Origin of the sequence: Streptomyces sp. NPDC001508, assembly GCF_040298665.1 — a bacterium.
Taxonomy (GTDB): Bacteria; Actinomycetota; Actinomycetes; order Streptomycetales; family Streptomycetaceae; genus Streptomyces.
The window spans coordinates 1-57671 of the sequence record NZ_JBEPAP010000043.1; the positions used below are offsets into that span (position 1 = coordinate 1).

The 57671-nt window shown below is 70.5% G+C and carries 51 protein-coding genes, 1 tRNA gene and 4 pseudogenes (1 of these 56 running past the window's edge); 42 read left to right on the top strand and 14 right to left on the bottom strand.

What is annotated here, in order from left to right; translation table 11 throughout:
• From ABT245_RS30610 to ABT245_RS30655, 10 genes and pseudogenes are all read left to right on the top strand, one after another.
• The coding region (locus ABT245_RS30610; RefSeq protein ID WP_502982230.1) for a UbiA prenyltransferase family protein at nt 1–652 on the top strand (652 nt) is incomplete at its 5' end.
• A 296-nt stretch (nt 653–948) separates the two neighbouring features.
• Entirely contained in the window at nt 949–1905 is a 957-nt protein-coding gene (locus ABT245_RS30615; protein WP_351739662.1) for a sugar phosphate isomerase/epimerase family protein, read from the top strand.
• Nucleotides 1902–2594, top strand: coding sequence for an EboA domain-containing protein (locus ABT245_RS30620; protein WP_351739665.1), 693 nt, complete (start codon nt 1902–1904; stop codon nt 2592–2594). Before ABT245_RS30615 ends, ABT245_RS30620 begins: the two co-directional genes overlap by 4 nt.
• Nucleotides 2594–3442 (top strand): TatD family hydrolase, encoded by an 849-nt coding sequence (locus ABT245_RS30625; RefSeq protein WP_351739668.1) that lies wholly within the window; start codon nt 2594–2596, stop codon nt 3440–3442. Before ABT245_RS30620 ends, ABT245_RS30625 begins: the two co-directional genes overlap by 1 nt.
• Before the next feature lie 3 nt (nt 3443–3445).
• On the top strand, nt 3446–4615 hold the full coding sequence (gene eboE, locus ABT245_RS30630) for a metabolite traffic protein EboE (protein ID WP_351739670.1): 1170 nt from the start codon (nt 3446–3448) through the stop codon (nt 4613–4615).
• Complete coding sequence (locus tag ABT245_RS30635; protein WP_351739673.1) at nt 4612–6036, top strand: alkaline phosphatase family protein; 1425 nt, start codon at nt 4612–4614, stop codon at nt 6034–6036. The genes eboE and ABT245_RS30635 overlap by 4 nt, the downstream gene beginning before the upstream one ends.
• A complete protein-coding gene (locus ABT245_RS30640; protein ID WP_351739676.1) occupies nt 6033–7196 on the top strand; it encodes a sugar phosphate isomerase/epimerase family protein in 1164 nt (387 codons plus the stop codon). The genes ABT245_RS30635 and ABT245_RS30640 overlap by 4 nt, the downstream gene beginning before the upstream one ends.
• A 262-nt stretch (nt 7197–7458) precedes the next feature.
• Nucleotides 7459–7700 (top strand): annotated as a pseudogene (locus tag ABT245_RS30645) (succinate--CoA ligase subunit alpha); the annotation flags it as partial.
• Between the two features lie 183 nt (nt 7701–7883).
• Nucleotides 7884–9446: an aldehyde dehydrogenase family protein gene (locus ABT245_RS30650; RefSeq protein WP_351739678.1), complete on the top strand. Its 1563-nt coding sequence runs from the start codon at nt 7884–7886 to the stop codon at nt 9444–9446.
• Nucleotides 9447–9741: 295 nt separating this feature from the next.
• Nucleotides 9742–9829, top strand: a tRNA-Leu gene (locus ABT245_RS30655).
• 2034 nt (nt 9830–11863) lie between these two features.
• Here the strand turns inward: ABT245_RS30655 and ABT245_RS30660 are convergent.
• From ABT245_RS30660 to ABT245_RS30670, 4 genes and pseudogenes are all read right to left on the bottom strand, one after another.
• The gene (locus tag ABT245_RS30660) at nt 11864–12241 is read right to left on the bottom strand and encodes a hypothetical protein (RefSeq protein WP_351739681.1); all 378 of its coding nucleotides are present in this window, start codon (nt 12239–12241) and stop codon (nt 11864–11866) included.
• Between the two features lie 129 nt (nt 12242–12370).
• Nucleotides 12371–12808, bottom strand: coding sequence for a UCP032817 domain-containing protein (locus tag ABT245_RS30665; protein WP_351739684.1), 438 nt, complete (start codon nt 12806–12808; stop codon nt 12371–12373).
• A gap of 325 nt (nt 12809–13133) precedes the next feature.
• A pseudogene (locus tag ABT245_RS46225) lies at nt 13134–13259 on the bottom strand (hypothetical protein); the annotation flags it as partial.
• A 99-nt stretch (nt 13260–13358) separates the two neighbouring features.
• Nucleotides 13359–13712, bottom strand: coding sequence for a hypothetical protein (locus ABT245_RS30670; RefSeq protein WP_351739687.1), 354 nt, complete (start codon nt 13710–13712; stop codon nt 13359–13361).
• 191 nt (nt 13713–13903) lie between these two features.
• On the opposite strand from ABT245_RS30670, the gene ABT245_RS30675 reads away from it, so the two are divergent.
• From ABT245_RS30675 to ABT245_RS30690, 4 genes are read left to right on the top strand one after another with little or no spacing between them, the layout of a single operon-like run.
• Nucleotides 13904–14311 (top strand): hypothetical protein, encoded by a 408-nt coding sequence (locus ABT245_RS30675; RefSeq protein WP_351739690.1) that lies wholly within the window; start codon nt 13904–13906, stop codon nt 14309–14311.
• The gene (locus ABT245_RS30680; protein ID WP_351739693.1) at nt 14283–14807 is read left to right on the top strand and encodes a DUF6879 family protein; all 525 of its coding nucleotides are present in this window, start codon (nt 14283–14285) and stop codon (nt 14805–14807) included. The genes ABT245_RS30675 and ABT245_RS30680 overlap by 29 nt, the downstream gene beginning before the upstream one ends.
• A gap of 7 nt (nt 14808–14814) precedes the next feature.
• On the top strand, nt 14815–15669 hold the full coding sequence (locus tag ABT245_RS30685) for a helix-turn-helix domain-containing protein (RefSeq protein ID WP_351739695.1): 855 nt from the start codon (nt 14815–14817) through the stop codon (nt 15667–15669).
• A gap of 11 nt (nt 15670–15680) precedes the next feature.
• Nucleotides 15681–15866, top strand: coding sequence for a DUF397 domain-containing protein (locus ABT245_RS30690; protein ID WP_351739698.1), 186 nt, complete (start codon nt 15681–15683; stop codon nt 15864–15866).
• A gap of 362 nt (nt 15867–16228) precedes the next feature.
• Here the strand turns inward: ABT245_RS30690 and ABT245_RS30695 are convergent, their stop codons facing one another.
• The 4 genes and pseudogenes from ABT245_RS30695 to ABT245_RS46230 all read right to left on the bottom strand — a co-directional run bounded on the left by ABT245_RS30695 (nt 16229) and on the right by ABT245_RS46230 (nt 20971).
• Nucleotides 16229–16837, bottom strand: a complete 609-nt coding sequence (locus ABT245_RS30695; protein WP_351739701.1) for a site-specific integrase — start codon at nt 16835–16837, stop codon at nt 16229–16231.
• 1141 nt (nt 16838–17978) lie between these two features.
• Nucleotides 17979–18782 carry a hypothetical protein gene (locus ABT245_RS30700; protein ID WP_351739704.1) on the bottom strand — a complete coding sequence of 268 codons (804 nt, stop codon included), beginning with the start codon at nt 18780–18782 and terminating at the stop codon, nt 17979–17981.
• A gap of 7 nt (nt 18783–18789) precedes the next feature.
• Nucleotides 18790–19704 (bottom strand): radical SAM/SPASM domain-containing protein, encoded by a 915-nt coding sequence (locus ABT245_RS30705; RefSeq protein WP_351739707.1) that lies wholly within the window; start codon nt 19702–19704, stop codon nt 18790–18792.
• Nucleotides 19705–19887: 183 nt separating this feature from the next.
• Nucleotides 19888–20971 (bottom strand): annotated as a pseudogene (locus ABT245_RS46230) (IS630 family transposase).
• 749 nt (nt 20972–21720) lie between these two features.
• Here ABT245_RS46230 and ABT245_RS30720 point away from each other — a divergent pair.
• The 17 genes from ABT245_RS30720 (at nt 21721) to ABT245_RS30800 (ending at nt 42257) form a co-directional block, all read left to right on the top strand.
• Complete coding sequence (locus ABT245_RS30720) at nt 21721–23454, top strand: glycerol-3-phosphate dehydrogenase/oxidase (protein ID WP_351739712.1); 1734 nt, start codon at nt 21721–21723, stop codon at nt 23452–23454.
• A 138-nt stretch (nt 23455–23592) separates the two neighbouring features.
• The gene (locus tag ABT245_RS30725; RefSeq protein WP_351739715.1) at nt 23593–25017 is read left to right on the top strand and encodes an amino acid permease; all 1425 of its coding nucleotides are present in this window, start codon (nt 23593–23595) and stop codon (nt 25015–25017) included.
• Between the two features lie 38 nt (nt 25018–25055).
• Entirely contained in the window at nt 25056–25865 is an 810-nt protein-coding gene (locus tag ABT245_RS30730) for an HAD-IIA family hydrolase (protein ID WP_351739718.1), read from the top strand.
• A 58-nt stretch (nt 25866–25923) separates the two neighbouring features.
• On the top strand, nt 25924–26601 hold the full coding sequence (locus ABT245_RS30735) for a hypothetical protein (RefSeq protein WP_351739720.1): 678 nt from the start codon (nt 25924–25926) through the stop codon (nt 26599–26601).
• A gap of 118 nt (nt 26602–26719) precedes the next feature.
• Nucleotides 26720–27457 carry a GntR family transcriptional regulator gene (locus tag ABT245_RS30740; protein WP_351739723.1) on the top strand — a complete coding sequence of 246 codons (738 nt, stop codon included), beginning with the start codon at nt 26720–26722 and terminating at the stop codon, nt 27455–27457.
• A gap of 128 nt (nt 27458–27585) precedes the next feature.
• Nucleotides 27586–29058: a xylulokinase gene (locus ABT245_RS30745; protein ID WP_351739726.1), complete on the top strand. Its 1473-nt coding sequence runs from the start codon at nt 27586–27588 to the stop codon at nt 29056–29058.
• A gap of 24 nt (nt 29059–29082) precedes the next feature.
• Complete coding sequence (locus ABT245_RS30750; protein WP_351739728.1) at nt 29083–30453, top strand: iron-containing alcohol dehydrogenase; 1371 nt, start codon at nt 29083–29085, stop codon at nt 30451–30453.
• Between the two features lie 281 nt (nt 30454–30734).
• Nucleotides 30735–31805 (top strand): LacI family DNA-binding transcriptional regulator, encoded by a 1071-nt coding sequence (locus ABT245_RS30755; RefSeq protein ID WP_351739731.1) that lies wholly within the window; start codon nt 30735–30737, stop codon nt 31803–31805.
• The gene (locus tag ABT245_RS30760) at nt 31802–32731 is read left to right on the top strand and encodes an ABC transporter permease (protein ID WP_351739733.1); all 930 of its coding nucleotides are present in this window, start codon (nt 31802–31804) and stop codon (nt 32729–32731) included. The genes ABT245_RS30755 and ABT245_RS30760 overlap by 4 nt, the downstream gene beginning before the upstream one ends.
• Nucleotides 32728–33603 carry an ABC transporter permease gene (locus ABT245_RS30765; RefSeq protein ID WP_351739736.1) on the top strand — a complete coding sequence of 292 codons (876 nt, stop codon included), beginning with the start codon at nt 32728–32730 and terminating at the stop codon, nt 33601–33603. Before ABT245_RS30760 ends, ABT245_RS30765 begins: the two co-directional genes overlap by 4 nt.
• Before the next feature lie 21 nt (nt 33604–33624).
• On the top strand, nt 33625–35112 hold the full coding sequence (locus ABT245_RS30770) for an ABC transporter substrate-binding protein (protein ID WP_351739739.1): 1488 nt from the start codon (nt 33625–33627) through the stop codon (nt 35110–35112).
• The gene (locus ABT245_RS30775) at nt 35109–36074 is read left to right on the top strand and encodes an ABC transporter ATP-binding protein (RefSeq protein ID WP_351739742.1); all 966 of its coding nucleotides are present in this window, start codon (nt 35109–35111) and stop codon (nt 36072–36074) included. Before ABT245_RS30770 ends, ABT245_RS30775 begins: the two co-directional genes overlap by 4 nt.
• A complete protein-coding gene (locus ABT245_RS30780) occupies nt 36075–36851 on the top strand; it encodes an ATP-binding cassette domain-containing protein (RefSeq protein ID WP_351739745.1) in 777 nt (258 codons plus the stop codon).
• Between the two features lie 38 nt (nt 36852–36889).
• Nucleotides 36890–38974: an amylo-alpha-1,6-glucosidase gene (locus ABT245_RS30785; RefSeq protein WP_351739748.1), complete on the top strand. Its 2085-nt coding sequence runs from the start codon at nt 36890–36892 to the stop codon at nt 38972–38974.
• 91 nt (nt 38975–39065) lie between these two features.
• Nucleotides 39066–39278 (top strand): hypothetical protein, encoded by a 213-nt coding sequence (locus ABT245_RS30790; protein WP_351739751.1) that lies wholly within the window; start codon nt 39066–39068, stop codon nt 39276–39278.
• A gap of 1 nt (nt 39279) precedes the next feature.
• Nucleotides 39280–40206 (top strand): dihydrodipicolinate synthase family protein, encoded by a 927-nt coding sequence (locus ABT245_RS30795; RefSeq protein WP_351739754.1) that lies wholly within the window; start codon nt 39280–39282, stop codon nt 40204–40206.
• The gene (locus ABT245_RS30800; protein ID WP_351739757.1) at nt 40203–42257 is read left to right on the top strand and encodes a golvesin C-terminal-like domain-containing protein; all 2055 of its coding nucleotides are present in this window, start codon (nt 40203–40205) and stop codon (nt 42255–42257) included. The genes ABT245_RS30795 and ABT245_RS30800 overlap by 4 nt, the downstream gene beginning before the upstream one ends.
• Here ABT245_RS30800 and ABT245_RS30805 read toward each other — a convergent pair.
• Nucleotides 42241–43140, bottom strand: coding sequence for a helix-turn-helix transcriptional regulator (locus tag ABT245_RS30805; protein WP_351739760.1), 900 nt, complete (start codon nt 43138–43140; stop codon nt 42241–42243). The two genes, ABT245_RS30800 and ABT245_RS30805, sit on opposite strands and share 17 nt — an antisense overlap.
• Nucleotides 43130–44008, bottom strand: a complete 879-nt coding sequence (locus ABT245_RS30810; protein WP_351739762.1) for a phytanoyl-CoA dioxygenase family protein — start codon at nt 44006–44008, stop codon at nt 43130–43132. Before ABT245_RS30810 ends, ABT245_RS30805 begins: the two co-directional genes overlap by 11 nt.
• A gap of 232 nt (nt 44009–44240) precedes the next feature.
• Between ABT245_RS30810 and ABT245_RS30815 the strand changes: the two genes are divergently transcribed.
• The 6 genes and pseudogenes from ABT245_RS30815 to ABT245_RS30840 form a co-directional block, all read left to right on the top strand.
• Nucleotides 44241–44987: an SDR family oxidoreductase gene (locus tag ABT245_RS30815; RefSeq protein ID WP_351739765.1), complete on the top strand. Its 747-nt coding sequence runs from the start codon at nt 44241–44243 to the stop codon at nt 44985–44987.
• Nucleotides 44988–45107: 120 nt separating this feature from the next.
• Nucleotides 45108–46247, top strand: a complete 1140-nt coding sequence (locus ABT245_RS30820; RefSeq protein ID WP_351739767.1) for an inorganic phosphate transporter — start codon at nt 45108–45110, stop codon at nt 46245–46247.
• Nucleotides 46248–46292: 45 nt separating this feature from the next.
• Nucleotides 46293–46526, top strand: coding sequence for a hypothetical protein (locus ABT245_RS30825; protein ID WP_351739770.1), 234 nt, complete (start codon nt 46293–46295; stop codon nt 46524–46526).
• A 363-nt stretch (nt 46527–46889) separates the two neighbouring features.
• On the top strand, nt 46890–48332 hold the full coding sequence (locus tag ABT245_RS30830; RefSeq protein WP_351739773.1) for a family 43 glycosylhydrolase: 1443 nt from the start codon (nt 46890–46892) through the stop codon (nt 48330–48332).
• Nucleotides 48333–48646: 314 nt separating this feature from the next.
• On the top strand, nt 48647–50221 hold the full coding sequence (locus ABT245_RS30835) for a transcriptional regulator (protein WP_351739776.1): 1575 nt from the start codon (nt 48647–48649) through the stop codon (nt 50219–50221).
• A 166-nt stretch (nt 50222–50387) separates the two neighbouring features.
• Nucleotides 50388–50708: pseudogene (locus ABT245_RS30840) on the top strand (hypothetical protein); the annotation flags it as partial.
• A 64-nt stretch (nt 50709–50772) separates the two neighbouring features.
• On the opposite strand, the gene ABT245_RS30845 reads toward ABT245_RS30840, so the two are convergent.
• Complete coding sequence (locus ABT245_RS30845; protein ID WP_351739778.1) at nt 50773–51192, bottom strand: YunG family protein; 420 nt, start codon at nt 51190–51192, stop codon at nt 50773–50775.
• A gap of 90 nt (nt 51193–51282) precedes the next feature.
• Here ABT245_RS30845 and ABT245_RS30850 point away from each other — a divergent pair, with 90 nt between their 5' ends.
• Complete coding sequence (locus tag ABT245_RS30850) at nt 51283–51423, top strand: hypothetical protein (RefSeq protein ID WP_351739844.1); 141 nt, start codon at nt 51283–51285, stop codon at nt 51421–51423.
• Between the two features lie 259 nt (nt 51424–51682).
• A complete protein-coding gene (locus ABT245_RS30860) occupies nt 51683–52309 on the top strand; it encodes a hypothetical protein (protein WP_351739780.1) in 627 nt (208 codons plus the stop codon).
• Nucleotides 52310–52371: 62 nt separating this feature from the next.
• Here the strand turns inward: ABT245_RS30860 and ABT245_RS30865 are convergent, their stop codons facing one another.
• Complete coding sequence (locus ABT245_RS30865) at nt 52372–52905, bottom strand: hypothetical protein (RefSeq protein WP_351739781.1); 534 nt, start codon at nt 52903–52905, stop codon at nt 52372–52374.
• A 188-nt stretch (nt 52906–53093) separates the two neighbouring features.
• Nucleotides 53094–53222, bottom strand: a complete 129-nt coding sequence (locus ABT245_RS30870) for a hypothetical protein (RefSeq protein WP_351739783.1) — start codon at nt 53220–53222, stop codon at nt 53094–53096.
• Nucleotides 53223–53484: 262 nt separating this feature from the next.
• Between ABT245_RS30870 and ABT245_RS30875 the strand changes: the two genes are divergently transcribed.
• Both ABT245_RS30875 and ABT245_RS30880 read left to right on the top strand, forming a co-directional pair.
• Entirely contained in the window at nt 53485–54393 is a 909-nt protein-coding gene (locus ABT245_RS30875; protein ID WP_351739786.1) for a metallophosphoesterase family protein, read from the top strand.
• On the top strand, nt 54341–55024 hold the full coding sequence (locus ABT245_RS30880) for a 4'-phosphopantetheinyl transferase family protein (protein WP_351739789.1): 684 nt from the start codon (nt 54341–54343) through the stop codon (nt 55022–55024). Before ABT245_RS30875 ends, ABT245_RS30880 begins: the two co-directional genes overlap by 53 nt.
• A gap of 215 nt (nt 55025–55239) precedes the next feature.
• On the opposite strand, the gene ABT245_RS30885 is transcribed toward ABT245_RS30880, so the two are convergent.
• Nucleotides 55240–56475 carry an MFS transporter gene (locus tag ABT245_RS30885; RefSeq protein ID WP_351739792.1) on the bottom strand — a complete coding sequence of 412 codons (1236 nt, stop codon included), beginning with the start codon at nt 56473–56475 and terminating at the stop codon, nt 55240–55242.
• 1134 nt (nt 56476–57609) lie between these two features.
• On the opposite strand from ABT245_RS30885, the gene ABT245_RS30890 reads away from it, so the two are divergent.
• Nucleotides 57610–57671 carry the 5' end (the start) of a GNAT family N-acetyltransferase gene (locus ABT245_RS30890; protein WP_351739795.1) on the top strand. The gene runs 475 nt beyond the window's last position, so the window shows 62 of its 537 coding nt (coding positions 1–62); the start codon lies at nt 57610–57612; its stop codon lies off the right edge, out of view.

Below are 57671 nucleotides of genomic sequence, written 5' to 3' on the forward strand. Positions count from 1 at the left end.
GGGCCCCGCGGCGATGGCCGCGGCCCGCGGCCTCGACCTGCTGCTCGGCGCGACGGCCGGCCGGCCCGCCCCGGGCGCCGTCCGCGGCGCGCTGCCCTCCGCCGCGCTGCTCGGCTCCCACACCCTGGCGGTCACGGCGGTGTCCAGGCGCGAGACGACCGGCGGCTCGGCCCTCGCGCCGCTGGCCGCGCTGGCCACCACCGGCGCCCTGACGCTGGCGCTGACCCGGCCACGGCCCGGCCGGACCGCGTCCACGTCCGCTTCCTCGCCGGTCCCCGCCGACGCCGCGGCCCGCCGCAGCGAGCGGACACCCGGCTTTCTCCGCCACCCGGCGGGCCGGGGTGACGCAGCCGCCTCCGGCCCGCCGGGGACCTACCCGCCCAGGCCCCACCGCACCCCCGGTGGTGCCGAGGACACACTGCGCGCCGCCCTCGGCGCCGCCTACGCCGTCACGGCCGGCCGGCCCTACCTGCACGCCGTACTCAATCCGTCCCCGCAGCTCACCCAGCGGGCCGTCGGCGGCGCGATCCGCGCCACCGTCCCCCTCCAGGCCGCGCTCTGCGCCCGCGCGGGCGCGCCCGCGAGCGCACTGCTGACCGCGGCCCTCGCGCCGCTCGCCCGCCGTTTCGCGAAGAAGGTGAGCGTCACATGAGCCCACACCCTCCACCCACGAAACCCACACCGACGGCTGCCCCTTCGGCCCCGGCACCCGCGCAGGCTGCTGTCGCCCCGGCCATGGCGCCCGCGTCGGCTGCTCCCACCCCGGTCACGGCGCCTGTGCCGGTTGCTGCCACTTCGGTCACGGTGCCCGCGTCGGTTGCTCCTGCCCCGCCCCCGGCGCCCGCACCGGTACCCGACACCCCGGCCGCTGCCGTCCCGCCCCCGGCGCCCGCGCCAGCCGCTGCCGCCCCGCCCAAGACACCCGCCCCGGCCCCAGCCGCCCCGGTCATGCCATCCGTCCCCGGCGGCCAGCCGTTTCGTTTTGGTTATGGCACCAACGGCCTCACCGACCTGCGGCTCGACGACGCCCTAGGGCTGCTCGCCGACCTCGGCTACGACGGCGTCGGACTGACCCTCGACCACATGCACCTCGACCCGCTCGCCCCGGACCTCGGCGCCCGCACCCGCCGTGTCGCCCACCGGCTGGCCCGGCTCGGCCTGGACGTCACCGTGGAGACCGGCGCCCGCTACGTCCTCGACCCACGGCACAAGCACGGCCCCTCCCTGCTCGACCCCGACCCCGAGGCCCGCGCCCGCCGAGCGGGCCTGCTGCTGCGCGCGGTCCGGGTCGCCGCCGACCTCGGTGCGCACGCCGTGCACTGCTTCAGCGGGATCACCCCGGCCGGCACCGACGAGGACACCGCCTGGCAGCGGCTCGCCGACAGCCTCGCGCCGGTCCTGGACGCCGCCGCCACCGCGGGCGTCCCGCTCGCCGTCGAACCCGAACCCGGCCATCTGCTCGCCACCCTCGCCGACTTCCACCGGCTGCGCCGCACCCTCGGCGACCCCGCCCCGCTCGGCCTCACCCTCGACATCGGCCACTGCCAGTGCCTGGAACCGCTGCCGCCCGCCGACTGCGTACGCGCCGCCGCCCCCTGGCTGCGCCACGTCCAGATCGAGGACATGCGGCGCGGCGTCCACGAGCACCTGCCCTTCGGGGACGGCGAGATCGACTTCCCGCCCGTCCTCGCGGCCCTCGCCGCCACCGGCTACCGCGGTCTGACCGTCGTCGAACTGCCCCGGCACTCGCACGCCGGACCCCACCAGGCCGCCCTCGCCCTGCCGTTCCTGCGCGCCGCGGCCACCGCCACCGCCACCGCCGCCGGCTCCGCGTCACCGGGCGCCCCGTACCCCGTCCGGGCCCCAGGCGAGCCCCCCGCCACCCCCGAAGGGAGCACCGCATGACCCACCGGCACCCCGCCCCCGGCACCCCGGTGGCCGGCCCCGCCCACACCCCGCCGGACGACCTGCACACCAGGCTGCACGCACGGCTCGACGCCGCCGCCCGTGCCTGGCTGGACCACGCCCTCGCCGAGGCGGCCGCCCATCCCGGCGGCCACGGCCCCATCTCCGCCTGGGAGTTGCGCCTCGCGGAGGCCGGCCGGCGTTGCGGCCCCGTCCATGCCGATGCCGCCCGCGTCCTCGTGCTGTACGCGGCCCGCGCCGACACCGACGCCCTGACCCGTGTCTACCGGCAGGGCACCGCCGACGAACGCCGCGCGGTCCTGCACGCCCTGCCCCACCTCGTCGCGGACGCCGGCGCGCTCCCGCTCGTGGAGGACGCGCTGCGCACCAACGACACCCGGCTCCTGGCCGCCGCCGTGGGCCCCTACGCCGCCCGCCACCTGGCCGCCCACGCCTGGCGGCACGCCGTACTCAAGTGCCTGTTCACCGGCGTGCCCCTGGACGCGGTGGCCGACCTTCTCCGGCGTGCCCGCGGCGACACGGAACTCGCCCGCATGCTCGACGACTACGCAGCCGAGCGCACCGCCGCCGGCCGCCGCGTGCCCGACGACCTGCACCGGGTGCTGACCCTGACCGGGGCCGGGACACCGCCGCACACCACGGACGACCCCCACGGCAAGGAGTCCTGATGCGCATCTTCGACCCCCACATCCATCTGACCTCGCGGACCACCGACGACTACGAGGCCATGCACGCCGCGGGCGTCCGCGCCGTCGTGGAGCCCGCCTTCTGGCTCGGCCAGCCCCGCACCTCTCCCGCCTCCTTCCTCGACTACTTCGACTCGCTCCTCGGCTGGGAACCCTTCCGCGCCGCCCAGTACGGCATCGCCCACCACTGCACGCTCGCCCTCAACCCCAAGGAGGCGAACGACCCGCGGTGCGCGCCCGTCCTGGACGAACTGCCCCGGTACCTCGTCAAGGACCGGGTGGTGGCCGTCGGCGAGATCGGCTACGACTCGATGACCCCGGCCGAGGACACCGCGCTGGCCGCCCAGTTGCAGCTCGCCGCCGACCACGCGCTGCCCGCGCTCGTGCACACCCCGCACCGCGACAAGCTGTCCGGGCTGCGCCGCACCCTCGACGTGGTCCGCGAGTCCGCACTGCCCCTCGACCGCGTCCTGGTCGACCACCTCAACGAGACCACCGTCGAGGAGGCCAAGGACAGCGGCTGCTGGCTCGGCTTCTCCGTCTACCCGGACACCAAGATGGACGAGGCGCGGATGGTCGCGATCCTGCGCGCGTACGGGCCCGACCGGGTGCTGGTGAACTCCGCCGCCGACTGGGGCAGAAGCGACCCGCTCAAGACCCGCAAGGTGGCCGACCTGATGCTCGCCGACGGCTTCACCGAGGACGACGTCGACCGGGTCCTGTGGCGCAACCCGGTCGCCTTCTACGGGCTCAGCGGCCGGCTCGCCCTGGACGTCCCGCAGACCGGCGCCACCCACGAGGGCAGCGGCATCCTGCGCGGCGGTGAGTGAGCGATGCGCTTCAGGCACCCCGACGGCACCACCGTCCACCTCGCCTACTGCACCAATGTGCACCCCGCCGAGACCCTTGACGGCGTCCTTGCCCAACTCCGCGACCACTGCGCACCCGTACGCCGCAGGCTGGGCCGGGACCGGCTCGGCATCGGCCTGTGGCTCGCCAAGGACGCGGCCCACGCCCTCGTCACCGATCCGGCCGCCCTGCGCACCCTGCGCTCCGAACTGGAACGGCGCGGCCTGGAGGTCGTCACCCTCAACGGCTTCCCCTACCAGGGCTTCGGCGCCGAGGAGGTCAAGTACCGCGTCTACCAGCCGGACTGGGCCGACCCCGAACGCCTGGAGCACACCACGTCGCTGGCCCGGGTGCTCGCCGGGCTGCTCCCCGACGACGTCACCGAAGGCAGCGTGTCCACCCTGCCGCTGGCCTGGCGCACCCGCTGGGACGACGCACGCGCCCAGGCCGCCCGCACCGCGCTGCGCACCCTGGCCGAACGCCTCGACGCCCTGCGGGAGTTGACCGGCCGCTCCATTCGCGTCGGACTGGAGCCGGAACCCGGCTGCATCGTCGAGACCACCGCCGACGCCATCGGCCCGCTCACCGCGCTCGCCCACGACCGCATCGGCATCTGCGTCGACACCTGTCACCTCGCCACCTCCTTCGAGGACCCGGACACCGCCCTGGACGCGCTCGCCCGGGCCGGCGTCCGCATCGTCAAGTCCCAGCTGTCCGCCGCCCTGCACGCCGCCGAGCCGCGCCGCCCCGAGGTCCGTAAGGCCCTTGCCGCCTTCGCCGAACCCCGCTTCCTGCACCAGACCCGCACCGTCACCGACACCGGGCTGCGCGGCACCGACGATCTCGCCGAGGCGGTGCACGGCGACGCGCTGCCCGACACCGCGCCCTGGCGGTCCCACTTCCACGTCCCGCTGCACGCGGCACCCGCCGCACCCCTGACCGCCACACTCCCCGTGCTGCGCACCGCCCTGACCCGGCTCGTCGGCGGCCCGCAGCCGCTCACCCGCCACCTGGAGGTCGAGACCTACACCTGGCAGGCACTCCCGCCGGACCTGCGGCCCCGCGACCGGAGCCGGCTCGTCGACGGCATCGCCGCCGAACTCACCCTGGCCCGCGACCTGCTGACCGACCTCGGCCTGAAGGAGCTGCCATGAGCGCCGCGCTCGCCGCAGGAGGACCCACCCCGCTGCTCGTCCTCGACGTCGTCGGCCTCACCCCCCGGCTCCTCGACCACATGCCGCACCTCAAGCGGCTCGGCCGGACCGGCTCCCGGGCCGCGCTCGGCACCGTCCTGCCCGCCGTCACCTGCGCCGCCCAGTCGACGTTCCTGACCGGCGGCATGCCCTCCGAACACGGCATCGTCGGCAACGGCTGGTACTTCCGCGAACTCGGCGAGGTCCTGCTGTGGCGCCAGCACAATGGCCTGGTCGCCGGGGAGAAACTGTGGGACGCCGCCCGCCGCGTCCACGCCGGCTACACGGTCGCCAACATCTGCTGGTGGTACGCCATGGGCGCCGACACCGACATCACCGTCACCCCGCGGCCCGTCTACTACGCCGACGGACGCAAGGAACCCGACTGCTACACCCGGCCCCCCGCGCTGCACGACGAACTCACCGAGAAGTTCGGCACGTTCCCCCTCTTCCACTTCTGGGGCCCGGGCGCCGACCTGGTCTCCAGCCAGTGGATCATCGACGCGACCCGGCACGTCCTGCGCACCCGCAACCCCGACCTGACGCTCTGCTACCTCCCGCACCTCGACTACGACCTGCAGCGCCACGGCCCCGACGACCCGCGCTCCCACCGGGCCGCCGCCGACCTGGACGCCGCCGTCGCCCCGCTGCTGGACGACGCCCGCGCCGAGGGCCGTACCGTCGTGGCCCTCTCCGAGTACGGCATCACCCGCGCCGACCGCCCCGTGCACATCAACCGGGCGCTGCGCCGGGCCGGCCTGCTGGAGGTGCACACCCAGGACGGAATGGAATACCTCGACCCGATGGCCTCCCGCGCCTTCGCGGTCGCCGACCACCAGATCGCCCATGTGTATGTGCGCCGCCCCGAGGACCTGGACGCCACCCGGGCCGCGCTCGACGGTCTTGACGGCATCGACCAACTCCTCGACGAGCAGGGCAAGAAGGCCCACCACCTGGACCATCCGCGCTCCGGCGAGCTGGTCGCCGTGGCGGAGCCGGACGCCTGGTTCACGTACTACTACTGGCTCGACGACGACCGCGCCCCCGACTTCGCCCAGCTCGTCGAGATCCACCGCAAACCCGGATACGACCCGGTCGAGCTGTTCATGGACCCGCTCGACCCCTACGTCAAGGTCAAGGCCGCCACCGCGCTCGCCCGTAAGAAGCTCGGCATGCGCTACCGCATGGCGGTGGTGCCCCTCGACGCCTCACCCATCCGCGGCAGCCACGGCCGCCTGCCCGCGAGCGACGACGACGGTCCGCTCCTGCTGTGCTCCACCCCCCGCGCCGTCGGCGACCGTATCGCGGCCACCGACGTGAAGTCCCTGCTGCTCGCCCTGGCGGGCCTATCGGACCACCAGTCCAGAGAGAGGCACCCGTGAACGACATCGACACCACCGTCACCGGCACCGACGAACCCCTGCGCCGTGCCCTCGGCATCGGCCGACGCGGCTTCCTGAGCACCTGCACCGCCGTCGCGGCGGGCGCGATCGCCGCCCCCGTGTTCGGCGCGGCACCCGTCCAGGCCGCGCCGGCCGCCCCCGCGTCCGGGAAGGGCGGCAGAGGGCAGCTGCTCGTTCCCGCCGACAAGCGGGGCATCATCCTGTACACCGTCCGCGACGCGACCGGCCGCGACCCGCTCTCCACCAGCCTGCCCTCCGGGTTCCGGGCCGTGTTCCAGCAGCTCGCCCGGTTCGGCTACCGGCAGGTCGAGTTCGCCGGATACGGCCAGCACGCCAACGCGCCCGGCGGGGCGAACCTGGAGAGCGTCCAGGGCGCCCGGCTGCTGCGCCGCTGGCTGGACGAGTTCGGGCTGCGGGCCCAGGGCAACCACGGCTTCATCCCGGCCTCCTGGCCGCTGACCACCGCCGACCTGGACACCTTCAAGAAGCACCTGGAGATCGCGAACATCCTCGGCATGGACCACATGGGCACCGGCGGCGACCCCACCGGCAGCTCCTACAGGGCCGACTGGGATGTGGCCGCCGACAAGTGGAACGCCCTCGGCGCGATCGCCCGCCGCGCCGGGATCAAGCTGTACACGCACAACCACGACGCCGCGTACGGCTTTCTGCTCGACCGCGGTCCGCTGGACGCCCAGGGTCACCCGACGCGCAGCTCCGGCATCCGCAAGCTGGAGTACTTCCTGTCCGTCACCGACCCCAAGCTGGTGTGGCTGGAGATGGACATCTACTGGGCGCACGTGGCCCAGTACAAGTTCCGCAGCTACACCGCTCCCGACGGCTCCACCCGGGAGCAGGTCTTCGACCCGGCGGGCCTGGTCGCCTGCCACAACAAGCGCTACCCGCTCTTCCACGCGAAGGACGGCGTCGTCAACGACACCAACGGGCAGGGCTATGACATGGTCCCGTTCGGCACCGGCGTCATCGACTACACGACGTTCTTCTCGCGCGTCGGCCGGCGCGATTACCACAACCCGATGGTCGAGCAGGACAACGCGCCCAGCGCCACCGACCCGGCCCAGTCCCTGACCCATGCCCGCACCGGCTACCGGAACCTGGCGTCCCTGCGCCGCAGGTAACCCCGCCACCCAAACCCGAGCGGGCCCTCTCCCCGGTCCGGGGAGGGCCCGCTCGTCGTGTTCGGTGGTGCGTAGGGGGCCGGCCCAGCGGACAGAACGCGCCGCCGCCGAAACCGGAGAGGAACGCGAAGAACACCGGAGAGGAACGCGAAGAACAGGGACAGCCCTCCGCTCTGGACATCACCGGCCCGGATCACACCGAACTGGGCGAGCCCCAGCACGACGATCACGAACACCCAGGTCGCCTTGCGGCCCCACCGGCGCCGCCGCGTACATCCGGGCACACCTCACCCAACCCGTCGTCGGCCACGTCGCCGGGTTCACCGCCCCCGAGGGCCGCACCTTGGGCCACGCGGGCGCGATCGTCTCCGGCTCCTTTGGCACGCCCGCGCCAAGCAGGAGACCCTTCAGGCGGCCGGCGTCCGGGTCGGCGGCGCGCCCACCGAGACGGCCCGGCTGGTACTGGACACACTGGACATACGTGGCGACGCCGCGCGCGGCTGAGCCGCGCCAAGCGTCCCGCCCCGACCGACGCACCCGGTACGACCCCGCGCCCCAGCCCGCGCCCCGTGTCGCCCGCGTCCGCGCCGCCGAGCGCGGTGCCGCGGGCCCGGGCGCGGCGCACGGGCACGGGGGCGGCCCCTGTCCCACCCCGCCCGATCGTGCACCGAGAGCGGAGCCGACCCCATGGCCACCAGCCTCACCACCGACCACCCCACCCTCACCCTCAAGTCCGGCACATCCTGGAACGACGCCTGGCGGCGCTGCCTCGCCATCGCCCCCGAGGCCTTCCGGGACGACGGTGTCCGCAACCTCTGGGGCGCCGCCTGGCAGCCGGACGGCCACGCGCTGCCCGCCACCACCCCGGTCGACGGCAGCCCCATCGCGGGCGCCCCACGCCTGGACCGGACCACCGCCCGGCAGGCCGTACGCGCCTCGCTCGACCAGCACCGCGCCTGGCGGCACGTCCCCCTCGACAAGCGCCGGGCCCGGGTCGCCGCGACCCTGGACGCGCTCACCGAGCACCGCGAACTGCTCGCCCTGCTGCTCGTCTGGGAGATCGGCAAGCCCTGGCGGCTCGCCCAGGCCGACGTCGACCGGGCCATCGACGGCGTGCGCTGGTACGTGGACGGCATCGAACCGATGCTCGCCGGCCGGGCCCCGCTGGACGGACCCGTGTCCAACATCGCCAGCTGGAACTACCCGATGAGCGTCCTCGTGCACGCCCTGCTGGTCCAGGCGCTCGCCGGCAACGCGGTCATCGCCAAGACCCCGACCGACGGCGGTGTCGCCTGCCTCACCCTGGCCGCCGCGCTCGCCGCCCGCGAGGGCATCCCCGTCACCCTGGTCAGCGGCAGCGGCGGCGAACTGTCCGAGGCACTGGTGCGGGCACCCGAGATCGGCTGTGTCTCCTTCGTCGGCGGCCGTGACACCGGCGCCGCCGTCGCCACGGCCGTCGCCGACCTCGGGAAACGGCACGTACTGGAACAGGAGGGCCTGAACACCTGGGGCATCTGGAACTACTCCGACTGGGACGCGCTCAGCGTCGTCGTCCCCAAACTCTTCGACTACGGCAAGCAGCGCTGCACCGCCTACCCCCGCTTCGTCGTCCAGCGCTCCCTGTTCGACGAGTTCCTGGCCGCGTACCTCCCCGCGGTCCGCACCGTCAGGGTCGGCCACCCGCTCGCGGTCGAGCACCCCGAAGACGCCTGCCCCGAACTGGACTTCGGCCCGCTGATCAACGCGGCCAAGGCCAAGGAACTGCAGGACCAGATCACCGAGGCCATCGACCGCGGCGCCGTACCCCTGCACCGCGGCAGGGCCGGCGACGCCCGCTTCCTGCCCGGCCAGGACACATCCGCCTACGTCCAGCCGGTTACCCTCCTGGGGCCGCCGCCCTCGTCCCCGCTGTTCCACGCGGAGCCCTTCGGGCCGGTCGACACCATCGTCCTGGTCGACACGGAGGCGGAGCTACTGGCGGCCATGAACGCGTCGAACGGCGCGCTGGTGGCCACGCTGGCCACCGATGACCGGGCCGCCTACGACCGGCTGGCCCCGCAGATCCGCGCGTTCAAGACCGGGCACGGCAAGCCGCGCTCCCGCGGCGACCGCGACGAGCTGTTCGGCGGCTTCGGCGCGTCCTGGCGGGGCGCCTTCGTCGGCGGGGAACTACTGGTCCGCGCGGTCACCCGGGGCCCGGCGGCCGAGCGCCTACCCGGAAACTTCCCGGACTACCAGCTCATGCCGTAACCCCAGGGCCCCCGCGACCCGGCGCCCTCGGGACCCCGCGTGGCCCGCGCCCGCGACCCGGCGACCCCGGCGACCCCGGGACCCCGGGACCCCGCGACCCCATGTCCGGGCCCTGCACGAACCCGTGTGTGCGTGCCCGCCCGGACACCGTCCGTGACGAGCCGGGCGGCGTGCCGCCGACCGTGCCGCCGACCCCGCGCAGGTCACGGAAACGCAGGTGAAAGCCACTGCGAAACCTTGGTATTGTTGTGCGTGTTGCCACGGGGCACACCCCCGGCAAGTCGACAGGCACCAAGTCCGGGTGGCGGAATGGCAGACGCGCTAGCTTGAGGTGCTAGTGCCCTTTATCGGGCGTGGGGGTTCAAGTCCCCCCTCGGACACCAGCACCAGCACCAGCTGAGACCCCTGTTCGTCAGGGGTTTTCTGCTTTTCCGGGCTGTGGCGTGACCAACAGCCTGGAGAGATCCCAGGTCAGACCAGGGATGACAGGCCAAGTCGGCCCGCACCGGAGGCGGCGAGCTTCCGCGCTCCGTCCTTTCGGGAGTGGCCGTACCGGGCCATGGTGCAGCCCGGCGAGTGGTGCCGGACGTTCGCGGAGACCTCTACGGGGTTCTCTCCGGCCTCCAGGTCGTTCGTGACCTTTGCTGTGCCTCCAGTCGTGAATCCGGAAGTCGTCGGGCAGGTGGAGGCGGTTGCGCAGGGTGCGCCACCGGGCCGAGACCTTCTCAGGGTCCTGCGGGCCGCCAGCCTCGCCCCGGTACAGCTTGAAGCCGTCACGGGCGAACACAAGGTCATGATCGACCCAGGCGGAGCCGAGACGCGCACGCTCGGCGTCCTGCCTCTCCGACTGCCACTTCAGGACGTTCATCACGGACTGATCCACGTAGATCACCGCGTTGTCGTCACCATCCTTGGTCAGCTTCCGCAGCCGGTAGGAGTTGCCCTCTTCGACCACGACCCAACCCAGTTCGATGGCTCCCTCTTCCCAGTGGACGAGAGACCACTTCATCCTCAATCCCACTCGGGGAGCACCCACTCCTGAGCGCGTACCAAGACGTCCATCAGGAGTGCGTGCGAACCCTCCGGCGCATCGAATCAGTATGCTCCGAGATAGCCGACCCCGAGCGGAGAAAGTGGTTTAGACGCTGTTTCCCTGATTTGCACGCCCCGCGAGATCGGGATCAGGTCCACTTCATTCAGTGACGTCATGGACGCCTTATTTGGTGCGAAGCGACCCGTATTTTGATTGTCAAGCGTGGTCAAGAAAAGGCACCCCCGGTTGGGTCCTTTCTGAATAAATTTACTGATAGGGGTACGGAAGAATAGTTCTCGAGCGGGGAGGCCGCCAGAGCAACGCTCCGGCTACTCGCTGATCGCTCGTGATGGGTCCGAGGTTGAGGCCACGTCATCGCTGACGCTTGGTAAGGACACGTGGCATCTGTGCTTGGAACATGACGTCACATTCGGTCGCTGCCTCTGTGATGCGTTGGGTGCTCCGTCTGAGAATGAGGTCACCCCGACTGCACCTGAGTCCGTGCCGGTTGAGCCTGTCTCCGAGCCGGAGCCGGAGCCGGAGCCGGAGCCGGAAACGGCGCCTGTGGTGGAGTCCGACCCAGAGCCTGTCTCGTCCGTGATGATCGCAGGTGAAGTTCCCGGTCAGGTGAGGTTCCCGGTTACGACTGGACGGATGCTCGTGAAGCCGTTCGTCGCATGGGCTTTGAGGTAGTGGGGCGGGCCGACGAGAGCACGGTCCAGCTCATCCTGGCCGACCCGCCACCGTTTTCTCAATCCGCGGTGACAGTTCCGGTGACTCTGCGCCGCAGCCGGCCAGCACGGACAGCAACAGGAACCGGGACACTTCCCATCACGCAGAGACGCAGCCGGCCAGCGCGGAGCGTGAGGAGAACCGTGCAACGGTCGTCCGTCTGGGCGCTTACCGTCCGGACCCGAAGCGTGCCCCGGAACGTGCGCCGGAACCGAAGCGGTCGGTTCGCCCGCCGGTTTCCGTGACCGAGCGGCCCGAACCCCTCGAAGAGAACCCGTTCCGCGCACTGCTCTAGCAAACAAAGCCCGCAGCCGGTACCACTTCCGGCTGCTGTGTCCTGGCTTCTGGCAGGCGTCACAATGCAGAAACCCCCCGCATCCGAACCGCGGGGGGTTTCTGGCCTCCGGGACACGGCGGCGTCCCATTGGCAGTCATGGAGCCTAATTCATCCTTCAGAGGCTGATATCCAGAGGGCGGCTCAGCGGGGCTTGTGCCGGGTACTTTGCGGCCCGGTCGGACCGCCCGGCGGATCAGGCCCCGGCGTTGTCGCCGGAAGGTCTACCCTCATAGGTGAGTTCCCTTCATCTGATGGTGGTGGGGAGCCAGGCGCCTCGGCCACTTGACCTTTGCGAGAGCGAGAGTGGTCGGGGCGTCATCCCGCGTACTGCGGGTAGTAGGTGAACTTCGGGATGATCTGCTCGGCGGTGAGGTCCGGCACTGTGAGGTTGCCAGTAACCAATACGTCTTGGTTGCACCAGGAGTCGCCAAGCTCCACGAGCCAACCACCAGGCTCCATCTCCCAATCGGCGTCGGGGAGCTTCACGACGACGTCACTGCCGCAGATGAACGCACGGGACGCCTGCGAGACGATCCACTGGGCCTTCCTGGTCTCCGAGGCTCCGTCGTTGTGGCAGCGCTCGGCCATCTGCCAGAGCTTCCGCCAATTGACGGCCGGAGTGAGCGGACCGATGTAGGCGACCTGTTGGTCATCCACAAGAGTGCTCGCGTAGCCGAAGACGGGCCCGAACATGGAAAAGACGGTTACCCGTCCCCGGCCCTTGGTTGCTTCGGCAGTTGCCATGAAAACTTCCTTTTTTACTTAGAGTCCTGGATTGTGAGGGGGCCGGACTCTAGCGGCTGCCACTGACAGCGGCCTGCATCAGCAGCACGGGCCGTCGCCGCAGCACGTCGGCTCGTTGCAGTCGGCCTTGGTGCCCCACAGGGACTCGTCCACCGCGTAGCCGTGGGCGCGGATCTTGGACACGACGTCGACCATCGTGGCCTTGTCCCGGTAGCGGCTCTTCGGGGCGTGGTGCATGAACCGGCCGTACCGCTCCGTGCAGAAGGCGGCGTACTCCTCCGTGTGGAGCATGAACGTGTGCCAGCCGGGATCGACGACCTGAGAGGGCGACATGCCCTCACCGGTCTGGCCCATGACGTCGATGAACGCCAGGGCCTCGTTCATGATGCGCTCCGCCATCGAGCGCTCGTGCCCGTACTCCTCGGCGCAGAAGTCCACCAGGCGCTCGAACTGCTCGGGCGACACCAGGTCTTTGCCCTGAAGCAGGGAGACGGGCCTTTCGGGTGCCACAGTCATTCGGAAGTCCTCTCTTCCTCTGATCTGATGTGCACTTGCTGACCCACCCCAGGCCCCGACCGTGACGTCCCAGGCCGGGGTGGGCGTTGGACCCCGCTCATCCGTCGGGGGAGGCGGATGAGCGGGAGCTTCTAGGCCGGTTGCTTGTCCCGGCGCCTGTTGTACTTGCGGACGAAGCTCCGCATGTAGGCGCAGCAGCCTTCGCAGGCATGTACGGGGGCCTGCATGCCGTCCGACTCGACCGGGCCTATGAAAACGACCATTGCCCAGTGTCGGCCGAGGACGCACCAGCCCCAACTCAACGGCCTGCTAGGTCGGCTCGCCACTACTCCGCCTTCTCCACCAGGGCGTAATCCTTGGAGATCCGCTGGAAGCGCTGGTGCCCAGTCGTAGCGGTGTGCTCGGCCATCCAGTCAGCAGGGGGTTCGTCGCCTCCTAACACCATGGACTCGGCTCCGCACTCCTCCTCGTCCCCCTAGACGCAGCGGGCCCGCGAGGTCCACTCTCCGTCGGGGTCTCGGGTTCACGAACCGGAGTACGGCTTTGAGGCTCACTGGTCCTGGCCCTCGGTCTTCGTCACGTAGACCTTCAGCAGTTCGAAGGTGACGGTCGCCGTGTCTCGCATATAGGCAAACGCGTCGCAGGCGGGGGTGGCCGGCGTCGGACGGCCGGCCAGGTCCAGGTGCCTGTACGCCCGGCGGAACAGCTCCATCACCTCGGCGTCCTGGTCCGCGCCCAGGCCTACGACCAACAGTTCTTCCAGGTGGCCGATGCACTCGGTCGTCCTGGCGTCGATGTCCGCTCGGGTCGACCGGGAGAGGTCCATGAGCTGAATCACGGTGATGGTGTCCCTGAGCCAGTCCACTTCGAGGTGTTCTCTGGTCGTCTCAGGCTCTCGGGTCACGCTGGCCACCACGATTCTCCCCTCGGTGCTGCCTCAGCAGGTTGGGTCCGAAGACGAACGTAGAGGGGCTGGCGCCCAAGTCCCAAGGAGATTGCGCTAGTTTGCAGCAATCCGATTGACGGGCTCGAACGACCTCGCGACCATCATCTTGTCGCGCAATCCGGCGCAAGGAAGCGGACGGGAGAGCAACCATGCAGCTACGGTTCCTTGGGAAGAACTCCACCCCGGGAGACAGCCCCACCCTGTACGCCAGCGACCAGGACACCTACGTCATCCAAGGCTGGAAGGTGTACGCGAACGAACTCCTCATGCGTCTCGATGTGCCAGACGGTCAGACCGTCATCGAGGTGCCGACCGAGCTGTTCGAGCACCTGGCCAAGGACGGACTCCCCACAGGCGAGATCAAGAAGTACAACGACCCGATCAAGATCGTCACTGAACAGGGGACCTGCGTCCTTCAAGGCCCGGAAATGCACGACGCTGAAGCCCTGAGCCAGATGCGTATGCCCGACTATGAGACCTGTATCGAGGTTCCCAAGTCCTCGATCACGGCCCTCCTGGAGGAAGACAGTGGACCTGATCAGCCCCGCGCAGCGTGACGAGCTGTTCAACCAGTTCGAGCGTGATGCCTTCCATCTGGAGCTGCGAGACGACTACGGGTCTCCCATCGAGGACACGCCGTACGCGCGATGGAAGCGTGGCGAACCCGACGACTACTCATGGCTCGATGACTGGACGACGTTGATGAAGCGCGTCACTGGTGAGGGCAAGACGGTCCGTCGCGTTCGCGTCGTCACAGAGCCCCACAGCCAGTACGTCACTTGGGAGCACTCGCTCACGCACCTCAACGTCGAGATGGGCGAGGACATTCGATGGCTTCCGAGGCACCGGCTTCCGGAAGGGGTTGCCTTCCCCGTGGGAGGGAACGACTGGTGGCTGTACGACGACCGCCTTCTTGCCGTGGGGCACTTCGATCCTGAAGGCCGAGTTCTTGGGTCAGAGATCGTGGAAGACCCTGACACCGTGGCCGAGTGCATCCGTCTGCGAGACCGGCTCTGGGCCGTCGCCATCCCTCACGCCGAGTACAAGCCCTGACCCATCAGTGAGCAACCAAGCACAAGAAGCACGAGAGGCGTTGGGTGCCCGGCTTCGTGGGTTCCGCAAGGATGCGGGCTTCGCGAGCGGCCGGGCATTCGCGCTGGCCACAGGATGGCAGGAGTCGAAGGTCTCCCGGATCGAGAACGGGAAGCAGAACGCCAGCGAGGACGACATCCGCGTCTGGTGCACGACGACCAACAGATCAGAGCAGATCGAAGACCTGATTGCCACGGTCCGGCACATTGACGAGCTGTGGCTTGAGTGGCGCCGGCAGTTGGCGACTGGGGCAGAGAAGAGACAGCAGGCCGCAATACCGGTCTACTCAAAAACTAAGGTATTTCGAATCTGGCATCCGACGCTCGTGTGGGGGACGCTCCAAACCTCCGAGTACGCCGCAGAGACCTTCAAGCAGGTCGTCAACTATTACGAGATTCCCGACGACACCGAAGCCGCCACGGCTAAGCGGCTTGAACGGCAGCAATACCTATACCGAGGCGATCGAATCTTTAACGTTTTGCTCGGCGAGCAGGCGCTGTACAGCAACTTTGGAGGAAAGGAGGTGATGAAGGGGCAACTCGACCGCTTGTTGTCGGTCATGGGGCTGGCCAGGCTGAGCCTGGGAATCGTCCCCAAGTCCGCGCCCCTGCATATCTGGCCTGGTAACTCATTCTCGATGTTCGATGACAAGCTCGTTCTAGTTGAGACCTTCTCGGCGGAGTTTTCCGTCGCACAGCCACGCGAAATCGAGCTGTACGCCAAAGCGTTCGCCCTGTTGAAACAGTCAGCGGTCTACGGAGCCGCTGTACGAGACCTCATCTTCGCTGCAATCCATCACTATGACAGAATGCCGACTGATTAGGAGCCGGGACCTTGGCCACGAACCCGAATTGGCGCACGAGTTCCTACACGAAATCCGATAGCTGCGTCGAAGTCGCAGACAATGACCTCTCTCGTGTCATGGTGCGAGACAGCAAGCACCGGGAATTTGGTCACCTGAGTCTCGATCCGGCTTCCTGGAGCCGGTTCATCGAGGCTGCGAAGCAGGTCTCCCAGTAGCACTACATCAGCACCTGAGGGATCCGGCTCCCGCGCAGGGAGGGGGGCCGATCACCTCAGCTACTGGTTCCTGCTGAAAGACCCGAAGCAGCCCCCGGAGCAAGGGCGTACAGCCGCCTCCACGGGAGATGTCGGCGTCAAGCCGCCCGGAGCTGGACCGGTTGGACACGTGACCAACGCATGACCAACAGCGGCCAGGAACGGGCAGAAACAGCAGGTGAGCATGACCAACTCGCACAGTCCCGAAGCAGGCTCACAGGGTGCGTATCCGCAGGTCAGCGAACTAAAGGGCTGGTGCCCGAGTGGAGAGTTCAACTCCCCCCTCGGACACCAGCTCCAGCTCCAGCTGAGACCCCTGTTCGTCAGGGGTTTTCTGCTTTTCCGGGCTGTGGCGTGACCAACAGCCTGGAGAGATCCCAGGTCAGACCAGGGATGACAGGCCAAGTCGGCCCGCACCGGAGGCGGCGAGCTTCCGCGCTCCGTCCTTTCGGGAGTGGCCGTACCGGGCCATGGTGCAGCCCGGCGAGTGGTGCCGGACGTTCGCGGAGACCTCTACGGGGTTCTCTCCGGCCTCCAGGTCGTTCGTGACCTTTGCTGTGCCTCCAGTCGTGAATCCGGAAGTCGTCGGGCAGGTGGAGGCGGTTGCGCAGGGTGCGCCACCGGGCCGAGACCTTCTCAGGGTCCTGCGGGCCGCCAGCCTCGCCCCGGTACAGCTTGAAGCCGTCACGGGCGAACACAAGGTCATGATCGACCCAGGCGGAGCCGAGACGCGCACGCTCGGCGTCCTGCCTCTCCTTCTGCCACTTCAGGACGTTCATCACGGACTGATCCACGTAGATCACCGCGTTGTCGTCACCATCCTTGGTCAGCTTCCGCAGCCGGTAGGAGTTGCCCTCTTCGACCACGACCCAACCCAGTTCGATGGCTCCCTCTTCCCAGTGGACGAGAGACCACTTCATCCTCAATCCCACTCGGGGAGCACCCACTCCTGAGCGCGTACCAAGACGTCCATCAGGAGTGCGTGCGAACCCTCCGGCGCATCGAATCAGTATGCTCCGAGATAGCCGACCCCGAGCGGAGAAAGTGGTTTAGACGCTGTTTCCCTGATTTGCACGCCCCGCGAGATCGGGATCAGGTCCACTTCATTCAGTGACGTCATGGACGCCTTATTTGGTGCGAAGCGACCCGTATTTTGATTGTCAAGCGTGGTCAAGAAAAGGCACCCCCGGTTGGGTCCTTTCTGAATAAATTTACTGATAGGGGTACGGAAGAATAGTTCTCGAGCGGGGAGGCCGCCAGAGCAACGCTCCGGCTACTCGCTGATCGCTCGTGATGGGTCCGAGGTTGAGGCCACGTCATCGCTGACGCTTGGTAAGGACACGTGGCATCTGTGCTTGGAACATGACGTCACATTCGGTCGCTGCCTCTGTGATGCGTTGGGTGCTCCGTCTGAGAATGAGGTCACCCCGACTGCACCTGAGTCCGTGCCGGTTGAGCCTGTCTCCGAGCCGGAGCCGGAGCCGGAGCCGGAGCCGGAAACGGCGCCTGTGGTGGAGTCCGACCCAGAGCCTGTCTCGTCCGTGATGATCGCAGGTGAAGTTCCCGGTCAGGTGAGGTTCCCGGTTACGACTGGACGGATGCTCGTGAAGCCGTTCGTCGCATGGGCTTTGAGGTAGTGGGGCGGGCCGACGAGAGCACGGTCCAGCTCATCCTGGCCGACCCGCCACCGTTTTCTCAATCCGCGGTGACAGTTCCGGTGACTCTGCGCCGCAGCCGGCCAGCACGGACAGCAACAGGAACCGGGACACTTCCCATCACGCAGAGACGCAGCCGGCCAGCGCGGAGCGTGAGGAGAACCGTGCAACGGTCGTCCGTCTGGGCGCTTACCGTCCGGACCCGAAGCGTGCCCCGGAACGTGCGCCGGAACCGAAGCGGTCGGTTCGCCCGCCGGTTTCCGTGACCGAGCGGCCCGAACCCCTCGAAGAGAACCCGTTCCGCGCACTGCTCTAGCAAACAGGCCGGAAAAGCAGAAGGCCCCCCACAGGTTCAGTGTGGGGGATCGTCTGGCTCCTGGGACACGGTGGGCGTCCCATTGGCGGGTGCGAGCCTATTTCATGTCGCCGTGACGCCACGGTGGCCGGTCCACGCCTCGCACGCGGCGACCATGGACTTCAGCCAGTCCTCATCCGGCTTCCGCTCGGCGAACGCGCTGTACATACGCAGGTTGGCGGCAGCGAAGACATTGATCGCCCCCGGAGCCGCCCTGTGCCACGCGGGCAACTGACCCGCCCAATTCTCCGCACTCGCCGGGGTGTGTCCGGCCGCGATGAGCTGGACGACCAGAAGCGCTGGATCGATGAACCCGGCCCCCTTGGTCGGCCACGCCCAATCCACGGCCCACGCGCGCCGTCCCTGTACGAGCAGGTTGTGCGGGTTGATGTCCGTGTAGAGAAGCGAGTCACCTCGGAACAGCTCAGCTTCCGAGGTGTCCGAGGCGAACCGGTCCCACCGGGTCTCGGTCCAGTCTTGGGCGAACGCTGGAAGAGGCACGCGACCAATCTGCGCGATCGTGTCGACCACCATAGGGAGATCCGGCGAGTCGGGCGCGAAGTCGGCCGACCGGCCGTCGACCACTTCGTAACCCAAGATCAGCCAGTCTTCGGCTTCCAGATCCCACAACAGGGGCGGTGCGATGTGGACAAGGGCGGCATCGATCATCCGCTCCCTGACGAGGGAGTCCCGCCGACCGCCGGGCCGATTGCGGACAGCCTTGATGAAGAAGGGGCCCCTCTCGCACTCAACGATGGCGGTCAGATCTGAGCTGTTGCCGTGTTCGGTCCGACGGATCGCGGTCACCGGGCCCGTGTGCTCGCGGATGAGAGGTCGGATTGCGGATTCGGGGAGGTCGGTGTCCATGTGCCTTTCAGTTCCTCGGGGAGCACGAACTACCGGGGAAGCCCGGCGAGCACTCGCTTTCGTCGCCGCCACCGCCACCGCTGTCGTTGTCCGGGCCGCAGGGGCTGTCGGGGCCGCAGCTGTACGAGACGCTGAGATCCCGGCCCTGTCGGATGGTCGCGTTGGCCTGTGCCATCTCCGGGCCGCCGAGGATAGCGCCGAGCGGCGCATCCTGAACGTTCCCCACGCCCATCCAGGTCGAGAACACGCACGGCGACACCTTGCCATTCGGAGCGATGGACGCCCGCCCGTCCCCGCACCGCCCGCAGAGACCGTCCGTGCACGGCTCCTGTCCGTTCGCCGCGCGCCCGAAGGGCCTGACGTGGTCGACGTGAACGGTACGGACGCCCAGGGCCTGAAGCTCCCGCCTCGTCTCGGCACCCGTGTCGGAGGGGTCGGAGACGATCACGGAGACGCGGATCGGAATCCTGTCCGTCACCGCCTTCACGATGTTCGCGTGAGTGCGGGTGTGACTGTTCCGCCGGGTGACTGCGTTGTGCGCGTCCTCCGAGCCGTAGTACGACGTGGCCAGGTTGACGCCCTTCCGCCGCAGCAGCTCCCACCAGTCCTCGCTCAGGTGAACCATGTTGCTGTAAACCTCGGCGTCCAGGCCGAGCTTCAGCGCGTGCTCGATCAGGGTCGGCGCGTCGGGGTGCATGGTGACCTCACCCCCGGTGAACTGCACTCGGGGTACGCCGGCCGCAGCGGCTTCGTTCAGCACACGCGTCCAGTCCTCGGCAGTCATCGAGCCGTGTGAGCCGTCCGGGCCGGACCCGTTGTGGCAGTGCCCGCAGGCGAGCTGACACTTCCGGGTGAGGTCCAGCCACACCAGGCCGGGCGTGCCCGTGTTCTTGGTGACCGGCGCCTCTGCAATGACGGTCATTCGCTTACCTCTCGTTCGTCGTTTCCGATTTCGAGGTGATGCGTGTTGCAGGGCTCGCCCTGGTGGCGCTCGGGCTGTCCTGGACCTTGTTCCTCCAGGGCGAGCAGTCCCCTTGCCCGGAGTCGAACCGGAGTCCTCGGCAGTGCCGGACTGCATCCCGCATAGAAGGGCGGCACTGGTGCTCTACTGACGTTGTTGCCGTGATGTCGTCAGCGTGAGTCCGGTTTCGGCGAGGCATCCGTCGATGAGGTTGCTGCGGTACTGGATCTGGCGGAGACCGTGTCGGAGCGTGCTGATGAGGTGGTCGGGGTCGGTGAAGGCGGTGTTGACCTGGCTGCTGCGCCGCAGCAGGGACCAGATGCCTCGACGGGATTGAGGTCCGGTGCGTAGGCCGGCAGGAAGTAGCAGGTGATCCAGTCATGGGTGTCGATGAACTGCCGTAGTCGGCGGTCCCTGTGGACGTTGAGGTTGTCCCACACGAGCACGATGGGTGCGCCGAGCTGCTGGTGTGCGGCGATGAGCAGGTCGCGGTAGTCGGTCCAGGTGAAACTGCGTCTGCCGCCGCGCTTGTGATCGAGATGCCGCTTGGGCCGGTAGACCAGCCGTGAGCGTTCACCGTGCTTGTAGCAGGCCAGAGCGGCGATGGGAAAGCGGCGCCGGGAGCGTCCCCTCACCCGGATGACGGGTGTGCGTCCGCGCCGGGCCCAGGTCCGTGCGGTGGGCGGCGTCATCGAGAAGCCGGCTTCGTCTTCGAAGCACAGTCAGGCGTCGGGCGCCGCCGCGGACCTTCCACCTGCGGCCAGGTCTCCTTCACCCAGCCCGCCACGGCCTCCTCGTCACGCTCGGCCGCCCGGCGGGCCGGGACCTGGTGGCTGAAGCCGTGCCGGTGCAGCATCCGCGCGATCGCCGACAGCGTCATGCTCTTGTGGAACCGGCGCCCGATCAGCGTCTTGATCCGCGCCGGCGTCCACGTCTGGTCGCGCCGACCGTGCGCGACCGGCCCCTTCGCCAGCTCCTGCTCAAGCACGGTGAACAGAGCCTCGCTCAGCTTGGGCCGTGACACGGGCCCGGCAGACCGCAGCCCCTCGGCTCCGGCGCCGTGCCAGGCCCGGCGCCGGCGCTGCACCGAGCGCACACTCACCCGTAAGTCCTTGGCGACCTCGGCGCTGGAGGCGCCCGCAGCGAATCGCTCCGCAGCCTCCAGCCGGACCCGCTCGCGAAACGCCTGCCGTTCAGGCGTCAGCCCACCACCCTGCGGATATCTCACACAACAGCAATACCGCGACGATCACACATCGTCAGCCCTCAACGACAACACGCCGCAAAGGTCAGTAGAGCCAACCGGCACGGGCGGCCTCTCCGGTCTGTGGTGAGCAAGCCACGGACCGTCTTACCCCTGTCACAAGAGCGGCCCGCCGTCCAGTCACGAGGTCGCATTGAACGGTGGGTGTGAGTCACGGCAGACACACTCTGAGCTGCGCCGATGGCTGGCTGGTCACGTGACCAACGCATGACCAACAGCGGTCAGGAACGGGCAGAAACAGCAGTGATTCAACGATCACCACCCTCTTCTGGGTCGGCCCTGGTGGGGTCGGTCGCTGGGCGTTGCGCCGAAGTGGCCTTGTGTGTGTGGGGGACAGCCGTGGGCTTGCCGGGCGTGCGTCCGGTCGTGTGTTGACGGGGGCGGGCGCCCGAAGCGACGCCCATGAGATCCGCCTGGCTGCGCAACCACTTGACTCCCCGATGTCGGAGGAGTCGACCACGCAGCGGGACCGGTCCGGCCGCGAGGCCGCGTTCAGTTCGGCCGGCAGGACCTGACGCCCCCAACCCGCATTGCAGCCCGCGGATTTCGCTGCGACGTGGTCGGCAGCTGGGCCGGCTGGGTCCGATGCCGCAGATCAGGCCTGGTCCGCAGGGGCCGCTTCGAGGGTTGAACGGGACGCCGAACGAACCGTTGACAGTCGTCAGACGACTGACGTATAACGAATCCGTCGCCGCTTCGAGGAGTCTCGCATCATGCCGAACGCGCCCGCCGCTTCCGCCCTTTCGCCCGCCCGCCGTGCCGAGGCGCTTCGGAAGCTCGAAAACGAGACGATCGACGTCCTCGTGATCGGCGGCGGTGTCGTCGGAGCGGGCGCCGCGCTCGATGCCGCGTCCCGGGGACTCTCGGTGGCCGTGGTCGAGGCCAGGGACTGGGCCAGCGGAACTTCGAGCCGGTCGTCAAAGCTCGTACACGGCGGCATCCGCTACCTGGAGCAGATGGAGTTCAAGCTTGTCCGCGAGGCCCTGCTGGAGCGCGGCAGACTGATGCGGACGCTCGCCCCGCATCTGGTGAAGCCCGTCCAACTGCTCTATCCGCTGACCGGCCTCTTCGAGCGCTTCTACGTCGGCGCGGGCATGACGCTCTACGACTTTCTCAGCGGTCGCCGTCGAGGCGTTCCCCGCCATCGCCACCTGAACCCGGCGGAGTTGAGGCAAGAGATGCCGGGCCTGACCGCGAACCGCTTCTCAGGCGGTCTGACCTACTACGACGCCCAGGTGGACGATGCCCGGCTGGTGCTCACCCTGGTGCGTACGGCCGTCGAGCAGGGCGCACTCGCCATCAACCGCGCCACTGTCACCGAGGTCCAGCCCGCTGAGGCGGCTGGCGAGCCGGTCGAGAGGGTGCGCCTGCGCGACGAGGAGACGGGCGGTGTGGTGACGGCGCGGGCGCGGCACGTCGTCAATGCCACGGGTGTGTGGACCGACGACACGCAGGCGGTGCTCGGCGCGCCGGCGGGCCTGTCGGTGGCGATGTCCAAGGGAGTGCACATCGTCGTCCGTCGCGATCGCATCCCGCTGGGCCTTGGGGTCCTGCTGCGTACCGAGAAGAGTGTGCTCTTCGTCATCCCGTGGGACGAGCACTGGATCATCGGGACGACGGACACACCGTGGGCACTGGACAGGGCCAATCCGGCGCCCACCGGCGCTGATGTCGACTACCTCCTTGAGCATGTGAACGCGGTGCTGGAGGATCCGCTGACACACGACGACATCGTCGGCGTGTACGCGGGATTGCGCCCCCTCGTCGCCGGGAAGGCGAGCGCGACGACCAAGCTCAGCCGTGAACACGTCGTCGGTCTGCCCCGCCCGGGCGTCGCCGTCATCGCCGGCGGGAAGCTGACCACGTATCGCGTGATGGCGCAGGATGTCGTCGACGCTGTGCTGGCCAGTCGCGGAGCGCGGGTGCCCCCGTCTCGCACCGCCCGGCTTCCGCTTCTCGGAGCCGTCGGCTACGGGCAGGCACGCGAAGCATGCCGGCGCGCGCTGCGAGAGCGCGGCTTGCAGCCAAAGCCCGCTGACCGTTTGGTGGACCGCTACGGCGACCTCGCCACCGACGTGGTCGCCCTGGTCGACGGGGACTCACGCCTCGGCGGCATCGTGCCGGGCACGTCGGACGTGCTGTTCGCCGAACTGGCGTACGCGGCTCGGGAGGAGGATGCCCGCCACCTCGAGGATGTCCTCGTCCGACGCACGCGGCTCACCATCGAGCTGCCCGACGCCGGCCTCGCCGCGCTGGAGCAGATCGCCGAGGTCGTCGGCGACTCGCTCGGGTGGAACGACGATATACGCAAGCGCGAAATCACCCACTATCGCACGCTTGTACAGCTGGAGCACGAAGCGCGTGCCCTTCTCGATGACGGCGCGGCCGACCGGGTACTGCGTACGGCTCCCACCCCCGCTGACTCGACTTTCACCTCCACCGAATGACATCTCGCCCCATTGTCAGTGACTTAAGGGGCCGCCCACTCGCCTGACCTGCGGAATCACGCTGCCCTGAGTCGGGCCTGGCGGTCACGAAGTCACCGGTATCGCAGCTAGCCCAGCAACTGCAAAGGAGCAGTGCGTATGTCTGACAAGGTTGTGGCCGCCCCGTCTGTGGGCGAAGGTTCTCTGAAACGCTCCGTCGGCCCGACTCTGCTGTGGGGAGTCGGCGTGGGCGCGGTCATCTCGGGTGACTACTACGGCTGGAACACCGGGCTGGACCTGACCGGCTACTGGGGCTACCTCATCGCGATAGCGATCATGGGGCTGCTCTACGCATGCCTGTCCGCTGTGATCGGCGAACTCGCCGCCGCCATCCCGCACTCCGGTGGTGCCTATGCGTACGTTCGCACGGCGCTCGGCCGCATCTGGGGCTACTTCGCCGGTGTGAGCGTGCTGCTGGAGTTCGTCTTCGCACCGGTCGCGGTAGCTCTCGCGGTCGGCGGCTACGTCCACGTGCTCTTCCCCAACGTTCCCATCTGGCTGAGCGCGGTCGTCCTGTACGCCGTGTCGACCGTCGTCCACCTCGCGGGAGCGGGTGGCTCTCTGAAGGTCGAATTTCTGGTCACCGGCCTTGCAGTGCTCGGGCTTGTGGTTTTCATGGCCATCGGACTGCCGAAGGCGAGTCTGGAGCATCTGAACGCCTACTCGTCCGGCGCCGTGTTCCCGCACGGCATCGGCGGCCTGTGGGCCACGCTGCCGTACGCCGCCTGGTTCTTCTTCGCGATCGAGAGCCTTCCCATGTCCGCGGAGGAGGCACGCAATCCCGGCAAGGACATCCCGAGGGCGCTGGCCACGGCGTTCATCACCCTGGCCGTCGTCGGTGTCGGCACGCTGACTGTCGCGGCGGGTGTGGGCGACCACCATCTGCCAGGGGCAACGGCACCGATCACGGTGGCGCTGTCGAACGTCATCGGCGCGCAGGGCTGGATCTCCCCTGTCATCGCGGTGTTCAGCATCATCGCCCTCGTGGCATCGTTCCACGCGATCGTACTGGCCTACTCGCGGCAGATGTTCGCCCTGTCCCGCGCCAGATACCTGCCGACCTGGATCTCGACGCTCACCCGTAATCAGGTACCGCTCTGGGGCCTGGTACTGCCTGGTCTTGTCGGTCTGGTGTTCGTCTTCGTCGGCACGGCGATGTCGGACTCGATCCCGGTGCTGGTGTCGCTCTCGGTGCTCGTCGCCGCCGTCTCCTACATCCTCATGATGGTGGCCGCACTGGTCCTGCGCCGCAGCCGCCCCGATCTGAACCGTCCGTACCGGGCGCGCGGTGGCAAGGCAACCATGTGGATCGGGGCCGTGCTCTCCGCCGTGCTGATCCCGGCAGCCCTGTGGAATGTTCCGCTCGCCTTCGGCATCGCTGTGGCCGTCTTCGCGCTGGCCTTCCTGCTGTACATGACCTACGGCCGTCACCGGACCGCCAACATCTCCGCCGAGCAGGAGCTCGCCGCGCTCGACGCGGCCGAGGACGCCCTGCGAACCCACACGGCGCCGGCCGACCTCTAGCGCCGCCCTTCCCTCGATCACCCAACGGAGTGACCACGATGACCGCCATCCTGTCGCCGGGGACCCGCGTCCTTCCGCGCTACCGCGGATACGCCTTCGACCTGGACGGAACCCTCTACCTCGGTGACGAGCTGATCCCGGGCGCCGACCGCGTCGTGCAGGAGCTGCGGGACGCCGGATCGCGGGTTGTGTTCGTGACCAACAAGCCGCTGGAAACGTCGGCCTCATACGCTGCGAAGCTCACCCGGCTCGGCATACCCGCAACACCGGACGATGTGGTGTCCGCCATTGACGCCCTCGTCCGCTACCTGCGCCGGTACCACCCGGACGCCACGTTGCTGCCGGTGGCCGAACACGTCGTGACCGACGAGCTGCACAGCGCCGGCTTCGAGACGACGCCCCATCCCGAACGGGCGGATGTCGTGGTGGTCTCCTTCGACCGGACCTTCGACTACGACAAGCTCACCCGGGCCTACCAGGCCGTGCGCCGAGGTGCGGCCATCGTCGCCACCAACCCCGACCCGTACTGCCCGACGCCCGACGGCGGCCTGCCCGACTGTGCCGCCATGCTGGCCGCGATCGAGGCGTGCACCGACACGCGGGCCGAGGCGGTCGTCGGCAAGCCGAGCGTGCACATGGCCGAGGCCTTCCTCGACCGTCTGCAGGTGCCCGCCGACCAGGCCGCGATGGTCGGCGACAGGGTGCTGACCGATGTGGCGATGGGGCAGGCCGCAGGCATGGCGTCCGTCCTGGTCCTCTCCGGCGCGACCTCGGCAGAGGAAGCACGATCTGCCGGACTCGACCCCGCCCACGTGGTCGAGGACGTGCGTGGCCTGCTGCCCGCCTGATCCGACCCCCAGACCTCTTGGCCCCCTTTTTCATCCCTCTCAACACAGGAGAACAACCGTGGAGTTCATCTTCATGCTCACGCACAACGACCGGACCGTGGACAACGCGCTCCAGGTGCTCCAGGACGTGAGCACCACCGGTCTGCGTCACATCGGCTTCAAGGACGTCGGTGCGACCCCGCAGCTTCAGCGTGACCTCACCAAGGCCGCGCACGAAGCGGGGATGACGGTCTACCTGGAGGTCGTCTCGGTGACCAAGGAGGACGAGCTGGCCGCGGTCGACGCGGCTGTCGCCGCAGGGGTGGACTGGATCGTGGGCGGTACCTTCGCCGACGAGGCGGTCCAGCGCCTGGAGAACACCGACATCAAGTTTGCGCCGTTCCCCGGCCGTGTCGTCGGGCACCCGAGCGAACTGCAGGGCACCGTCGAGGAGATCGTCGACCACGCGCGAGCCCTCACCGCCAAGTCGGGGGTCCACGGTGTCGACCTGCTTGCCTACCGGCACCGCGATGTCGATCCGCTCGAACTCACCCGTGCCGTCGCCGACGCCATCGACGCCCCGGTGATCGCCGCCGGCTCCGTCGTGTCCGAGGAGCAGATCCGCGGTCTGACGGCGGCCGGGGCCTGGGGCTTCACCATCGGTGGCGCGATCTTCGACGGTGCCCTGCCCGGAGACAAGGACGTCGTCGCGCAGGTGCGTACGGCGCTCGGCTTCGCTCGCGACGCAGCCGCCTGACGTCGCAGGCCTCGGCCTATACTCCGGGCGTTGACCGGCCGGTCTCCAGACGTTAGACGTCTGGCCGGTTCGGTGAACTCGCAGAAGTGATACGTCCGGCACGAATCGAGGGATAGCGATGGCTTCACGCCGCCCCACCATGGTGGAGCAGGTACGCAACGGAATCCGCGAGCTCATCAGCGATGGCACCTACACAGTAGGGGACCAGCTGCCCAACGAGCAGCAGATGGGCGAACGATTCGGCGTGAGCCGGGCCACGGTGCGCGAGGCGTACCGCGGACTCATCGAGTCCGGCTACCTCGCGCGCCGCCAGGGGTCAGGCACGTTCGTGGCACGCATTCCCCAGCAGCACGCGCTCGACCTCAATCTCAGCTACACCGAGATGATCCGTGCGGCCGGCTTCAAGCCCAGCATCGTCGTACTCGACACGTCGGTCAGGCAAGCCGACGACAGCGACTTGGCACACCTGGCGATGACGCCGGGTGAGGACGTCGTGGTCGTTGAACGGCTTCGCCTGGCCGATGACCGGCCGGTGGTGTACAGCATCGACCGCCTCCCGGCCTCGCTGGTGCCGCCCGATGCACGAGGCGACGGCTTCGGCCGGTCCCTGTTCGGGCTGCTGGAGCAGGTCTCGCACGGAGCGCGTAACGGCCGGGCCCGCATCAAACCGGTCCTCGCCTCGGGAGCACCCGCCCGCCACCTCCAGGTCGCCAAGGGAACGCCGCTGCTGTTCTTCGAGGAGACCGACTTCGACGGGGCCGGACGACCTGTCCTCGCCTCGTCGGAATGGCACACCAGCGATGTCTTCGACATGTGGATCAACCGTAAGGCGACGCTGCACAGCAGATCACTCTGACCAGCCGCACTGCCGAGCCGCACTTCGGCCTCTGCTTCCCCACCGCAGCCCTCGCCCCTGGACGGCCTGCCCCCGGCGGCTGGTCAGACGTCTAGTGAATTACCGTCTCGAGAAGCAAAGAAGTTCTCATGAGCTACGTAATCGGCTGCGACCTGGGGTCGCAGAGCGCCAAGGCCGTCCTGATGGCGCCGGACGGCACCATCGTCGCCACTCACTCCAGCAGCTACGCCATGCACCATCCGCACAGCGGCTGGGCGGACCAGGACCCGGCCGACTACCGCTCTGCCCTCGCTGAGAGCGTGCGCGGAGTCGTCGCCCAAGCCGGGATCCAGCCCTCCGCGGTAACGCATCTCGCCCTGTCAAGCCAGGTCGACGGAGTGGTGCCCATCGACCGCGCATACAACCCGCTGCGCCCGGCCATCATCTGGCTCGACCGCCGCGCGGTCGATCAGGTCGCCCAGTTGGAGCGTGCGATCGGTGCTGACGCCCTGTTCAAACGCACCGGACTGAACCTGGACGCCTCGCACACCGCCCCGAAATGCATGTGGCTGCGCGACGAGGAGCCAGATGTCTACAGAGCCGCCGAGTGGCTGCCCTCGGTGGGCGGTTACGCGCTCGCCTGGCTGACCGGCCGTGTGATCCAGGACCACGCGAACTCGTCGTCGACCCTCCTCTACGACGTCACCACACGCAGCTGGAGCAACGATCTGATCGAGGCAGCCGGCCTCGACCGCGCCAAACTTCCCGAGATCGGCGAAGCGGTGGACCCCGCGGGGACCCTCACCGCCGAGGCCGCCTCCGCCCTCGGGCTGACCACGGGCTGCGTGGTGGTCGTCAGCACCGGGGACGACCACGCCTCGTGTCTGGGCGCAGGCGGTGTACGGCCGGGCGTCGTCATCGACATCATCGGCACGGCCGAACCCGTCGGGGTCGCCAGCTCCGAGCCAGTCTTCGACGACACCCGTGTGGTGGAGACCCACGCCCACGCGACACCCGGCGGGTATCTGATCGAAAACCCCGGCTTCGTTTCCGGCGGCAACACCCTGTGGTTCGCGAAGAACCTCCTCGGCGTCAGCCAAGAAGAGTTCTTCAGACTTGCCGCCCAGTCAGTTCCGGGAGCCAACGGCGTGCGCTTCATTCCCGCTCTCTCCGGTTCGATGGCGCCGCGCTGGAACGACCGCGTGCGCGGCGTGTTCTCCGGTCTTGCCATGAACCACGATGCTTCCGACCTGGCCCGGGCCATCCTCGAGGGCAATGCCTTCGCCTTCCGCGACATCTACGACCGGCTGTCAGCAATGGGACTGGCAAGCAGCGTCCGCTCGGTCGGCGGCGGGGCGCGCAGCACCCTGTGGCTCACCGCGAAGGCCACTCTCTGCCGCACACCCATCCAGCGCGTCACCACGGCCGAAACCAGCGCCGCGGGCGCCGCGATTCTCGCCGCCGTTGCCGCAGGCCTGTTCTCCGGTCTCACCAAGGCCGTTGACAGCGTCGTGGCCCTGGACCCGACCGTCATCGAGCCGGACGAGTCGGCCACGGCCGCCTACGACGACGCCTACCACGACTACCGCGCCCTGTTCGACGCCGTCGAGCAGCAGGTCTGACCGACCATGCGCAAGGAGCCTCCTATGACACTTGTCTCCGACATCACCACCCAGCTGAACAGGTCGGCCATCGGTCTCACCAGCGTTGACATCTCCACCGGCGCACGCAAGAGCCTGCGGCAGGTACTGGACGCGCTCCCCGAGAGCGGGCGCATCGCCGTTCTGACGGACGACCGCGACTACCGCACCTTTGGCGGGGAGGAGTTCAAGCGCACGCTCGTCGACTCGATCGCACAAGGACGCAACGTCGAGACCGTCGTACTCGTCGGTGACGTGCACGCCGACGAGGCCACCGTCGAGACGGCACGTGACGGCTGTGCCACGGCGGACGCCGTGGTGACGATCGGCTCCGGCACGCTGTGCGACATCGGCAAGGTCGCCGCAGGCCCGCGGCCGCACATCGTGGTGCAGACCGCGGCGTCGGTCAACGGCTTCGCCGACGACCAGTCCGTGCTTCTGATCAAGGGGGTCAAACGCACCACCCCCAGCGCCTGGCCGCGCACCCTGCTCATCGACGACGAAGTGCTTGCCGGCGCCCCGGCGGCCCTCAACCGCTCGGGGCTCGGTGACATGATCTCGATGTTCACCGCACCTGCCGACTGGTACCTGTCGTCACTGTTCGGCATGGACCGCGGATTCTCCATGGACGCCGCCACAATGACCAGGCGGTACGGCGAGGACCTTCTGAACATCGCGGGCGGGGTCGGGCGCTCCGTGCCGGCCGACCTCGCGACGCTCGCCGAGTTCCTCACACTCTCCGGCCTGTCGATGGGAATCGCGGGCCAGACCTCCCCGTCGTCGGGGATGGAGCACACGGTGAGTCACATGCTCGACATGGCACACGGCGCGCGTCAGCTGCCGAACGCGCACCACGGCGAGCAGGTCGGCGTGGCAACCGTGCTGGTCTCCCTGCTGTGGGTACGCGTCCTGAACCGGATCGCCGCCGGTGACCTTCCCGCGCTGACGCTGCCCGAGCCCGACGAGGCCCAGCGCGCCGTCCGCGCCGCCTTCGGATGGATGGACGAGTCCGGCGCGACCGCGGACGAGTGCTGGGCCGACTACGCCAAGAAGCTTGCCCACCTTGAGAACACCGATGCACCGACCCGGCTGCGCGAGGCCCTGGCGCGCTGGGCCGGCCACGCCGTGACCGTCGATGCCCTTCTGGAGGCGCCAGAACGCATCGTCGCGGCTCTGCGCGCGGCAGGCGCCCCGACCCGGTTCAGCGAGCTGAGCGCTCCGGTCGCCCCGGAGACGGTTACCTGGGCACTGACCAACTGCCATCTGATGCGCAACCGCTTCACCATCGCTGACCTGGCGTTCCTCACAGGCATGTGGACCGACAAGGATGTCGCGGCAGTCCTTGACGAGGCGGCCGCCCTGGGAGCCGGAGCCTAGGACGCCGTACAACGGCCGATCCGTAACTCGGCGAGCTTGTCGTCCCGGTCGGACGACACGGTGACGAGGGCCTCGACCTGACGGTCGCGGCCCTCGTTGCATGTGCGTGGCCGGTGGTGCTGCCCGGTGACACCACGGTGCACGGGTCCGGTCCGGGGACGGACGCGGGGTGCGCGTCCGGACGGGTGGGAGCGTCCAATTCCGCTTCCGTACAGGGCACTTGACGCCGTGAAGGTGCGCTCCTACGTTCCCCGCAGGCTCAATACGTATTGGGGAACCGCGTGGCTGAAGAACGCAAGCGGCGCCGGCCGACACAGATCGACATCGCGCGGCAGGCCGGAGTGTCCCAGGCGACCGTCTCGCAGGTGATCAACGGGGTCTCGGGCGACTACCAGATCGCCCCGGCCACCCGGCAGCGGGTGCTGGACGCGGTCCGTGAGCTGGGGTACGTCGCCAACCCGGTGGCCCGCAGCCTGAAGAGCGGCCGGAACCAGATGCTCGGCCTCTACACCTTCGAGGCCGTCTTCCCGACCGACCACCGGGACTTCTACCACCCCTTCCTCCAGGGCGTCGAGGCGGAGGCCGCCGAGCGCGGCTACGACCTGGTGCTCTTCACCTCCGCGGGGGCGGCCCGCGAGCGCGGGCTCTTCGCCGGCGGGGCCAACCGGCTCAAGGTCGCGGACGGCTGTGTGCTGCTCGGCCGGCATCTGCGGCGGGCCGAGCTGGCCCGGCTGGCCGAGGAGGACTTCCCGTTCGTCTTCATCGGACGCCGTGAGATCGAGGGCGCCCGGATCAGCTACGTGGCCGCGGACTACGCGACCGCGACCAGCCGGATCGTCACCGAGCTGGCCGGGCTCGGGCACCGCCGTATCCGCTACCTCAAGGTGCCGGGCAACGCCGAGCCCACCCGTGACCGGTCGAGCGGCTTCCGGCGGGGCCTTGAGCAGGCGGGGCTCGATCCCGTCGGCGTCCACCTCGTCGCCGACCCGGGCGAGCTGCGACCCGGCCTCGTGCGCGGGTGGCTGGACGACGGGGTGACCGCCTTCGTCGTGGAGCCGACCGAGGACGACCGGGCGGCGGCCGCCCTGTGCGCGGCGGCCGAGGAGGCCGGCGCCGCCGTGCCGGCCGACTGCTCGGTCGCGGTGCTCGGCGACCCGCCGTCGTACTGCTCGCCGCCGCGCGACTGGATGCGCTTCGCCATCCCCCGGGAGCAGATGGGCCGCGACGCCGTCGATCTGCTCATCGGGTTGCTGAACACGCCCGACGCCGAGGCGCACACGCTGCTGGTGCCGTGCGCGTTCATCCGCGGCGCGACGGCCGCAGCCGTGCCGGGTGGGGAGCGGCGGTCATGACGGGCATCGTCGTACGCCGGATCCTCATCGGCCTGTTCGTCATCTGGGGCGCGGTCAGCCTGATGTTCGTCATCGTCCGGCTGGCGCCGGGCGACCCGGCCACGCTGCTGCTCGGCCCCGACGCCTCGACGGCCGACATCCGGCAGATGCGCTCCCGGATGGGCCTTGACGACCCCGTACTCACGCAGTACGCGACCTACCTCTGGCACGCCCTCTCGCTGGACTTCGGCACCTCCTACCGGCTTGACGAGCCGGCCGTGGACGCGGTGCTCGGCTCGCTGCCGAACACCCTCGAACTGACCTCGTCCGCCAGTGTCATCGCCGTCGTCATCGGCCTGCCGCTGGGCGTGCTGGCGGCGCGCCGCCCCGGCGGCCTCGTGGACCGGCTGGTCTCCGGGTTCACCCTGCTGCTGCAGTCGCTGCCCACGTTCTGGGTCGGGATCATGCTCGTCCTCCTGTTCGCGGTGACGCTGGGTCTGCTGCCGACCTCGGGCGCCGGCTCGCCCCGGTATCTGGTGCTGCCGGCGGTCACCCTGGCGCTGCCGTTCACCGCGATGGTGGGGCGGCTGACCCGGGCCGGGGTGGTGGAGGCGATGTCCGAGCCCTACATACGGACCGCGCGCTCCAAGGGGCTCACCGAGGGCCAGGTGCTCTTCGGACACGCGCTGAAGAACTCCCTCATCCCGGTGATCACGGTGGTGGGGCTGCAGATGGGGACGCTGCTGGGCGGCGCCGTGATCGTGGAGAACGTCTTCGCCTGGCCCGGCCTCGGCACCATGGTCGTCGAGTCGGTGGCCGGCCGCGACTATGCCGTGGTGCAGGCCGCGGCGCTGTTCATCGCCGCGATCGTGGTCGCCCTCAACCTGACCGCCGACCTGCTCTACTCACGGCTCGATGCGCGTATCCGGATCGAGGTACGACGATGACCACCCTCGCCGAGGTCACCCGCCCGCTCCGGTCCGCCGTCCTCGGCACCTCGCCGACGGCCCGGATCCCGGCGCTCCTGGTCGGCGGCTTCGCCCTGCTGGCGGTCTTCGGGCCGATGCTCGTCCCCTACGATCCCACCACCACCCACGTCGGCGACCGGCTGCTCGCCCCCGGCGCCACGACCCACGCCGGGCACACCGCCTGGCTGGGCACCGACGCGCTGGGCCGCGACATGCTCGCCCAACTGGTCCACGGCGCCCGCACCTCCCTGGTCGTCGGCACGGCGACGGCGGTCGTGGCCGGGGTGTTCGGGGTGCTGTGCGGGCTCGTGGCGGGGTACGCGCGCGGACTGGTCGACGCGGTCGTGATGCGGCTGATCGACATCCAGTTGGCCTTTCCCGGCATCCTGCTCGCCATCATCATCTCCGGCGTCATGGGACGCGGCTTCCTGACCGTGGTGGTGGCGCTGGCCGTCACCCGGTGGATCGCCTTCGCCCGGGTCGTACGCGGCTCCACCCTCTCGCTGCGTGAGCGCGAGTGGGTCGCGGCGGCGCGCGTGCTGGGACTGCCGCGGCGGGCGGTGCTGCTGCGGCACGTGCTGCCGTTCGTGGCCGGACCCGTGATGGCCCTCGCCACCCTTGAGTTCGGGCTGATCGTGCTGTCCGAGGCCGGGCTGAGCTTCCTCGGCATCGGCCTGCCGAGCAGCGCCGTGTCCTGGGGGCAGACGATCGCGCTCGGAAAGGAATACCTCGCCACCGCCTGGTGGATCTCCGCGTTCCCGGGGCTCGCGCTGGCCCTCCTCGTCATCAGCGTGGGGTTGCTCGGTGACCAGCTCACCCATCGTTTCGGCAGCGCTCACCGCACCGGCTGAGCCGCTGGAGAAGGAGCAGGCATGAGACTGCCATCACGCGGTACCGCGACGGTGATCGCCCTGTTCACACTGACCGCGTGCGGCGGCACCGCGGGCCGGGGCGCGGGCGGGGCGGGCGAGCTGACCGTCGCCCCCAACTGGCCGCTGGTGAACCTCGATCCGCACAGCCCACGGGCCGACGGGGCCACCGCCTCCGCCGGCCGGCAGATCTTCAGCCGGCTGGTGACGCTCTCCGACGGGCGGTACGAGCCGGACCTCGCGACCGGGTGGCAGACCTCGCGGGACGGCCGGACCTGGACGTTCGACCTGCGCAAGAACGTGAAGTTCTCCGACGGCTCCGCACTGACCTCCGCCGATGTCGTCGACTCGGTCAAACGCATCGCGAGCCTCGACGGGCCGCAGGCCGCCTCCTGGGCGGAGGTGACCCCGAAGGCGCCCTCCCCGGACCGGGTGGTGCTGGAGTCGAAGAAGCCCGACGTGAGCATCCTCGGCAAGCTCACCGCCGTCTTCGTCACGCCCGCCGGCCAGGCGGAGAAGGACGGCTTCTTCACCAAGCCGACCGGCTCCGGGCCGTTCAAGGTGCAGAGCTTCAAGCCGAACGAGCGACTCACCCTGGTACCCAACGAGCACTACTACGGCGCCGAACCGAAGCTGCGCAAACTCGTTTTCCGCACCATCCCGGAGATCTCGGCGCGGGTCGCGGCGCTGCGCACCGGCGAGGTACAGGCCGCCTGGGGACTGCCCGACGACCAACTGGACCAGCTGAAGGGCACCGGCGAGATCACCGTCAAGGCGGTGCCGAGCTTCGCCGTCTACACCATGTGGTTCAACTCCGGCCGCCCCGCCTTCAAGGACGCGGCGGTGCGGCGGGCGCTGTGGCAGGCGATCGACTACAGCAGCATCATTTCCTCGCTGTACCCGCGCACCGGCCGTCCCGCCGACTCGCCGGTGCCGCAGGGAGTGCCGGGGCACGCCCGGCAGACCCCCGTGACCTACGACCCCCAGGCCGCCAAGGCGGCGCTGGACAAGGCCGGCTTCGACTACTCCAAGACCTATGAACTGCAGTTCTCCGGAGCCGAGTTCCGGCAGTTCGCGCAGGCCGTCGCCTCCGACCTGGCCAAGATCGGGGTCAGGGCGGAGCCGCGGGACAAGGAGAAGGCCGTCTTCCTCGACGACCTGCTCGGCATGAGGTGGGACATCAACCTGCAGTCCCTCGCCCTCGACACCGGTGACCTCGCCGGCAACCTGGGCCGCCTCTACCCGTGCGCCGCCCAGCGCACCGGCTACTGCAACCCGGACCTCGACACGATCCTCGCCAAGGCCGGCAGCACGGCCGCCGCGGACGAACGCGACAGGCTGTGGGGCGCGGCCCAGAAGATCATCTGGGACGACGCGGTCGGCATGTACCCGATGTTCGTCAACATCGCCTACGCCTGGCGGGACGATGTGCACGGCCTGCGGACCAGCCCGGCCTTCCAGCCGGACCTGACCGGCGTGACCGTCTCATGACCCCGCTGCTTAACGTGGCGGACCTGGTGGTGCGGCTGCCCGGTCCGCACGCGCAGGTCGACGTCCTCGACCACGTCGGCTTCGGTGTGCCACGGGGCCGTACCACCGGGCTGATCGGCGAATCGGGCAGCGGCAAGACGATGACCGCCCTCGCGGTGATCGGCCTGCTGCCCGACGGCGCCACCGCCTTCGGCCGGATCGGCTACGACGGCGAGAACACCCTGGAACTGGACGCCACCCGGCGGCGCCGGCTGCGCGGGCGCGAGATGGCGATGGTCTTCCAGGACCCGCTCGCCGCGCTCAACCCCGTGCTGACCATCGGACGGCAGGTCGGGGAGATCCTGCGCCGCGACGGCCGGTCCAGGGCCGCCGCGCGCAGGGCCGCCGTCGAACTGCTGGAACGGGTGGAGATCCCGCGGGCGGCGTCCCGCGTCGACGACTACCCGCACCAGTTCTCCGGTGGTATGCGGCAACGCGCCATGATCGCCCTCGCGCTCGCGGGACAGCCGCGGCTGCTGCTCGCCGACGAACCCACCACCGCGCTCGACGTCACCGTGCAGTCCCGCATCCTCGATCTGCTGCGCAGACTGCGCGACGCGGACCACATGGCGATGCTGCTGGTCAGCCATGACCTGCGGGTGATGGCGCACACCGCCGACACCCTCGTCGTGATGTACGCGGGGCGAGTGTGCGAGACCGGTCCGACCGCCGAGGTGCTGCGCCGGCCGGCGCACCCGTACACCAGGGCGCTGATCCGCAACGTGCCGACCGTACGCGTGAAGACACCGCTCACCGACCCGCTGCCCGGCACACCCGCCGGACCCTTCACCCGGCCCGGCGGCTGTGCCTTCCGCACCCGCTGCCCCATGGCGCGCGAGCGCTGCCGGGAACAGGTGCCGCGGCCCCGGCCGGTCGCTGAGGAACGGACGAGCGCCTGCCACTATGCCGAGGAGCTGATCTGAGTGCCCGAACTGCTCACCGTACGGGGCCTGCGGGTGAGTTACGCCTCCCGGCGGCGGGGCGCGCGGGTCGCCGCGGTCAAGGGCGTCGACCTCGACGTGGGCGCTGAGGAGATCGTCGCGCTCGTCGGGGAGTCCGGCTCGGGCAAGACCACGCTCGCCCGTGCGGTCGTGGGGCTGACCCGGGCGGACGGCGGCACCATCGCCTTCCGCGGCGTACCGATCGGCAGGCCGGGCAGCTGGCCGCCGCAGCAGCGGCGGGCCGTCCAGATGGTCTTCCAGGACCCCAAGTCGTCGCTCAATCCCCGGATGCCGGTCGAGAAGATCATCGCGGAGGCGTGGCGTGCCCACCCCGAAGCGGCACCCGAGGGCGACCGGCAGCGGGCGGTCCGCGGTCTGCTCGACCAGGTCGGCCTCGACGGCACCGTCGCGGGGCGGCGGCCCGGCGAACTGTCCGGCGGACAGTGCCAGCGGGTCAGTATCGCCCGCGCGCTCGCGCTGCGGCCGGCACTGCTGGTGTGCGACGAGGCGGTGTCCGCGCTGGACGTGTCCGTGCAGGCGCAGATCCTCGGGCTCTTCGCCGAACTGCGCGGCCGGCACGGGCTGTCGCTGCTGTTCATCTCGCACGACCTCGGCGTGGTGCGGCAGATCGCGGACCGGGTCGCGGTGATGTACCTCGGTGAGATCGTCGAGTGCGCCCCGACCGAGGAGATCTTCACCGCCCCCCGGCACACGTACACCCGCATGCTGCTCGACGCCGCACTCGACTTCGTCGTCTGAGGGACACCGACCGCACCATGTGAGGGACACCGACTGTCATGCAGCACCCTGCCCCGGACGACTGGAACACCTGGGACGTCCGCTACCACACCGCCGTTGTGCACCCGCCCTCCGGCATCCGCATCCGCGCCGGCATCCGCACCCCCGACGGCCGAGTGATCGACGACTTCACCTGGCGCCGCGGCCTGGTCCGCCTCGGCCACCACACGGTCGACGGCGGCTACGCCGAGGTCACCGTCCACTGCACCGAGGACTGCTGCGGCGCGGCCCGGCTGCGGCTGCGCTTCGCCAAGACCGCTCCGGGCGTGCTGTCCGGCTCGGCCGAGCTGAGCGGGCACACCGCAGGCCACGCCATCGTGCTGCGCACGGACGGGTTCACCGACGGCCGCCGACCGGACCTGTCCGCGCCCGCGGTCTTCGAGACGCCGGGAGAACTCCACTTCGACGTCGCGAAGCTGCGGTTCGGCTGCGGCGTGGCCCAGGGCGCCCGCCCGCTCGACGCGGACCTGGACGCGGCAGGCCGCAAGGCGGACGCCGCGGCCCTCGCCACCTCCGGCCTGCTCGGCCGCGCGGGGGAGGGCTATACGCGTTCGCTCACCTGGAACACCGTGCTGCGTTCCGACGGCGCCCGCGTCATCACCCCGACCTCGCGCGACTTCGTCAGCCGGGAGCGGCGCGGCTTCTACGGCACCTGGGCCCTGCACTGCTGGGACACCTTCTTCTCCGGACTCACCGCCACCTGGATCGACCACGACTACGCCCGCGGAATCTTCGGTCAGATGCTGGAACAGGCCACCCCGCAGGGCTTTGTACCCAACCGCGTCTGCGACGACCGGGGCCGCACCGACGACCGCTCGCAGCCACCCGTCGGCGCGTACACCGTCCTCAAGGCGTACCGGAGCACGGGCCTTTGCGACGCCACCCGCGACCGCCGCCTGCTGACCGAGGCGTACGACGTGCTGCGGGACTGGCACGACTGGTGGCCGCGCGCTCGGCGCGGCCCGCACGGGCTGCTCGCCTGGGGCTCCGACCCGACGGACGACCCCGGGTCGGCCACCGCGGACAGCACCAAGCGCGAGTCGGGCATGGACGACTCCCCGATGTGGGACGAGATCGCCTACGACCCGCGGACCCACACCATGGACCTCGCCGACGTCGGCCTCAACGCCCTGCACGCGGCCGACGCCGAAGCCGTCGCGGACATGGCGGGCCTGCTCCAGGACGCGCCGACCGAGCAGCGGCTGCGGGCCGAACACGCCGCCACCGCCGCCCGGATCGAGGAACACCTGTGGGACGAGGCCGCAGGACACCACCGCAACCTGCGCGCCGACGGCGGCTTCGACCTCCACCTGGCACCGTCCATGCTCTATCCGCTGCTGGCCGGCACCCCCTCGGCGCAGCGCGCGCGACGCCTTGCCGCGACCCTGCTGCACCCCGAACTGCTGGGCGGCTCACCGCCGTTGCCGAGCGTCTCACGCAGCGACCCCGGGTACGACCGGCACTACATGCGCGGCCGTGTCTGGGGCCCGGTGGCCTTCCTCGCCGTCGAAGGGCTGCGCCGTTACGGGCTGCGCGAGCGGGCCGCCGCCATCGCGGACGAACTGCTGGGAATGTTCCGCCGGGAGTGGGAAGAGCACAGCCACGTCCACGAGAACTACCCCTCCGGCCCCGACGAGGACATCCACTTCTTCGACGCACGCTCCGACTACCTGCTCACCTGGGGCAACCTCCTGGCGTACCTCGCCATGCAGGAACTCGCCGACCCGCTGCCCGCCGGCTGGCGCTTCGGCCACCCCGGCAGGCCCGCGGCCCTGCACCGGCTGCGACTGCGCGAGGGGCCGCTCACCGTCGAGGCCGGCCACCGCCTGCGGGTGACCCTCGACGGCGCCCTGCTGCTGGACGCCCCGCCCCGCACGGTGATCGAGGAGTACGTCCGTGCCCCCGGCGAGATACGCGCCGTCGTGCACGGGCCCGAGGCGGAGGTGGTGTTCGGTGTGCCCGCACCCGCCGGCGCGCAGGCGCGCACCGCGGTCCGAGGACGCGTCGGCACCACCCGCGTCGCCGCCGACGGGACCGTACGCCTGACCGCAGGGGACGGGACCGCGGTGCGCATCACCCTCTGACCGCAGGGGACGGGACCGCGGTGCGCATCACCTTCTGACCGCCGGGGACGGGACCGCGGTGCGCGGCACCGTTTGAGAAGGAGGAGTCGTCTTGCCGAAGCCATCCAGCCCGCCCTCCCGTCCGGACCCGCTGATCACGGGCGGCGGGCTCGGCGGCGTCGCCGCGCCGCCGGCCGCGCACTGCCTGGACAACGGACTCGTACCCGAGCAGACGCACACCGACGAGCGCCGCCTCGCCGCGTTCCAGGACGAACTGGTACGGGACGGACGCGAACTGCACCGGCCCGAGACCAAGGGGTACTGACGTGACCGACGGGCGCGCACTGCTGCGCGGCGTCATGGTGCCGCTGATCACCCCGATGGAGCGGCCCGGCACCCCCTGCGCCGCGCACGCCCAGCCGCTGCTGGAGGAACTGCACCGGGCGGGCGTGCACGGCCTGATGCTGCTCGGCAGCAACGGCGAAGGGCCGCTCATCCCCACCGACCGCATCGGCGCGTTCGCGGCCGGCGTCGCGGCACGGTGGCGGGCGCTGCGCCCCGACGGGCCGGTGCTCGTCAACGTCACCGCTCCCGGAACCGCCGAGGCGCTACAGCGCGCCGAGGCGGTGCTGGCGGCGCGGCCCACCGCGCTGGTGCTGAGCCCGCCGCTGTACTTCGCCCACCGCGAGGACGAGATCGTGGCGCACTACGCGGCACTGCAGGACCTCGGCCTGCCCGTGGTCGCGTACAACGCCCCCGCCTACGCCTGCCCGTTCACCCCCGGGCTCGCGGACGCCGTGCTCGCACTGGAGCATGTGGTGGGCATCAAGGACAGCTCCGGCGACCTAGCGCTCCTCGACCACCTGGTGGCGCGGGCGGCACGACTGCCCGCGACGGGTGTGAGCCAGGGCGCCGAGACGGCGCTCGCACCGGCGCTGCGGCGCGGCGCCGACGGCATCGTGCCGGGCATCGCCAACGCCGCGCCGGGCCCGGTCGTGGCACTGTACGAGGCCGTACGCGCGGGCGACGACGCGGCGGCCGACCGGTGGCAGCACATCGTGACGACGCTGCTCGGGGTGCACCGCGTCCGCCGCGGCGTCCCCGTCATCAAAGAACTGCTCGCAGCGCGCGGGCTGTGCCCCGCCCATGCCGCGCCGCCCTTCACCGCCTGCACCGCGGCCGAACGCACGGCGCTCGCCGCGTTCCTGGACCCGCTGTCCGAGCACCTCGTCCCCGCAAGGAGCCGCCCGTGATCCGTGTGCTCACGCGCCTGGCCCGCACGGCCGCGCTCGCCCTGCTGCTCGCTGTGATCCCCGCGCCCGGCTCCGCCCAGGACGCCGGAACCACCACCGGGTACTTCACCGAGACGACCCTGTGGGACTCCACCGACGGGACACATGTGAACTACCACGTCCAGGGGCTCGCCGTGCTGCCCCACGACAGCGTGCTCGTGTTCGCCGAAGGGCGGCTCACGGCCTGCGACGCCGGGCCGCACGACATCGTGATGCGGCGCAGCACCGACGGCGGCCGGACCTTCGAGGCGAGCCGCGTCATCGTGCCGGCCACCGACGGCGCGTCGTGGAGCAACCCGACGCCCGTCGTCGACACAAAGACCCGCACCGTCCACCTCTTCGTCAGCAGCACCGCCCGCGACGCGGGCAACACCACCTGCTCGGCGGACCGTTCGACCATCTATGTCATGCGCAGCACCGACGCGGGCCGGACCTGGAGCCGGCCGCGTGACCTCACCGGACTCTTCGACGCCAACGCCTACGACTGGACCCTGCACGGCGCCGGCCCGGGTCACGGCATCCAACTCGACGACGGGCGGCTGCTGGTGCCGGTGGCCCACCGCCGCACGATCGTCGGCCACACGACGGCCGAGCGGATGTACGGCCTCGCCATGCTCTTCAGCGACGACCACGGCAGGACCTGGCAGGCCACCGCGCCGGTGCCGGTCTCCCCGGACTACCCCGTCAACGAGAGCCGGGTGCACCAGCGCGCCGACGGCACCGTCGTCGTCAACGGCCGTGCGGCCGCCGGCGGCACCCGCTACCGCATCACGGCCACCAGCACCGACCGCGGCAGCACCTGGTCCAAGCCGGTACTCGACGGCGCCACCCGCGAGTTCGTCGCCATCGACGCGGGACTGCTGCGCTACAGCGGCGGCCCCGACGGCGACGGCCCCGCCCGGCTCCTCTTCTCCCGCCCCGACGCCTCGGCCCGCGAGAACCTCACCGTCTCGGTGAGCTACGACGAGGGCCGCAGCTTCCGCTACCACAAGGTCGTACACGCTGGCCCGTCGTACTACTCCGACCTGGCCCGGCTCCTCGACGGCACGGCCTTGCTCGTCTACGGCCGGGACGGCAGCAGCCCGGCCTTTCCCGAGCGGATCGCCCTCGCCCGCTTCGACCTCGCCTGGCTGACCGGCGGCCGCGACCGCGGCGGCCCCGGCACCGGCCTGACCTCGCGCGCGTACGAACTCGCGGGCCGCCCCGGCACGACGACCACCCCGGGCAGCACCGCCGAGTCCGTCGTCGACGCCAACGCCCAGGGCGGCAGGGTGCTGCGGTACGAGGCGCACCGGCCCGGCGACTATGTCGAGGTCCCCTTCCGCACGCCCCGCTCCGGCCGTTTCGAGCTGGCGGTGCGCCTGCGACGGGCGGCCGACCGCGGTCTCGCCGAGGTGAGCGTGGACGGCAGGACGCTGCCCGCGGGCCGCGTCGATGCGACGCTCTCCTCGCTCCAGGGCTACCAGGTCGTGTCCCTGGGCAGCGACGAACTGTCCGCGGGAAGCCACCGGATCCGCTTCACCCTGGCCGGTCGGGGCCGCGGCGGCGGCACGGTGATCGCCCCCGATCAGCTCACCGTGACCCGGGCCGCCCACCCGGCCGACCCGCCCCGTGTCATCGCCGACGACGACTCGCTGTTCAGCTTCGAGCAGGCCGGGCAGTGGACGAGGGCCACGGGCACCCCCGGCTTCTACGGGCAGAGCTACCGCGTCCACCCGGCCGGCGACGGCTCCGCGGTCGCCCGCTGGTGGCCGGACGTACCCGAGGCGGGCCGCTACGAGGTGCAGGTGCGCTACACCGCTGACCCCAACCGCGCCTCCGACGCCCCCTACACGGTGCGTGCCGCCGACGGCTCGCGGACCATCCGCATCGACCAGCGCTCCGCAGGCGGGCAATGGGTGTCCCTGGGCACCCACCGCTTCGACGCCGGCACCGGCGGCGGCGTCGAGCTGAGCGATGAGGCGAACGGGTATGTGGTGGCGGACGCCGTCCGGCTCATTCCCGCGGGATGAGCGCCCGCAGCCCCGCTGCCGCGGGCGGCGAGGGCGGCGCGCCCTCGGGGCCCGCGGCCCGGAACGCGCTGGGCGTCACGCCGTACACGGCCGTGAACCGGCGGGAGAGATGGTAGGCGTCCGCGAAGCCGCACTGCTTGGCCACCGCCCGCAGGCTCAGGTTGCTCAGCCACAGCAGCGGCTCGGCCCGTGCGAGCCTCAGCAACTCGACGGCGGCGACCGGACCGGTGCGAAAGTGCCGGCGGAAGAGCCGGCACAGGGTGCTCTGTGACACCCCGGCCGCAAACGCCAGTTCCGTGAGCGTCAGCGGCTCGGCGGTGCCGCCCGACCACCGCTCACGCACATACGCGGCCATGGCCGCCAGCGGCGCCGGCACCCCGTCGCGGGGCTCGCCCGGCGCCGGCAGCGGGCCCTTGGTGAAGACGGACAGCAGCAGCCGCAGTACCCCGGTGGCCCTGGGCCGCCAGCCGTCGGGACGCTCGGTGCCGAGCCAGAGAAGGTAACGGCACAGGGCCGCCATGGGGTCGTCGCGTCCGCCGAGTTCGCGCACCAGCGGCCAGCGTTCCCGGCCCGGCTCGGCGGGGAGCGTGAAGTGCACATAGCCGTGGCGGGTCGAGCCGCCGGGATCCCATGCGAAGTGATCGCGCATCCCCGGTCGGACCAGCAGCAGTGTCCCGGGCAGCAGATCCTGGGCGGTCTCGCCGCAGGTCCAGCGAGCCCGGCCGCGGATGATCCAGACGAACTCGAAGTGCGCGGCCGTACGCGGCCCGAACACGGCGCCGGGCGGGTAGTCCCCGACCGCGGGCCCGAGCCGGTCGACGAGCCGCGGGCGGTCCTCCGACCGCAGGTGGTCCTCGGACCGCGGGCCGTCCTCAGCGGTCACAGCCGCCCTCGCGGTCGGGCCGCAGATACGGCTCACGGATGGCCGCGATGCCCTTGTAGGCGTACGGATCCTGCCCCGCCACCATCACGATGTCGCGGAAGTCCGCCTGACCCATGTGCTCGCCGGGGCCCGGCGGCTGCCAGGGGAGCAGCGACCGCGCGGACATGTAGTGACCGACCAGCGCCCTGCGGTAGCCGTGGCGGCCGGAGTTGGGCAGCGACTTGTGCAGCAGGTAGCCGTGGAACAGGAGCACCGAGCCGGCCGGCATCTCGACGGGCACGGCGTCGGCCTCGGTGTAGGGGAAGCCGTACAGCTCCACCGTGCAGTCGTAGCGCGGGTCGTGATGCTCACGGTCGGGGTAGAGGACGCCGGCGCGATGGGAGCCGGGCAGCACCCACAGACAGCCGTTCTCGACGGTGGCGTCGTCCAACGCGATCCAGGCGGCGGTGAGCGACCGGTCGCGGGTGGGGATGAAGAACTCGTCCTGGTGCCAGGCCTGACCCGGCTTGCCCTCGGACTTGATGAACAGCATCGACTGCATGGCCTTCACATCCGGCCCGATGACCTGGGTGAGGGCGGCGACCACCGCCGGATGGCACAGGGTGGCGCGGACCAGCGAGGACAGCTTGTGCGGATAGTGCACACACAGATGGCGGCGGAGCACCGTGTCGTCGTCCCAGTCCGCTTCGAGCGCGGGGGCGCGGCCGACCTGCCCGCGCTCACCGCGGCAGATCGCCACCGTCTCCGCGCGCAGCCGGTCCACCTCGGCGGGGGTCAGGGCGCCGCCGAGGACGGCGAAGCCGTCGCGTGCGAAGCGCGCGGACAGCGTCCGATCCGGGTCCGCCGCCCTGCCGGTTCCTGTCACCATCGCCTCCCGGGTCCGGGCCTCCTGTGTTCTCCATGGTCTGCTCAAGGGCGCGGCCGGGCCATGGCCCCTACGGTCGAGACGATGGCGAATCCGGTCAACCCCGTCCCCCGCGGGCCGCCCGCCGCGGGGCGCCGACGACCTCGCGCCGACCCCGGTCACCGGTCGCGGTGTCACAGAATGCGGGCTGCCGCTGTCGCCCTCTCGTACGGCACCGACAGGGACGGGAGTACTGATGAAGATCGCGGTGGCCGGTGGGACCGGTGTGGCCGGGCGGCTCGTGGTGGAGGCACTGCGGGCCAGGGGGCAGGCGCCGGTGGTGCTGTCGCGCGGGCAGGGCGTCGATCTGCTCAGCGGGTCCGGGCTGGACGCGGCGCTGGCCGGGGCCGAGGCGGTCATCGACGTCAGCAATGTGATCACGATGCGCGGGTCGGTGGCGGTGGACTTCTTCGACCGGGCGGGACGCCACCTCGTCGCGGCGGCCGAGCGGGCCGGGGTACGGCACCTGGTGACGCTGTCGATCGTGGGGGTCGACCGGGTGCGAAGCCCCTACTACGCCGGCGAGCTGCGGCAGGAGGAGATCGTCCGGGGCCAGGCGGTGCCCTGGACGATTCTGCGGTCGACGCAGTTCCATGAGTTCGCGGGCCAGCTGCTGGACGGCGTGCCCGGGCCGGTCGCGGTGGTACCGGCGGGGCGGGTCCAGCCCATCGCCGTACACGAGGTGGCCGAAGCCCTCGCCGGCCTCGCCCTCGGGGCGCCGCTGGCGATGGCCCCCGAACTGGCCGGTCCGCGGGTCGAGTCGCTGGTCGACATGGCCCGGCGCCTCATGGCCGCGGGCGGCGCCCGCCGGCGCCCGGTGCTGCCCCTGCGCGTTCCCGGCGGGATGAGCCGTGGCGGCCTGCTTCCGACCGGCGCCGGCCCCCGCGGCACCCAGACATTCGCCGACTGGCTGGGGGAGAAGACCGCCGCCACACCGGCCTGACGGTGTGCGGGGCCCGCACGGGCGGGGAGCGGTCCCGGCGCTCGGGTTGCGTGTCGTGGTGGCCTCGTCAGGATGGATAGCAGCTACTCGTACGAGGCACCGGGTGGGAGGCCGTCGGCGGTGGAAAGCTTCTCCTTCCTGCTCATAGCGGTCATCGTGACCGCGCTGGCCTTCGATTTCACCAATGGCTTCCACGACACCGCCAATTCCATGGCGACCTCCATCGCGACGGGGGCACTGCAACCCCGGGTGGCCGTCGCGGTCGCGGGCGTGCTGAACCTCGCCGGTGCGTTCCTGTCCACAGAGGTGGCCTCGACGATCTCGAACGGGCTCGTCAACGACTCCAGGGTCTCACTGGTCATGATCTTCGCCGGTCTGGTCGGCGCGATCCTGTGGAACCTGACGACCTGGCTGTTCGGCCTGCCGTCCAGTTCGTCGCACGCGTTGTTCGGCGGGCTGATCGGTGCGGTGTGGGTGGGAACGGGCGGATCGGCGATCCACTTCACCCAGGTGCTGGAGAAGATCGTGATTCCCGCGATCGCCTCACCGGTCCTGGCGTGTGCGGTGGCCCTGATCGCGACGTATCTGGCCTACAAGATCACCCAGCGCACCACCGCGCACAAGGCCGACGCGGGTTTCCGTGCGGGCCAGGTCGGATCGGCCTCGCTGGTTGCCCTGGCCCACGGCACCAACGACGCACAGAAGACCATGGGCGTCATCACCCTCGCGCTGATCTCCACCGGGTTCCTCCGGCACGGCTCGCAGCCGCCGTGGTGGGTGGTGCTCACCGCCGGGCTGGCCATCTCCCTGGGCACCTACGTCGGCGGCTGGCGGATCATCCGGACCATGGGCAAGGGCCTGACCGACATCCACGCCCCGCAGGGCTTCGCCGCCGAGACGACGGCGACGGCGGTCATCCTGTCCTCCTCGCACCTCGGGTTCGCGCTGTCCACCACACAGGTCTGCACCGGCGGCATCCTGGGTTCGGGTCTCGGCCGCAGGCTGGCCAGGGTGCGGTGGGGCATCGCCGGGCGGATCGCGGTGTCCTGGGTCCTGACGCTGCCGGCCGCGGCGGCGGTCGGCGGGGTCGCGGCCTGGGTGGCCGGCCAGGGCGACCTGGGGGTGGCCGTTGTGGCGGGCGTGGCCGTGGCCGCGGCCACCGGCTTCTATGTGCTGTCCCGGCGCCGGCCGGTCAACCCGGACAACGTCAACGACGTGCCGCCACGGGAACGCGAACTCACCGGCTCCTCCGCCGTGTGATCAGCACCGTCCCCCTGGTTCCGGCGGTCGCGGAAGGAGCGCGCGATGGACATCAAGTGGGACAACCTCGGAGAGGTGTCCCTGGCCAGCTTCGGCGTCACGATCGCGGTGGTCGTGCTGTTCTCGCTCGCCATCGCGGCCTGGAACCGGGCCGGCGGCCTGCGCGCCGGCGCGGCGAGCGGCGGACCGGCGCGGGTCGCGGCGGGCGCCGCGGTGCTGTGCATCGCCGCGTGCCTGGCGGTGGCGGCGTACGGCATCGACCTCATCGTCCCGGGGTGAGCCCCGGACGCCGACGACCGGAGACCGCCACGACCACTCGGCGCGCACCGCGTTTTCACCGCGTTCTCGTACGGCATGGCTCGGTCAGGGCGGGTGGCGTCGATGACCGCCCCCGTGCTCGCGACGGCCGCGAGCGGGCGGTGACTGCCGTACGGCTGTGGTTCGACTGCCGTACGCCAGTGGCTCGACTGCCGTACGCCAGTGGCTCGACTGCCGTACGGCTGTGGTTCGACTGCCGTACGCCTGTGGTTCGGCCTGTTTGCCGCGGGGCCTGTTTACATCGATGAAAGAGCTGTGGTGCCATAGGCTCGCCATCTGAAATCGCCCGGAGTTCCGGGCACTTGCCCAGGTGAGGAGCCGCGGATGCCGCGTCGGTCCACGAGTGCACGGTTGGCAGTTCTGCTGGCCCTGCTCATCGGCCTGTTCTGCGTGCCACAGGCCCAGGCCGGGCAGCCGGCGCCCGCGGTCAAGGCCGCGGGCACGTTCCGGAATCCGCTGAACACGGGCCCGGACCCCTTCCTGACGTATGCGGACGGGGCCTACCGCCTCACCACCACGCAGGGCGACAGCATCAGGATGTGGAGTGCGCCCTCGCTCGGCACCCTGCTCGACGCGGACCCGGTGACCGTGTGGACCGACACCGACCCCGCGCGCAACCAGCACATCTGGGCGGCCGAGTTCTACCGCTTCGGCAACCGCTGGTACCTGTACTACACGGCCGATGACGGCGTGGACGACCATCACCGGCTGTACGTCCTGGAGTCGGAGGGCGGCGATCCGACCGGGCCCTACCACTTCAAGGCGAAGCTGACCCCGCCCAACCACGCGAACGACTTCGCCATCGACCCCGGCGTCTTCCAGCACAACGGCAAGCTGTATCTGGCGTACGCGGGGATCAACGCCTACCAGCACAACGGTCTGAACATCGCCCCCATGGCGAACCCCTACACGGTCTCCGGGGACGCGGTGGCCCTCGACGCCGACGGGGGCTGCCCGGAGGTGCGCGAGGGCCCCGAGTTCCTGAACCGCAACGGCCGTACGTGGCTGACGTATTCGACGTGCGACACCGGCAAGCCCGACTACCAGCTGTGGATGCTGTCCCTGCCGGACGACGCCGATCCGCTGACGCCCGGCAACTGGCGCCGGCACCCCGGCCCGGTGTTCTCACGCGATGACGCCAAGGGGGTCTACGGCCCCGGCCATCACGCCTTCTTCCGGTCGCCCGACGGCACCCAGGACTGGATCGTCTACCACGCCAAGACGACCGCGAGCAACACCTACGGCAACCGCACCACCCGCGCCCAGAAGATCGGTTGGAAAGCGGACGGCAGCCCCGACCTCGGCAGCCCGCTCGCCCTCGGCGCGACACAGGACCTGCCGTCCGGCGACCCCGGCAACGGCAACTACTGGATCAACGACGACGGCCGTTCCAGCGGCGCCGGCCAGGTCGCCTACCAAGGCGCCTGGAACTCGGGGACGGGCTGCGCGGCCCAGTGCTTCTGGAGCGACGACCACTGGAGCGACCGGGCGGGCAACACCGCGACCTTCACCTTCACGGGCACCCGGATCGCGTTGCTGTCCGTGCGGGACACCGGCAACGGCATCGCGGCCATCAGCGTCGACGGCGGCGCCGAACAGCGCGTCGACTTCTACGCATCGCCCCGGACGGGAGAGACGCTCCAGTACCTCAGCCCGCGTCTGCCCTCCGGCCGGCACACCCTGCGTATCCGGGTGACCGGGGAACACGACGCGTCGTCCAGCGCGTCCTTCGTGAGCGTGGACAGGGCAGAGGTCTACACCGACTGAGACCGGTCACCCGGCCGGGGCCCGCCCGCCGCGCGGCGGGCCCCGGTTGATCCGCGATCGCAGGGCTCCGTTGCCCAATTTCGGCGTGTCCAACACCCTGTCCGCCCAGGACGACCCCGCACGCGGCATCGGCGCCGCCCGCGACCGGCCGCTTGCCGAGTTCCGCTCGTACGCCGCCGCCTCCGGCGGCCGGATGACCGGGCAACTCCAGCCGTACGTCCAGGAACCGGCGTCCCGCGGTGCGGCACGCTGTCCGCGAGGGAAATACAGTGCCTCTGGAACACTCGAACGGGGCACGGTGAGATGGAGGAACGGTGTCAGGGGCGGCAGAGGCGGGGGAGACGGAGGAGTTCGCGACGCTGCTGCGGGGGCTCAAGGACCGTTCAGGACTGAGCTACGGGGCGCTGGCCAAGCGGCTGCACATGAGCACGTCGACGCTGCACCGCTACTGCAACGGCACCGCGGTCCCGAACGAGTACGCGCCGGTCGAACGACTCGCACGGGTGTGCCGGGCGACGCCTCAGGAACTCGTGGAACTGCACCGGCGATGGATCCTCGCGGACGCGGCACGGGGGCGCAGGGCGGACCAGGCCGGGGCGGCGCGGACGGGGGTGGGCGGTGCCAACGGGCCCGCCCCGGCGAAGAGTTCGCCCCAGGACGCCGGTTCGGCCGAGACGGGCGCCGCGGCCGGTGCGCCGCGTACGGCGGACACCGGTTCGGCGGCGGATCCCGAGCAGTCTGTCGACGCGGTACCCCCGACGCGGCCGGATTCGGCACCACCGCCCGGCACGGCCGCGACTCCGTCCGCCGCCGCGGCTTCGTCCGCCGGGACGGGCTCGGCTCCGGGAACGGGCTCGGCTCCGGGGACGGGCTCGGCCCGCACCGCGGCGGCGCAGGGCGGGGGCGAGGACGCCGGGCCGGGTGAGCCGGGTGAGCCCGGTGAGCCGGTCGTCGTCGGCGTGACGGGGGAACCCGCGCGGCCACGGCGCCGGCGTACCGCGCTGATCGCCTGCGCCGCGGTGGCTGCCGTACTGGGAGCCGTGGCGATCGTCGTGCAGCCGCTGGCGGGCGGAGACGGGGACGACGCGCGGGACGAGTACGCTGCCGGTGCCACCGCGGTCAGCGGCACGGCCGACACCGAGTCACCGACCGCCGCCCCGTCCCCGAGCGGGCGGAGCCGCACACCGTCCGCATCGTCGTCCGCCACCGCCACCGGGTCCGGCGCCCCGTCGGGCAGCGGCAAGCAGGGCACGGCGGTCGAGCCCACCCGCGGCAGCGGCACCGGCACCGGCGCCACCCCGTTGACCGTCGGCATCCGCCCCTACGTCTATGAGGACCCGTGCAGCCAGCACTTCCTCGTCGACAGCGAACCCGAGCAGGTCGGCCCGCCCGCCAGTGAGCAGGACGCCCTGCGCTGGGCCGGCGCCTACGGTGCGGTCTCCTCGGGCGAACAACGGGTCGCCCTCACCGTCCAGGGCACCGGCGCGGACACCGTCGTCCTGGAGGCGCTGCACGTACGCGTCGTCGCCAAGGGCGCACCGCTCGCCTGGAACGACTACTCGATGGGCGTCGGCTGCGGCGGCGGTGTCGGCACCAAGTCGTTCGACATCGACCTGGACAACGGCAGTCCCACGGTCACCGTCAAGAACGGCCAGCGCGACTTCCCGTACAAGGTCAGCGAGTCCGACCCGGAGGTCTTCTACGTCGACGCCCGCACCGAGGCCCACGACGTCCGCTGGGACCTCACCCTGGACTGGTCCAGCGGCAGCCGCCGCGGGACCCTCCACATCGACAACGCCGGCACCCCGTTCCGGACCAGCGCCGATGTCGGCCGTCCCGGCTACGACTATCCGCTGGGCGGCAGCGACTGGATCGAACGGGTGGGCTGACGGGCCCGGCCCCGGCCGTAGCGCCATGGCGGCGCCGAGGACGAGCACCCGTGTGCACGCCATCGGCCGGGGCGCCGCGCGCGCCATGCCGCCGGCCGGGTCGGGGACGCGTTCCCCGAGGCCGGCGGAGTCGGACCGCCCAAGAGCCGAACGGCGGCCCCGCACGCCGAGGCCACCCCGCAGCGGCCGGCTGGCGCGACGCCTGACCACGCCGCTGCGCGACCTGATGGCCATCGGCTCGCTGACGGGCGTCACCGTCGCCGCCACCCCTCACCCCGCGATGGTCTTCCGCCTCCACGGCGCCTCAGTGCTCGACATCGTCGTGATCGCGGTGCTCCCCGCCGCCCAGAACCTCTACACCTACGCCTCCCCGTACCTGGTCGCCGGACAACTCGCCCATGAGCCCATCCTGTTGTCCACCCTCTTCTCCGTCCCCGGCCTCATCGCCGTCGCCGCGCTCCTCGGCCAGGCGTCCGTGGCGGGGTGACCGCGGCCGTGTCCGACGTGCGCGGCGGCATGCCGTGGGTGCGGACCGACCGGGCCGAGCGCCGTCAACCGGCCGCGGAAGCGGGCAGCGTTGCGTGCGCGGGGTCCAGTTTCTCCATGACACGGTCGCGGAGGAGTTCGTACTCCTCGCGGAGCCTGCGCCACTCGGTGAGCGGAGGGCGGGGTATGACGGTGCCCGCGGTGACGATCTCCTGCGGCCCGAACTGCTCCCGGGTGAGGTCGATCTCGACGCCCATGCCGAGGCGGTTCCACCAGTGGTGGTCCACGCGTTCTCCGTTCACGTGGACTTCCCCGCGGATCAGCTCCCCTCCCAAAAGATCGTTGAGCACCATGGCCGTCACACCGCACTGGTCCCGGGCCGGGTTGTCCGGGCTCCAACGCGACCGGAACTCAGGCGTGCACGTGTCGGCACCCCAACTGCTGCGAACGGCTCGCTCGATGTCAGCGAGAAGCAAAGGCGTCATACCGCTGATCCTCTCAGCCGGCACTGACAACGGGGCTCCGAGAACGGGTGGCTGTCCTCGTACCTCGATCTCGACCGCAGGGGAGCAAGCATGCGCGACGCCATCGCCACGCCCGAGGGCGACCGGATCCGCTGGGTGGAACTGCCGGGGCAGGACCTCTCCTGCACGCCGCCGCTGGCTCCCTTTCGGCCACCACACCGGGAGCATCCCGGTCAGGGACGATCATTTTGATCCAGGCGATGTCGGCCGCCGCGTCCCTGGCGTCCCGTCGCACCTTGTCGGGCATGCGTTCACGCGGCAGCGGTCCGCCGAGGTCGGTCATCATGGCCGGGGCGCGTCGGATGCGGATGCAGGTGTCGACGTCGTCGGGTGTGACGTTGCGCAGGTGCATGGAATCCTCCTCGTGATACAGGCAGTTGTGCTTCCCGTTATCGTCCTCCCGGGGGATAAGCACCGTGGATGAAGGGACGGGGTGGGTAAACCCGTGGATGTGACCACGCTCGCCGTCGCGCTCATCGGCGTCGGTGGGACGCTCGGCGGAACTCTGGGCGGGGCCGTGCTCAGCCGGCGCGCCAACCGGGAGCAGAACGAGCGTGCCGATCGGCAACGCGCGGAGGAGCGCGAGGACCGGGTGCAGGAGGCCCGGCGTGATCTCTACGCCCGCCTGAACACCACGGCTCGCGCCTACCGGATCGCCGCCCGGGACGCGGTCCGCGCCGCCGAGCGCGGTGAGAGCGTCGACCCGGCGGTCCTCGACGCCGCCAAGGAAGCCTGGGCGGAGCAGTACTCCCAGGCGCAGATGGCTCTCGCGAAGGACGTCCTGGAAGTGGCCTCGATCCTCAACAGGGCGCTCGGGGTCGGGTACTCCGTCGTGAAGCAGTTGCCGAGTGGTCCCGCTCCGAGCGGTTCGTACGACCGGGCGAAGGCATGGTTCAGCGGTCCGCTGTCCGACGGCGTGTATCTGCTGAGGGTCTCGCTGCGCCATGACCTGGGCGTCGAGACCGAGACCGACTTCGCGCACACACGTACGCGGATGCTCGCCGCGCTCGAAGGCGCGTGGCGGACCCATGAGCGCGAACTCGCCGGGGACCGGGCGCGGGCTCCCGGGCCCGGGTGAGCGCCGGGAACGCGCCCCTTGGACAGCGCGGAGAGACACAGCGGAGGGGACACAGCGGAGCGCTAGTCGGTCCAGCCGGTGGCGGTCAGCACCTCGTGGGCGATGTCCGGGACGGTCCGGCCGTCCGTCGCTATCCGTACCGTCCCCGCAGCGGCCCGCTCGTCCAGGAGGCGCGCCTTGCGGGCGCTGCGCTCCAGTTCCCGGTGCAGCTCGGAGCCCAACTCCCGGCGCACCAGCCGCTCGCGTGCGGTGGCGTCGGAGGAGGTCAGGAGAACCCGGACGAGCCGCGTCCCGGGCCCCAGGGCACGCTCGAACATGCCCGCCGAATCGGGCAGCACGCTCAGCGTGTTCGTGTAGAGGAGCCGGCGGTAGCCGCGCCGGGCGAAATTCGCCCACACCGCGGTCAGGTTGGCCTCGGTGATCTCCGCGCGGTCGGGATCTCCCCGCGGGGCCGGATGCACCTGCCCCATGAAGTCACCGTCGACGACCGCGTGCGCCACCGCGGCGGTCCGCAGCAACGCCGACACCTCCCACCCCACCGTCGTCTTGCCGACTCCCGCCCGACCTCCGATGAGCAGTGCCTCCGTATGCGTCATGGCGGCAGCGTGCCATCCCGTCCGCGGCGCACGCGAACGGATATGCGCCCTGGCCCGGGTCCGCGTGCGTGACCGGGCGAGCCGCTGAGGCCGGGCCGGGGGCGGCGGGGACGTGTGTGGTGGGGACGTATGTGGCGGGGCTGTGGGTGGCGGGGACGCATGTGGCGGGGACGCATGTGGTGGGGACCCTATGCGGCGGGGCTGTGGGTGGTGGAGACATGTGTGGTGGGGACATGTGTGGCGGGGATGTGTGTGCGTGGCGGTACGGCGACCGTGTCGTCGGTCACCGCGACGGTCGCGCCGACACTCGCGCGCACCGCTGACGGAGGCTCGCCGAAGCGCCCGTGTGCGGAACACACACGGCCTACGGTGCCGGGGTGGGCAGCAGTGCCGCACGCTGTGGGTGGCCCGGTCGAGCCGGGCCGGGAGTCGCACATCCGTGCAACTGCCGTACACCTGCCGCCCCGGCCTCCCACTGCTGTCCCGTCGCGACGCGTGCCGGGCTGATCCCGGTGGGCCTTGCCCGGCGGGCGTCCGACGTGGTCTCGTGGAGCCCTCGCGTGATCGGAGGGATGACGGGTGGAGTCGTCGGCCGGGAGGACCGGCGGGTTGCTGGCCATCAGCGACCTGCATGTGGGATATCCGGAGAACCGGGCCCTGGTGGCCGGTCTGCGCCCGGACTCGGACGCGGACTGGCTGATCGTCGCGGGCGACATCGCCGAGACGGTGGCCGACATCCGCTGGGTCCTCAGCACGCTGGCGGACCGGTTCAGCCGGGTGCTGTGGGTCCCGGGCAACCATGAGCTGTGGACGCATCCCAAGGACGAGGTCACCCTGCGCGGAGTGGCGCGCTACGACCATCTGGTCGCGTTGTGCCGGGAGTTGGGCGTGACCTGCCCGGAGGACCCGTATCCGGTGTGGGAGGGGCCGGGCGGCCCGGTGGCCGTGGCACCGCTGTTCCTGCTGTACGACTACTCGTTCCTCCCCGTCGGATGCGCCACGAAGGAAGAGGGACTCGCCTACGCGCACAAGACGGGCATCGTGTGCAACGACGAATACCTGCTGCACCCGGACCCCTACCCGAGCCGCGAGGCGTGGTGCCGGGCACGGGTGGCCGAGACGGAACGCCGGCTCGCCGAACTGCCGGACGGGCTGCCGACGGTGCTCGTCAACCACTACCCGCTGGACCGGCATCCGACGGAGGTGCTGTGGTACCCGGAGTTCGCCATGTGGTGCGGCACGCGGCTGACCGCCGACTGGCACCGCAGGTTCCGGGTCGCGACCATGGTCTACGGCCATCTGCACATCCCGCGGACCACCTGGCTTGAGGGCACCCGCTTCGAAGAGGTGTCCGTGGGCTATCCCCGTGAGTGGCGCAAGCGTCCGGGACCGCCCGGCACACTGCGCCGTATTCTGCCGATGGAGGTCGGATCCGGTGATCGAGGAGCTGCTCCCGGACTCGGTCGTGACCGTGGAGATGCACGGTGACGACGGGATCGAGGAAGGCCCGCTCTACCCCGAGGAAGAGGCGCTCGTGGCCCGGGCGGTGGCCAAGCGGCGCCGTGAGTTCTCCGCCGTGCGCGCCTGTGCCCGGCGGGCCATGGCCAAGCTGGGTGTGCCCGCGCAGCCGATCGTGAGCGGCGAGCGCGGCGCCCCGCGGTGGCCGGCCGGCCTGGTCGGCAGCATGACCCACTGCGAGGGCTACTGCGGCGCCGCCCTGGCCCGCGCCACCGACCTGGCCTCCCTCGGCATCGACGCCGAGCCGCACGCCCCGCTTCCCGACGGCGTCCTGGAGTCGGTGTCCCTGCCGCAGGAGCGGCGTCGGCTGAGCGAACTGGCCGCGGCCCGGCCCCGTGTGCACTGGGACCGGCTCCTGTTCAGCGCCAAGGAGTCCGTCTACAAGGCGTGGTTCCCGCTCACCGGGCAGTGGCTCGACTTCGGCGAGGCCGACATCGAGATCGTCCCCGAGCCCGGCGACGACCCGCATGGCGGCTTCCGCGCGGCGCTCCTCGTCCCCGGGCCGCTGGTGAACGGTCGGCGGGTCGGGGTCTTCGACGGGCGCTGGGCGGTGCGGCGCGGTCTGGTGACCACATCGGTGACGATCCCGCACCTCTCCTGAACCCCGAGGGTCCGGCCAGCCGTGCCGCACGTCTCCTGAACCCCGGGCGCCGCGCTTCGACGGGCCACACGCCGTGCCCCGCCCGTCCGGACGCGGCCCTCCGTGCGCGAGCGCCGTCGGGGCGCGGCCGTGCCCATGCAATGTCCCGGCCGTCGGGCGCGGGTTGTCCTCCGGTCGGCCGGTGTCAGACGGGATAGTTCGCCGGTCGGCCGGTGTCAGCCGGGTAGTTCGCCGAGGGGCGGGTGTTTGCGGCGCGTCGTGACCAGCATCGCCCAGACCGAGAAGACCAGCGGTATGGCGCCCGAGACGATCACCTGGCCGCGGCTGGAGACCAGGCTGTTGGGGGTGCCCAGCAGATAGCCGAGGCCGATGCAGGACCGGGACAGCGCCTGGTAGCAGGCCCAGGCACTGCCGTGCACCTCGGCGGGCACATGTGTGTGCACCGCGTTGCGCAGCCCGACGTTGCACGTGCCGTTGCCGAAGCCGCCGAGCAGGAACAGCGGGAAGATGATCGCGGCCACCGGGACGATCCCGGCGAACAGCAGTCCCAGCGAGATGCCGAGCACCCCGCCGAGGATCAGCGCGGTGTCCCGGTTCGCCCAGCCCGCGCGGCCCGCGAGCAGCGCCCCGGGGATGCTGCCCAGCGCCCAGGTGGCCAGGAACAGGCCGAAGACGGTGTCGTCGCCGTCGGCGACATCGCGCAGGTAGTAGACCCCCGCGACCACCTCGATGCTGGTGGCCAGCATGGCGGCGGCCAGGGTGGGCAGCAGCGCACCCACGACCGGCGCATGCCGCAACGCCTGGTATCCGTCGGAGAGTTTCGCGGAGGGCCGCCGCCCGAGCGTCACATCGGCGGACCGGGGTACGGCCAGCGCGGTGCACCAGGCCAGGACGAGGAACGAGACGGCGTCCGCGCCGAGCAGCACGGAGGTGCCCCATACGGAATGCAGAAAGCCCGCCAGCGCGGGACCGAGCAGCCCCGCGGCCGAAAGACCCGCCGTGAGCAGGCTGTTGGCCCGGCCCGTGGACTTTGTCCCGGCCACCACGGGCAGGATCTTGAAGCCGGCGGCCACCGACGCCACACCGGCCAGCCCGGCCACGGCGATCAGCGCCACCCGCAGATGGAAGGCGTCGACGGCGGTGGCCGCGCCGAGCGACAGCGCCTGGGCGACCAGGGCCCACAGACACACGGCCCGGGCCCTGAGCCGGTCCACCAGGGAGCCGATGAGCGGCGCGGCGACGACCGTGGGCACGAGGTCGGCGAGGAACACCTCCGTCACACCCCCGGGGACGTCGTCGTGCGCCGCGTCCAGCACCATGCCGAGGGAGGCGAGCGAGTCTCCGACGCGAGAGAAGAGCGTCCCGGCGATGAGGATGAGCGCGGGACCCGGGACGAGCATCGTGCGGCGCAGCACGGCGAACGACGTCTTCCGCGTCTTCTGTGTGTCCAATCGATTCCAATCCGTCCGCTTCCGCGGCACCCAGAGGCTGCCTGCCGAACAGATTAGGCCGGTTCACACAGAGGGAGGGCGTCCACCGGCCATACGGACACACCACTGTCCGTGGCCTTCGCGGCAGGCGGCTTCCCTACGCGAGTACCAGTTTCTCGGCCATGAGCGGCACTTCACCGGAAGTCCCACATTCCTGCTCCGGGAATCCACGGAACGCCCGGCAACGCGTACGCGGCACCAAGCCGCACCAGGCCGGCACAGGTGGGGCACAACTCGCCGAATGCGCCAAGGCGTTGACCGCGCTTTTCGGCCAGATGCCGCGGCTGCGCCGGTTTTCCCCGGTCAGCGTCGGTGGCCTGGTGTACCGGCCGGGAATCGGCACGCCGGTCACCGCGCGTTTGTCGAATCCCGTCGGGTGAATGTCCGGAAAATGTCGGGCCGGACCTCGGACGGCCTGCCCCGAGTCGTCGCGCGGTCCCCGGCAGCCGTGAATTCCCGGAAGTTTCGGGGCGGTTCGAGAGCATCGCGGAGGATCACGGAAAATGACGGAAGATGACGGAAGAAAGATCTCGAAACGTAACCGGCAGGCAAGTCCCGGTAATCCTCGCCGAATACGGCTGTCACGCCACGGCGCTCTCAACACGACGCGTCCGTGCGCACATCGAATGCACTACGACCTGACCACCGCCGACCGTACGCCGCCGCCCCGGACGGCGCGCCGCCGTGACCGCGGGACGCCACAGGACGACAGAGGGGCGCCCGACCGCGCCCACCCGCACCACCCGCACCGCCCGCGCCGCGCCCCGTTCGCGCTACGAACATGATCCTGATGTCCCCGGCCGGCCGATGCCCGCTGCGTGACCGGCACCGGACCTCGTGACCCGCGTGGTGGAGGTGCCCCCGAGGCGCGTCCCCTCCACGTCCGCCGCCTTCGCCGTGGTGACGCCGTTGGCGGGCACGATCGGGGCGTGACCGCGGCCGGGCACCGCGGTGTTGGGGTTGTCGATCTGGATCGTCCGGTCGATGTGCGCCGCCACCGAAGCCGGACCCCCGGGCCGCCTGAGCCTGGCCCGGGGGAGCGTGGCGATGGGTGAGGTGATCACCGTCGCGCGGCTTGATGCATATGATGTGCAGGTGCATGAGATCAGCATCAGGAGTGCGGGGCCCGAGGACATCGGCGGGGTTCGCGGTGTCAT

Coding starts and splice junctions, on each gene's coding strand:
- ABT245_RS30615 (WP_351739662.1), top strand. CDS start 949: ATGCCATCCGTCCCCGGCGGCCAGCCGTTTCGTTTTGGTTATGGCACC.
- ABT245_RS30620 (WP_351739665.1), top strand. CDS start 1,902: ATGACCCACCGGCACCCCGCCCCCGGCACCCCGGTGGCCGGCCCCGCC.
- ABT245_RS30625 (WP_351739668.1), top strand. CDS start 2,594: ATGCGCATCTTCGACCCCCACATCCATCTGACCTCGCGGACCACCGAC.
- eboE (WP_351739670.1), top strand. CDS start 3,446: ATGCGCTTCAGGCACCCCGACGGCACCACCGTCCACCTCGCCTACTGC.
- ABT245_RS30635 (WP_351739673.1), top strand. CDS start 4,612: ATGAGCGCCGCGCTCGCCGCAGGAGGACCCACCCCGCTGCTCGTCCTC.
- ABT245_RS30650 (WP_351739678.1), top strand. CDS start 7,884: ATGGCCACCAGCCTCACCACCGACCACCCCACCCTCACCCTCAAGTCC.
- ABT245_RS30660 (WP_351739681.1), bottom strand. CDS start 12,241: ATGTTCGGGCCCGTCTTCGGCTACGCGAGCACTCTTGTGGATGACCAA.
- ABT245_RS30665 (WP_351739684.1), bottom strand. CDS start 12,808: ATGACTGTGGCACCCGAAAGGCCCGTCTCCCTGCTTCAGGGCAAAGAC.
- ABT245_RS30675 (WP_351739690.1), top strand. CDS start 13,904: ATGCAGCTACGGTTCCTTGGGAAGAACTCCACCCCGGGAGACAGCCCC.
- ABT245_RS30700 (WP_351739704.1), bottom strand. CDS start 18,782: ATGGACACCGACCTCCCCGAATCCGCAATCCGACCTCTCATCCGCGAG.
- ABT245_RS30705 (WP_351739707.1), bottom strand. CDS start 19,704: ATGACCGTCATTGCAGAGGCGCCGGTCACCAAGAACACGGGCACGCCC.
- ABT245_RS30720 (WP_351739712.1), top strand. CDS start 21,721: ATGCCGAACGCGCCCGCCGCTTCCGCCCTTTCGCCCGCCCGCCGTGCC.
- ABT245_RS30725 (WP_351739715.1), top strand. CDS start 23,593: ATGTCTGACAAGGTTGTGGCCGCCCCGTCTGTGGGCGAAGGTTCTCTG.
- ABT245_RS30730 (WP_351739718.1), top strand. CDS start 25,056: ATGACCGCCATCCTGTCGCCGGGGACCCGCGTCCTTCCGCGCTACCGC.
- ABT245_RS30740 (WP_351739723.1), top strand. CDS start 26,720: ATGGCTTCACGCCGCCCCACCATGGTGGAGCAGGTACGCAACGGAATC.
- ABT245_RS30745 (WP_351739726.1), top strand. CDS start 27,586: ATGAGCTACGTAATCGGCTGCGACCTGGGGTCGCAGAGCGCCAAGGCC.
- ABT245_RS30750 (WP_351739728.1), top strand. CDS start 29,083: ATGACACTTGTCTCCGACATCACCACCCAGCTGAACAGGTCGGCCATC.
- ABT245_RS30760 (WP_351739733.1), top strand. CDS start 31,802: ATGACGGGCATCGTCGTACGCCGGATCCTCATCGGCCTGTTCGTCATC.
- ABT245_RS30765 (WP_351739736.1), top strand. CDS start 32,728: ATGACCACCCTCGCCGAGGTCACCCGCCCGCTCCGGTCCGCCGTCCTC.
- ABT245_RS30770 (WP_351739739.1), top strand. CDS start 33,625: ATGAGACTGCCATCACGCGGTACCGCGACGGTGATCGCCCTGTTCACA.
- ABT245_RS30775 (WP_351739742.1), top strand. CDS start 35,109: ATGACCCCGCTGCTTAACGTGGCGGACCTGGTGGTGCGGCTGCCCGGT.
- ABT245_RS30785 (WP_351739748.1), top strand. CDS start 36,890: ATGCAGCACCCTGCCCCGGACGACTGGAACACCTGGGACGTCCGCTAC.
- ABT245_RS30810 (WP_351739762.1), bottom strand. CDS start 44,008: ATGGTGACAGGAACCGGCAGGGCGGCGGACCCGGATCGGACGCTGTCC.
- ABT245_RS30815 (WP_351739765.1), top strand. CDS start 44,241: ATGAAGATCGCGGTGGCCGGTGGGACCGGTGTGGCCGGGCGGCTCGTG.
- ABT245_RS30825 (WP_351739770.1), top strand. CDS start 46,293: ATGGACATCAAGTGGGACAACCTCGGAGAGGTGTCCCTGGCCAGCTTC.
- ABT245_RS30830 (WP_351739773.1), top strand. CDS start 46,890: ATGCCGCGTCGGTCCACGAGTGCACGGTTGGCAGTTCTGCTGGCCCTG.
- ABT245_RS30845 (WP_351739778.1), bottom strand. CDS start 51,192: ATGACGCCTTTGCTTCTCGCTGACATCGAGCGAGCCGTTCGCAGCAGT.
- ABT245_RS30850 (WP_351739844.1), top strand. CDS start 51,283: ATGCGCGACGCCATCGCCACGCCCGAGGGCGACCGGATCCGCTGGGTG.
- ABT245_RS30865 (WP_351739781.1), bottom strand. CDS start 52,905: ATGACGCATACGGAGGCACTGCTCATCGGAGGTCGGGCGGGAGTCGGC.